Origin of the sequence: Fibrella aquatica (genome assembly GCF_041321135.1) — a bacterium.
Classification (GTDB): domain Bacteria; phylum Bacteroidota; class Bacteroidia; order Cytophagales; family Spirosomataceae; genus Fibrella; species Fibrella aquatica.
Window position 1 is genome coordinate 576,716 of the sequence record NZ_JBGGWF010000003.1, and the last position, 57,671, is coordinate 634,386.

Genomic DNA, 57,671 nt, shown 5'->3' on the forward strand with positions numbered 1-57,671 from the left:
TTTGCTTTATCCTCGTCAGGTACGTCGCCGTTCCCATCCCATTGTGCATACGACCGGAAGTTATCCGAAATGAGGGCCACGCGTTTGGCTGTTTCTTCATCGTACAGTTCGCTGGGTCGACCGTCGAAAAACAAATAGGTTGGCTGGTCGAGGTAGAATTCGGGGCGGGGGCGGTTGCCGCTGATAACAACCCGTATGGCCGTGGGCGATAGGCCCCGGTTAAACACTGTCAGGTTGTTTTCGAGCAGCGCGATGAGCTGAGGAAGCATATCCTCGGCTTTATCTTTCAAGTCCAGCACTAGCGTAGGGGCGTATTTTCGGTCAGCGCTGATACGTCCCTGATGTTGCGCAAACAGAGCAACCATTGGTTTGATGTAAAGCTCCTCAAGCGTTCGGGTAGCGGTATCGGCCTGTTCTTTTTCGTGAGCAATCACCAGTTTCCCGTTCCGCAAATGAATGTCGGCTTCAATAAAATCAGCCTGAGCAGCCAATGCTCTAACCAACGGCTGAGGCTTATCGTAATCATTATGAGCAAAAACCTGCTGAGCTTCGGCACCTGTTGACAGTAAACTAACAAACAGGAGTGGTTGAAGTAGGGAATATCGCATGTGTTGATAAGGGACAGGCAAGAAAAGAGTGTTGTTAAGGTACACTGCTTAATTGGCAAACTGGTGGGCCAATTCAAGAGTAACCAATTTAGACGCCTCAATCGGAAAAGAAGTTGGTATATTGTGTATACTTAAGATCAGCTACGAAACGTCTGTAACTAACTACGTACCTACCCGATGCCGTATTATTATTCGCTGGCCCTGATTTCGTGCCTACTCATCGGTTGTAGTAAACAGTCGACCGATACCATTCAGTCAACCCAATTGCCGATCACTATCAAACAAGGATTTGGCCCTTTTTATCCGTCGTTTGGTATCCTGAGTCCCGAATCACCTGACACACCGGTATGGGGAAAATTAGCCTGTTCGTTAACCGGAAAACCTAGGAACTGGAGCCGATTGACCCAGACAAGGGTGTGGCTCGATTCCCATCAGTTGGTCTACCAATATGTAAAGTCAGGAAAGATTACGTTGGCCGACTACCAGTTTTTTCAGAAGGAATGGAAATGGACCCCCGATACGTCTCAACTGTCGGCCACTCCGATCAAGTGCTTTGTTTACATCATCAAAGGCTTTGATGAAAGCCGGGGAAAGTGGGCCATAATGATGGACACGAATAACGACCTGGACTTCAGCAATGAAACACCTGTGTATCCTGAACCAATTCCCATGCAGCCAATTCCTGACAAGCTGGCTAACACCCGGATGGTGCAATACGAGACATACAGGGAGGGAAAGATTCTGAGCGCACAAGTGCCGCTGGTTGTCGGCCTGATAAAGGGGGATTTTGTGTACGGTTCTCCGCAGTACGCCGTGGCGGCCATTCAGCAGGGCGATGAAACGCACGACGTATATATTGCCTCGGGTGCTGGTCGTCCCAGTTTTGAGTCTGCCCAGCTCTGCCTACCCGCATCAGTGCTTTCGTCTGGAAAAGTAGACCCGCAGAAAGTGGTGAAGCCGGGCGAGGTCATAGACATTGGTGGGGTGCCGTATCTGAACCGGGGTGTCAATATGTATCACAACCGGCTAACGCTGGAAACCACAGATGCTACAGCCATAAATTCGTCACACTCCCTGCAAGTTGGACGGCCATTCAAGTCATTTTCTGCCCGCGATGTCAGCACGGGGAAATTGCTTTCGCTGACTGATCTACATGGAAAATATGTGTACATCGATTTCTGGGGTATCTGGTGTAGAGGCTGTATAGAACAGTTGCCTGCGCTGAAAAAGGTGTATGAATCGGTCGACAAAAAGCAGGTGGCGTTCTTAGGTATTGCCTGTCATAACACACCCGAGCAGGTACGTCAGTTTGCGCGTACCCGGCACCTGACATGGCCCCAGATTGTGTCGGACGATACTAACAAATTAGCCGATCGCTATCAGGTTACCTCGTTTCCAACGTCTATATTACTCGACCCAAACGGGATTATCGTTGCCCGGAATTTGCATGGTGAGGAGCTGAAAAAGAAGTTGCACGAACTGACTCGCCCGGACTAGAACCTGATTGTCACTTCGTTGAGGTAGATACGTTATCAGTAAGGAATTTCGTCAACTCCTCCATGCGAACGTCCCGCCGAACGATGCGTCCCTGCTGGTCGAGCAGAAAGTTGCTGGGGAAAGCGTTGATGGCTAAGACACCGGACGTGAATTTGGCGGATTCATCGAGGTACTGCGTCCAGGGAAGTTCGTGGCGTTGAATCGTCTTTTTCCAAAGGGCCACCTCCGACTGCTTATCGATCGAAATCTGAACAATGTTGAAATCAACTCGTGGATACTTGTCGAATAGTAATTTGAGTGCTGGAAATTGATCGATGCAGGCACCACAATGACTAAACCAGAAATCGACTAACGTGTAGCGCGCTTGTTTTGGACTTGTTAGTTGAACCGGCTTGTCATCGACCGTACGGAGTGTAACGGTTGGGAATACCTTACCGATGGCGGCGATGCGAGCCGATGCCAACAGTTTGCCTAGATGTGTACCCGTAAACGTCTTTTTGAGCGAAGGCGCAAAGGCCAGGTACGTTGAATCGAGGAGCGGATCGTACCCGTGATCCAGCAATTGCACGGTTGCCCAGAGACCAACGTACGAATCGGGATGCTGCTTTGCGAAGGCTAGCAGGTTCTTTTTCTGTTGGGTTCCCAGTATCAGCCTGGCGAAAAAATTGACCGGTGCGGCTCCTAACTCCCGCATACTTCGATTGTCGATGCGGGGAATCTCCCGGATAGAATCGGCGTTGCACTGAATCGATTGTGTACCCGCTTCGACGATGAATGGATTAGACACATATTCCGGGAAATTGGCAATCATGAAGGCCAACGGGTACGGCGCATTACCCGTAAACGTGAAGCGGCCATCAACGATTGTGGTCTGATACGTACCTGTCGTAATCGGGTGACTTTCTTTACCACCAATCGGGATGAGTTGAATGGTTCCATTTGGTCTATTGATGGTGCCGACCAGCGTAAATCGACTGCGTGTTGCCTGCGCCATCGTGGGTGCGGACTGAAGCAGGTTCAGGATACCTAAAAGGAATAGGGTAGCCGCGAAGAATGTTTTTTCCATTGAAGAGTAACGAGAGTACAATCGTCGGACCCGAATTGGGTTGAATAGGTTGGGGGAGTCAGGCACAATAGCGTGCAATGTCACAGCACGGTACGTACCTGATCAGTACTCTTTCAAAAGCGCTCCTTATCCACGATAATCGAATAATTAAATTGGCAAACCACGAGTAAATAAAAAAGCCCCCTCAACCTATGGCAAAAGGGGGCTTCGATCTTTCAACGCGCTATGCTATACTAACTTCCAGCCGTCGCGGTATTGGCGGGAGACGAATTGGTTGGCTTCGTCGAGGTTCGTGATCTTCATGTCTTTACCATTCCACAACAGCTTTTTACGGCCGATGTAGTCGAACTTATTGTTTCCTTTATCGGTGCGAAGGTTGGCGCTGCGAATGGCAAGGTTACCCATCAGAACCGACTCGGTGAGTGGTCCGGCAAAGTCGAATGATGACGTTAGGGCTTTGTGCTCTTTGCTGTTGAAACCGGCTTTGCAGGCTTCTGTCCACAACATCTGATGTCCCCACTCAGGCAGACTCTGCGGCGTGCTTTGCTCCTGCGACAGTGTATAGGTGCTGCCACTTCCTTTCGTGTACAGGCGGGGATTGGTGCCGTACATGGCGCAGGTGATAATTCCTTTGTCGCCAATCATGATCACGCCGCCTTCATCGCTGAGTGGCGCATCGAGCGGAAGCATTTCGGGACGGAATGGCCGGATGCCACCATCGGCCCAGGTCATGCGCACCGGTTTTTTGTTCTTCGACGAAGCCGGGAACATCAGCTGTACCTGCGATGAAGGGGGGCAACCTTCGGGAATATATTCGGGCGTCCAGTCTTTCAGGAATACCGAGCCAACGCTGCATTCTACTTCGGTTGGGTAACCCAGCCCAAGCACCCGGAAAGGTGTATCCATGATGTGGCAACCGATATCGCCCAAGGCACCAGCGCCGAAATTCCACCAGCCGCGCCATTTGAACGGATGGTAAGCGGGCGAATAGCCAACCGGCGAAGCAGGCCCGATCCAGGTATCCCAATTCAAGTCGCTAGGTACGTCGGCCGCTGTTTTGGGTACCGGAATGCCCTGTGGCCACACAGGGCGGTTTGTCCAGAGGTGAACGGTGTGTACGGTGCCGATCTGGTTTTTGTCGAACCACTCCACCATCTTGTTCTGGTCGGGGTTCGAGGCTCCCTGATTACCCATTTGCGTCACCACCTTATGCTTACGGGCTCCTTCGGTGAGCATGCGCGCTTCGTAGATATTGTGCGTCAGGGGCTTCTGCACGTACACGTGTTTGCCCAACTGCATAGCCGCCATGGCAACAACGGCGTGGCAATGGTCGGCGGTAGAGACCGTAACGGCGTCGATATTTTTCGCTTCCTTGTCGAGCATCTGCCGGAAATCCTTGTATTTGGCGGCGTTGGGGTGCTTTTCAAAGTTTGCTTTGTTCCGACCCCAGTCCACATCGCACAGGGCCACCATGTTGTTGGCGCCCTTGTTGAAGGCATTGTTAACGTCCGACGACCCTTTACCGCCAATACCTACACCGGCAATATTCAGTTTATCGGAAGGGGCAATAAATCCTTTGCCAAGCACATGGCGGGGCACAATAAAGAACGAAGTCGCCGCTAGTGCGCCGGTTTGAAGAAATTTCCGCCGCGTTGCGTCGGTAGGCTTATTGATCTGACTCATGAATCAACGTTGTTGAAGTCGGTTAGTAAACGTGACGTATTTCAGAATAGAAAGACAGAAACATGGCCGCCTTACCTGATTGACGTTGCGAAATTCACGTGAATCACTCCGCTGAATGGTGATCTGTGTTCTCTTTCCTGTCAGGTAACGTACCTGAATCAGGCCCGGATGCCCTATTTTTTGTTATGCTTCTGATCTACTTTTGCCAACAGCACATTCTTTACCTAAGCCGATTACATGGAATCATTGACCAAGCCCGGAAAAACAGATACCCTCGACCGCAAGAACGCTGAAGCCCTGCTGGGTGGCGGCCAGAAACGTATCGATGCGCAACATGCTAAAGGGAAATTAACCGCCCGTGAACGCATTGCCCTTCTGATGGATGAAGGCTCGTTTCAGGAGATCGGGAAGTTTGTGATGCACCGGACCAAAGACTTTGGGCTTGACAAAGAATATTACCTTGGCGATGGCGTGGTGACGGGCTACGGTACCGTAAACGGGCGCCTGACCTATGTTTTTGCGCAGGATTTCACGGTCTTCGGTGGTGCCTTGTCGGAAACCCACGCCGAGAAGATCTGCAAACTGATGGATCTGGCGATGCAAAACGGAGCGCCGGTTATTGGGCTCAACGACTCTGGCGGTGCCCGAATCCAGGAAGGCGTACTTTCGCTGGCCGGATACGCCGATATTTTCTACCGAAACACCCGCGCTTCGGGCGTTATCCCGCAGTTGTCGGCTGTAATGGGTCCCTGTGCGGGTGGAGCGGTGTATAGCCCGGCCATTACCGATTTTATTTTCATGGTCGAAAACACGAGCTACATGTTCGTGACCGGCCCCAATGTGGTAAAAACCGTTACCCACGAAGAAGTAACGGCCGAAGAATTGGGCGGTGCCAGCACCCACAGCACCAAATCGGGTGTAACCCATTTTTCGTGCGCCAATGAACTGGCCTGCATTCAGCATCTCAAGCAGGTGTTAAGTTATATTCCGCAGAACTGTGAAGATCAGCCGCCTATGCTTCCGTATGATGAAGCTGGCCCCGACGGCGAAAGCAGACCGGCCCTGAACGATATTATTCCCGACAATCCGAACCAGCCCTACGATATGCGCGAAGTGATTGATGCGCTGGTCGATACCGATTCGTTTCTGGAAGTACATAAGAATTTTGCCGAGAACATTGTGGTTGGTTTTGCCCGCATTGGTGGACGAAGTATTGGCGTGGTGGGCAATCAGCCGGCCGTGTTGGCGGGTGTGCTCGATATTCAGGCGAGTACTAAGGCGGCCCGGTTCGTGCGCTTCTGCGACTGTTTCAACGTGCCGCTGCTGGTGCTGGAAGACGTACCTGGCTTTTTGCCCGGCACCGATCAGGAGTGGAACGGCATCATCACCAACGGAGCCAAACTGCTGTATGCCTTCTGCGAAGCCACCGTTCCCCGCGTAACCGTGATCACGCGCAAAGCCTACGGCGGGGCCTACGACGTCATGAATTCAAAGCATATCGGTGCCGATCTGAATTTTGCCTGGCCAACCGCCGAAATTGCGGTGATGGGCGCAAGCGGAGCCGCCGAGATCATTTTCAAGCGGGAGATTGCCGAAGCGGAAGACCCGCAGGCTAAGCTTCAGGAGAAGGTGCAGGAGTACACCGAGAAATTCGCCAATCCATACCGGGCCGCCCACCGGGGCTACATCGATGAGGTGATTTACCCCGAAGAAACCCGCTACAAACTACTCCGGGCTTTCCAGATGCTCGAAAACAAAGTAGCTACCCTGCCCCGGAAGAAGCACGGCAATATTCCATTATAAGGGAGTTTGGGTTTTGGTGTTTGACCGGTCCGCCGGTGCGGTTGCTCTGCCTGCTTACGACATGGTAATCCAGCAGAGCAACCGCACCGGCGGACCGGTCAAACACTAAACGCTAAACCCTAAACGCCCTATATCCTTTTGACGGCTAATATCGTTTACTCTATAAAACGACTACCCTACATATGAGAGCGAGTTATACTGGCTGGCTACTGGCCCTGGTGCTGGGTATTAGCCTGTTATTGCCAACGGTGGTGCAGGCTACCCACGTAAGAGCTGGTGAGATTACTACACGGCGACTCAACAGACCAGGCGCCGGACTAACTTACGAAATTACCCTTACTGCCTATTATGACATTATCGAAGGGAGTGGAGCGGCACAAGCAGCCGACAACGTAGATTTTTGTTTTGGGGATGGCACACCATCTCGGCAAGTACCACGTGAGTCTATTCGGCCTTTGAACAGAGGAACATCCATCAATATCTACCGGGTTATTTACACGTATCCTGGTCCAGGGGTGTACTCCATCTCTGCCCGGATTGTGAACCGGAATGATGGCACGCGTAATATTCGCAACGGGGCGTCTTTAGATGTTAACTTCTTCGTTACCACTACGATCTCTGCCAATGCGTCATTGGGGTTCAACAGCAATCCTGTGTTGCTGAACCCACCCGTCGACACCGCCCGGATTGGTCAGAAATACTGCCACAACCCGGCTGCTTACGACCCCGACGGTGATAGCCTTGCTTACCGCATTGCTATTCCGCAGTACTCTTCCGATGGGGCAATCTGTCGGTCACTAGCTGTTCCGCAGTATCAGTTACCCAACCAGATTCAGGCACCGGGAAGAAACGAAGCGGGGGGAAGCCCGGCTACGTTCACGGTCAATCCCATTACCGGTGATGTATGCTGGGATGCACCTGTGGAAGCAGGCCAGTATAATTACGCCTTCGTTATTGAAGAGTGGCGAAGTGGCGTATTGATCGGAGAAATTGTCCGCGACGTGCAGGTCATTGTGCTGGATGCTAATAACCGACGACCGCTCATTGACCCTATCGCCGATATCTGCGCCGAGGCAGGTACGTTGATTACCCAGAATATCCGCGTAGTCGATCCCGACGGTAACCGGGTAGTGATACAAGGTTTTGGTGGGCCGTTCAACCGATCACCTGATAATGTGCTTTTCAACCCGCCTGTTATTCCTGCGCCTTATGCCACGTTGACGCCTAATGGAGTTGGTCAGGCCTCACCCGCTACCAGTGTGTTCAACTGGCAGACTATTTGCGCCCAGATTCGGCAGGAGCCTTACCAGATTACGATCAAGGCCACCGATCAGCCCACTAACCGGGCTCCATCGCTGGCTTCGTTTGCCACCTTTGGTATTCAACTTATCGGGCCACGTCCGCAAAACCTGACAGGTCGGGGAGTCACGGTAGGCAACGCGTCTGGCCGGGCTATTCAGCTTACCTGGTCTCCTTATTCATGTAGTCCTCCTGGCGGCGCTGATCAGGCCCCAGCCGAGATGTTGGTCTACCGCAAAGAGGGGTGCGATAACCGACCAGTTCCGCCCTGCTTCACCGGTATTCTGTCCGGCTACACCCGCATTGGTCGGGTACCACTTACAGCCACCACGTTTACCGATACAACAGGTCTGCGTCGGGGGGTGTCTTACAGCTACCGCATTGTAGCCCAGTATCCGCTTCCGGTAGGGGGCGAAAGTGTAGTGTCGGCTGAGTTTTGCCTGGCCCTTCCCTTGCTGGCTCCCGTACTCACTAACGTCACCGTCGACAGTACCGGTCCGGCAACGGGTGCCATGCGTGGTGTCATCACTGTGCGCTGGATTCGTCCTATCGGCCTGAACCCTGCCGATGGAGGTGGTCCGTTCGAGTACCGCCTGTTCCGCGCACCGGGCTTGTCGGGCACCGAGTTTACTCAGGTGACCGCCATTCAAACCAGTCTGCAACCCGTGGGCGATACAGTATTTGTCGATCGCGGATTGAATACAGAGGGAACGGCCTACACGTACCGGCTGGAGTTTTTTGTGACTAATCCCGCTGGGCAACTGGTTCGTCAGGATGCTACGGAAGCAGCCACCAGTGTGCGACTGACCACCACGCCGGTGGCCAATGGTGTCAATCTTAGCTGGGCGGTAACCACTCCCTGGAGCAACGACAATCAGACGCACCGGGTGTATCGCTCGCGCACTGGACCAAATGGTCCGTTCAACCTGGTGGCTACCGTGCCCGTCACCGGACCAGCCAGTTATACCTATGCCGATAGGGGTGGAGATACGTTTGCACAGGATGGTATCACCAGTGGTGCGTTATCGCCGGATAGTAGCTACTGTTACCGGATAGAAACGGTGGGGACGTATGCCGACGCTACCATTCGGGCCAAAACGGGAGGGCTATTGTATAACTTTAGCCAGATACAATGCGCCAGCCCGACCGATACCACACGCCCCTGTCCGCCCAACCTGACGATCGACCTGCTGGACTGTCCGTCGCTGGCCCCGGATGCCTTATGCGCCCAGTCGACGTTTACGAACACGCTCAACTGGCAGTATCCGGTATCTGTGGGGGGACGTACCTGCGACACGCGGGTGGTGTCGTACAATATTTATTACGCCCGGTATGAAGGGGATAGCCTGCGGCAGATTGCCACGGTGAATGCGCCAATAACCACGTTTCTGCACCAGAGCCTAAGCACAGTGGCGGGTTGCTATTATGTGACAGCGGTCAATACGAAGGGCACGGAGAGTGAGCCTAGCAATCGGGTGTGCAAAGATATTTGCCCCTACTTCGCCGTGCCCAACGTGATTACGCCCAACGGCGACGGTAAAAACGATACCTTCCGGCCGCTGGATTGCCCGCGCTTTGTGGAAACGGTAGAGTTTGTGGTGTATAACCGATGGGGCGCTCGGGTCTATCAGTCAACTGGCCCTGTTGTCAACTGGCCGGGTACGACTCAGAACGGCAATCCATTGCCCGGCGGTGTTTACTACTACGAAGTGACCGCCCGTTTTGCCGGCCTTACCCGCGGCGGCCCGGTGCAAACCACCAAAGGCTACGTGCAACTCATCCGCGATGGGGTGAGTATGCGGTAAAGGGGTTTGTTGTTTGTGGTTCGAGGTTTGTAGTTGCGCTGCTGATTAACCAGGAATTAGCCTGAGCAGCGCAACTACAAACCTCGAACCACAAACAACAAACCCTTAAATTTTGTAGTTGCGTTGATGATCAGCTAGAAATTGGCCAGAGCAGCGCAACCACAAACCTCGGACTACAAACTACAAACTGTCTACTTCAAATTCAGCTCATCGATAACCCGCTGTACTTTGGCCTTCAGGGCGGCGTAGGTGTCGTCGAAAGCTTCTTTGCTGGGGAGCGGCTCGTTTACACTGACGTAGAATTTGATTTTGGGCTCGGTACCCGATGGACGGGCCGATACTTTCGTGCCGTCGGCCGTAAAAATCTGCAACACGTTCGACGATTCAATACCTAACGTACCTGACTCGATCGTAGTGGTTTGGCCCGAAGCCATATCGAGCCGGGTTAATGCATCGTAATCGTCGACCCGAACAACCGGCGATCCGGCGATTTCTTTGGGTGGGTTGGCCCGGAAATCGACCATCATCTGCTGAATTTCTTCGGCACCCGCTTTTCCTTTCTTGGTCAGCGAAACCAGCGATTCGTAGTAGAAGCCTGTCTGCTGATACATTTCCATCAACAGGTCGAACAGGCTGAGGCCTTTGTCCTTGGCATCGGCGGTTAGTTCGGCAATCATCGTGCAGGAAGCAATGGCGTCCTTATCGCGCACGAAATCACCGATGAGGTAACCATAGCTTTCTTCGCCACCGCCAATGAACTGCTGTTTGCCTTCCAGCTCGCGAATAACCTGCGCAATGTATTTAAAGCCCGTCAGCGTGTTGTAGCAGGTTACGCCATACTGCTCGCACAACTTGTCGATCAAGTCAGTGGTAACGATAGTTTTCGCAACGAACTCATTGCCGGTCAGTTTCCCCGCATCTTTCCAGGCACGAAGCAGGTAGAAAATGATAAGGCTGGCCATCTGATTGCCATTCAGCAACTCAAACTCGCCATGATGGTTCCGGGCACCGGCGCCTACGCGGTCAGCATCGGGGTCGGTGGCAATGATCAGATCGGCGTTTTGAGCCAATGCCTGATCGAGGGCCATTTGCATAGCGGCGCGCTCTTCCGGGTTTGGCGATTTCACCGTCGGGAAATTGCCATCGGGTTCGGCCTGTGCGGCTACAACGCTTACGTTGGTGAAGCCCAACGCTTCCAGGGCACGGGGTACCATGGTAATGCCGGTGCCGTGAATAGGCGTGAACACAATGTTCAGATCCGCCTGCCGGGCAATCACATCGGGGTTTACGGCATTCGATTTCACCCGTTCTACATAGGGCGCGTCAACTTCTTCGTCGATAAGCTGAATCTTGCTCTCAACACCGTCGAACTTAATGTCATCGATGCTGGAAATGGCGCTCACTTCATCCACGATATTCTTGTCGTGCGGCGACACCACCTGCGAACCGTCATTCCAGTATACCTTATAGCCGTTATACTCAGGCGGGTTGTGCGATGCCGTGACCACAACACCACCCTGGCAGCCTAGCTGACGAATGGCAAACGACAGTTCAGGCGTGGGGCGAAGGGCTGAGAAAAGATAGACTTTGATGTTGTTGGCCGAAAAAATGTCGGCAGCAATCCGGGCAAATTCCGGGCTCATCCGGCGACTGTCGTGCGCAATGGCTACGCTGATATCCTGTCCGGCAAATGATTTGTTCAGGTAATTGGCAAAACCCTGCGTAGCGGCACCAACGGTGTAGCGATTCATGCGGTTCGAGCCAACGCCAATCACGCCCCGGAGGCCACCCGTCCCGAATTCGAGGCTCCGGTAAAATGAATCGGTCAGTTCGGTATTGTTGCCACTATCGAGTAGGTGCTGAATGCTGGCTTTGGTATCGGCATCGTAGGGGCCGGTCAGCCACGTATCAACGTTTTGTTGGGTAGTGGCATCAAGTTGTTGCGTAGTCATAGAAAAGGAAATGCTTAAAGACTTAGTAAAAGTTTAATGGCAGAACGTACCTACTCAATAAGGTTCGGCTTGGTCGATTAGGTATTGCCATTGCGTATGTAATTCCAGGGTATTTATCCAATGTTTAATATACTCGAGGTCGAGCCGGTCAAACTGCATCTCAAAAACGCGAATCGCGTCCGTCAACTGTTTCTCGCTCCCGCCTGCCAGTTTAGCCCAACGCAACTTACTGAGTATAGTGTCTTCGGGAGTGGTTATATAGAAGTTAGCTAGGTCCAGCGCAGATGTCCGTTGGCGGCGGGCGAATCGGACTTTATCGAACGGCTCATCTGTCAGGAGCCAAAAGTCCACTTCGTTACCAGACGAGCCATCAATCAGATTGAACATACTCTTTCGATCAACGGCGTCGAGTACACTGCCTTCTTTAATATAGAATAAATCGGTTGGAAACGCCTGACTTAACGGTTTTACAGCTTCTTTTTTCAGCATGATGACCATGTCTATGTCATGCGTAGAACGGGGCTCTCCTTGTAAACTTGACACCACAGACCCCGTCACCATGTAGGGAATCTGAAGATCAGTCAAAAGGTTGAGCACGAAAATTAGTAATTCTGATTGTGACACTTGGCAAGGCGTTTCAGAAATAGGGCATGGATTTCGGCCTCTGTCTTGGTTGGAAACCGCTCTGTCAATCCTGCTTTAAAGAGTCGCTTACTAAAGTCAGAAAGCTCAAATGCTTTAAGCAAACGCTGCTCCTCGGTCATGCTCCGTAGCGTGTTCAAGTACTGCTGATGGTTTGGTCGAGGCTTTGGGTTCATTGTTAACGTATTGTAGGTCAAAATTACAATTACTCACCTACTCTGCAAGCCCGATGCATAACCAGTACATAAGAAAATGCAATTTTCTCTTTAAACAGTAAAAAATTATTGTTTATCAATAAAAATTTGTTGTTGTTTGTGCCGAAACTAACTGAAGTACTATGAAAACATCATCGTTACCCTTGTGGCTGAGTCGGCTGTTTGCTGTTCTGTTTTACGGCCAACTTCTTCTATACGCCGTGTGCATTGGCGTTTTGCTTTATTTAGCTGCTGTTGGCTTGCCCGAAGGGGGGAAATGGACTATCACCGCCAATATCAACGGTATTGTTTCAGTACCGAAGTCGATGCCCGAAACGGGTAAAGCGCTTCAGGAGTGGTCGAAACCGGAATTCGAGCTCACTCAGGGCTCTTACAGTTCACTAAGCCTTAAGCGGGTAGATAGCTCACTATACTTATCCATAAAGGGGCCTGTCAATCTGGAGAAGATGCCAATATCATTATGGTTTATGGGTAGTAGTGGACTGCTACTGGCACTGCTTGGGCTTTTTATCTGCTATATGTTTATGAAATTGTTTCAGAGTATAGCTAACAGGCATGTCTTTGATGAGCAACAAACTAACCGCCTTACCCGGATTGGTCAGGGTTTACTGGTATTTACAATACTCAGTGCGGGCACAAAATGGTTAGCCGCAGAGGCAGCTTCTGGTTATCTGGAATCTTACGGGTTCGTTATCCGGCAGCCCAACGAGGAGGTTTATAATCTAAGCGTGAGCGCGCCTTCATCAGAATTGACCATTGCATTAACCGGTCTCTGCATTCTGGCTCTTGCTCAGGTTTTTAAATACGGTATGCAGTTGAAACAGGAAAACGAACTAACCATCTGATCATCATGCCTATTGTTGTAAACGTCGATGTGATGATGGCACGGCGCAAAATGTCGCTGACCGAACTGGCCGAGAAAGTCGATCTGACGCTGGCAAATCTCTCTATTCTGAAGACTGGGAAAGCCAAAGCCGTTCGGTTCAGCACCCTCGAAGCCCTGTGTCAGGCGCTCGATTGCCAACCCGGCGATCTGCTCGAATACGTTCCTGAAGTAGCTGATAAACAAATTGTTGTTTAGTTGCTATTGTATGATTAAGTTTATCATATTAGCTACTTTTCATGAGTAATCAGACAGAACTCTGTTGATGCTCATCTAAACCACATGCATATGAAAAAGCTTATTCTTTCTTTATCTGTACTTCTCGCAACCTGCTCAGTTGGGTTTAGTGAGTCTGAATTCGTCGTGTCTCGAAACTTTTCTAAACGGGAAATCAAACGGATAGAACGTAAAATGATCAAGGAGTTTGGCGTCAAGGTTCAACTCAAAGTCATTAGCCGCGATGATAAAAAGGAGATCACCAATCTGGAGTTTATCCGGTACAAAGCAGATGGCAGTATGTCTTCGTCGTGCTCATCAGATAAGTTTGGCAAGCTAATCGTGAGTAGCACGGGCTGTCAGATTGCCGATTTGGGTCACGAGAATAAGATGGTTCCGTTCAACAAATGAGCTACGTTCGGCAACGTACCTGCAAAACTTCTCTGTTCGGAATTGATAGAATCGATAAACTACGTTGGCCAACCATAGGCGCATCGGGCCGTATTGCTGACGCGTGGTTCCGCGCTTGTGGCCCTTCGACTCCGCTCAGGGTGACATCAATCATTACCATGTTCAGTTAAACATCCAGATGGTAGTTGTCACCCTGAGCGGAGTCGAAGGGCACGATGCGCGAATCAATGCGCTAGATAAGTACTAGCTTACTTCTTGCTGACGAACGGATTGCCTTTTACGTAGTAGCGGTAGGGCAAATCAACGCCCTGCGTGATGCCTATGCGGGTGGTGGTGACCATCTCGAAATCGCTCAGCACGCGCGGTCTGATGTAAACGCTGCCGGTCGTTAGCGACGAAAAATTGTGCGTTGGTCGGCTGATTCCCAACGAGATAACTAACTTGCCCGGTCCATTACAGAGCGAACGAAACCCCGCTGTGGTACCCGGATCTACCGTATTGTTGCGATACCGCTCGAAGCCGGTTTTAAAGGCTTCGTTGCGGCGCATCGTCATCAAATCCGTTCCTTCGGTAGGTTCCAGGGCGCGAATCAGTACGGCTTCACCCACGCCTTCCGATCCCGTCACCACGTTGATGCAGTGATAATGATTGTAAATCTGGTACACGTACAACGTACCTGCGGGGCCAAACATGGCGGCGTTGCGCGGGGTGGGGCGGCGGTAGGCATGGCAAGCCGGATCGCCGGTGATATAGCCTTCGGTTTCCACAATGATTCCCGCCGTTACCCCCTCCGCCGACTCGTGGACAAGCTCGCAGCCCAGCAATAATTGAGAGAGCGTCAGTGTGTCGTGCTCTTCGTAGAACGAAGCTGGTATTCGAGATGGGCTGTGCATGGAGGCCTAACGCCTATATGACATTCATTGTTTGCTCCTTGATCTTTTCAAGCTCATCTTTCATCTGCACCACAAACCGCTGAATGGTGGCGTCGTTGGCCTTAGAACCGATGGTGTTGATTTCACGGCCAATTTCCTGGGCAATGAAATTGAGTTTTTTGCCATTTGCTTCCTCCGTGGCCAGCACTTCCATGAAATAGAGCAGGTGATTTTTCAGACGCACTTTTTCTTCCGAAATGTCAAATTTCTCCACGAAGTACACCAGTTCCTGCTCGAAGCGATTCTTGTCGAAATCGTCGCTGCTGAGCATATCTGCCAGATTGGTACGCATCCGTTCGCGCACGGCGGGAATCCGTGTAACATCCTGAACCTCAATATCGGCCAGCCGATCGGTGATGGTTTGGATGTACTCGCGAAACTTACCTTCGAGCGATGCGCCTTCCTGCTGACGAAACTCGTTGCAGCGGCGAATAGCTTCGGTGACGGCTTCCTGAATGGTGGCCCAGTCTTCCTGTGCGGTATCTGAGTTGCTGCTCGTTTCGCTCAGATACGAGTTGGGCATACCCAACGCCAGCCTGAACACTTCATCGGGCGAAAGGCTCAAATACGATTCCAAGGCGGCCTCGGTCAGGTCTTTCACATATGCGTTTACCAGTGGCCGGTTCACCGTTACCGTAGGCCGTACATCAGCGGTGCGCGTAATGTTGAGGTTGAACTCTACCTTGCCCCGTTCGAGCTGTTGCGTGAGCGTGTTGCGCACCTCGATTTCGCGGTCAGAAAAACCGCGTGGTAAGCGGCAAAAAATGTCTAAAAACTTAGAGTTCAGGGTTTTGACTTCTGCGGTTGCTGATAAGCCATTGGCATCGACAGTCGCGGTACCAAAACCGGTCATTGATTTGAGCATGGGAGGAAAAGAGTTCAACGTTCAATGTCTAACGTCTAAAGTTGCTCTGCCATGAGTTAGTTGTATGCCCCGGCAGAGCAACTTTAGACGTTAGACATTGAACTTTGGACTCACTTTTTAAGTGCGTTTGCTTCTAGTTCCTGGTATTCTTTGCGGCGGCGGGCTACGTCGCAGGCGGTATAAATGGCTTGTACCATCGATGTTTCATCGGCAACGCCTTTACCGGCAATGTCGTAGGCGGTTCCGTGGTCGGGCGAGGTACGTACCGCGGGCAGACCAGCTGTAAAGTTGACACCTTCTTCAAAGGCGATCGACTTGAACGGAATCAGGCCCTGATCGTGGTACATGGCCAATACGGCGTCGTATTTCCGATACGAGCGGGTTCCGAAGAAACCGTCGGCGGGGAACGGACCGTAAATCAACTGGCCTTTCTGACGTAGCTCGGTGATGAGGGGTATAATGATATCGTTTTCTTCGCTACCCAGTAAGCCGCGTTCGCCCGCGTGCGGGTTGAGGCCCAACACCGCAATTTTGGGTCGACGAATACCGAAATCCTGCTTCAGCGATTTGGTCATCATCTCCAGTTTCTGCGCAATGGCGTTCTTATGAATGCCCTGCTTCACCCGGCTGATGGGTACGTGTCCGGTTACAACACCCACTTTCAGGATGTCGCTCACCATAAACATCAGGTTGTCGGGTACGCCGAAAGCACTGGCCAGGTATTCGGTATGTCCGGGAAACGAGAATGCTTCTGACTGAATATTGTGTTTGTTGATCGGTGCGGTTACCAGGCCGTGTAGTTTGCCGGCTTTCAGGTCTTCGACAGCCCGGTTCAGGCAGGCAAAGGCGGCCAAACCGGCTTCGGGCGTCACTTTGCCGGGCTGAATATCGGTGGCTGGCTGTGGGGGGAGCGGTGTTTCCCCTTCAGCTACCGGTGGACTTGGAATCGTATCGCTGAAGCAGGTGATGACGTTGGTCATTTTGTGGCTGGCCTGCTCTACCTGCTGAATGCCGTTCAGGTTCCAGTCTTTCAGGTTCAACAGATTGCGATACCGATTCAGCACCCGCATAGACCCGTAAATAACGGGCGTGCAGATTTTCTGCAACTGGTTGTATTGCAACGCTTTCAGAATGACTTCTGGTCCAACGCCGTTGAAATCACCGAGCGAAATGCCAATGATCAGCCGTTCCTGCTGGCTGGCTTCCGACAGGGGAGTACGCTCACTGCGCCCCGATTTGTCGGCATCATCTTCAAAAACCGACGCACCCGCATAGCGGTCAATCGCCATGGGCTGGTAACGATCCTGCCGTTCGGGACGGGGGCGCTCAGGAACAACCTCTTCGTTACGGTCATACACACTACGCTCACGTTCGGGCCGTTCGTTCCGGTCAGAACCACCGCGCTCAACACGGTCAGAAAAACCACGTTCGGGTCTTTCTGAACGGCTGCGTTCGGGCCGGTCGGGGCGGGGCGGACGTTCCTGATTATCGCGGTTGCGCTCATTGCCCGGTTGCCGCTGCTGGTCGCGTGGGGGGCGCCCTTCGCGTTCCTGACCCGAGCGTGGCTGTCCCTGATGGGGCGGGCGCTCGCTCTGGTTATTGCGTACAGGCTGGTCGCTCGCGGGTCGATTCTCAGCTACGGGCTTGTCGGCCGCAATGCGGCTGCCGGTATCCACGTTTGCCTCGCCCACACCAACTTGATTATCGTCGATCAGGGCGTCGGCATCGGTAGTCTGCTCGCCGCGCGGTTGGCCACTCCGGTCTTTGTCCCGGCCCCGATTACGGTTCCGGTTTCTGTTCCGATTCCGATTCCGATCCGATTGACCGCCGGGGCGATTATCGGCGGGCCGATCGTTTTGGTTATTTGTGTTGTTAGGTTGTTGTTCCATTGACCTTGCAGAGGCAGTTCACCTTATTGAGGTCAGCCACCCTGAGGATATAATCAGGTTTTACCCCACATGGGCCTTTTTCGGCCCGCTGGATTGGTAATTACTGACTGATTCTTGATAATTGCCGTTGCAAGTTACAAACTTCCCCCCATGTCAACGACCCAAGCGACTATTCTGATTGCCGATGAAATGCACCCGTCGCTTTTTGCGCTACTCAACGAAGCTGGATTTAGTTATGAATATCAGCCTGCCATTGATCGGCAAACGCTACTGACCACGATTGCGCCTTTTGAAGGACTGATTATTCGGAGTAAAACCCGCGTTGACGCCGAGCTTTTCGAGGCTGCTCCGTTGCTCAACTTTATTGGCCGGGCGGGAGCCGGACTCGATCTGATCGACATGGACGAGGCCAAAGCGCGTGGCGTTCGGGTTGTTCATGCGGGCGAAGGCAATCGCGATGCCGTGGCTGAGCATGTGGTTGGTATGCTACTGGCCCTATTCATCAACCTGCTGCGTGCCGATCGTCAGGTACGTCAGGGTATTTGGGATCGGGAAGGCAATCGGGGTATTGAGCTGAAAGGAAAAACAGTGGGTCTGTTTGGCTACGGAAACAACGGTCGCGCCACTGCCCGTCGGTTAAGCGGTTTCGGCTGCCGGGTGCTGACGTTTGATAAATACCGAACAAACTACGGCGATGATTATGCCGAACAGGTCACCGTTGAGCAGATTATGTCTGACTGTGACGTGCTTAGTCTGCATGTGCCGCTCACCGATTACACCCGCCACTGGATTAACGATACGTTTGTAGCGCAAATGGCCAAGCCTTTTTTCCTGATCAATGCATCGCGGGGCGAAGTAGTCTCGCTCGATGCCGTTGTGAAGGGGTTGCAGTCTGGAAAGATTCGCGGGGCCTGTCTGGATGTGCTGGAAAACGAAAAGCTGAAAACGCTCACCCCCGCCCAGCAAGCTACCTTCGACTACCTCCGCCAATCTGATCAGGTCATTCTAACTCCCCACATCGCCGGCTGGACGCACGAAAGCTACGTCCGGATCAATGAGGTGCTGGTGAGGCAAATGAAAGAGTTAAGAATTGAGAATTAAGAATTGCTTTGCTAAAGGACGGGTCATGCTATTAGCAAAGCAACTCTTAATTCTCAATTCTTAACTCTTAATTCTTAACTGCCCAGAACAGGAACGCCCATCCGGCCAGGAAGAATAGACCGCCGATGGGCGTGATGGCTCCAAGCCAGGTGATACCCGACAGACAAAGAATGTAGAGTGAGCCGGAGAACACCAACGTACCTGCCACAAAACTCCAGGCCGACCAGTTTAGCGTTTTCAGCGCCGTCGGGTTATTCGCCAGCAACTGGGTGATGATGCCTACCAATACCAACGCCAGTGCGTGGTAAAACTGGTACTTCACTGCCGTTTCAAACGTGTCCATTCGTCCGGCGGCCTCGAGGCGGGCACGTAGGCTGTGCGCGCCAAACGCACCGATACCCACGCTGAGCATCCCTAACACGCTGCCTATTTGAATGACCCAACGGGCCTGTGCAATCAGATTTTCCATTTGTTTTGAGCGTAAATAACGGTGCGAAGGTACGCCGTATTCGCGCTACACTCAATTGGCAACGGCCGCTCACTTGCCGTGATACTTGGCCAGAGCTTCCGTTACAGAGTGAACATGAAGTTTTTCGTAGATACGCTTAATGTGGGTACGTGTCGTTTCCACCGTTATTCCCAGTTGAGCGGCCACCATCTTGTAGCTGTTTCCCTTGGCCAGTAAGGCAAGCACTTCGCTTTCGCGGGGAGTGAGGTCGGCAAGGTGTGGATTGGGGCGGATTTGCAGCGCGCCCATCACGCGTCGGGCAATGGCGGGCGACATGGGCGCACCCCCATCATACACCTCCTGAATAGCTTCTAAAAGACGAACAGGCGGCGTTTTCTTCAGCAGGTAACCCGTTGCCCCTGCCCGAATGGCTTCAAATACGCGTTCGTCATCGTCGAAGACCGTCAGCATCAGCACATCGACATGGCTGTAGCGTTCGCGCAGGCTACGAACTGCATCAATACCACTCCGACCCGGCAGGTCAATGTCCATCAGCACCACATCGGGTTGCAGAGTACTTACCTGTTTCTCGGCTGAGAGGCAATCGCCAAAAGAGCCCAGTAGGTCAAATCCGTCGGTTGCGTCGATCAGGAACGATAATGCCTCGCGCAGAGGCTGGTTGTCTTCGAAAATAACAGTGCGAACCGCCATGATGAGAGTGGAATGAGTAGACCAAAAGTACCGCTATAAACGAGATGTTTAATACCCTATTAGGGTGACCCGTCCGGCTGTATTATGAGTCGTTAAACCGGAAAAGATAGCTTGACTTGTGTTCCCTGCCCGGGTGAAGAGCAAACCGATAGGGTACCACTCAGCAGTGTAGCGCGGGTGTGTAGATTGCGAAGGCCGTTTCCGCCACCAGTTCGGGCTGTTGGGTTGTGGGTGTCGAAACCGCGTCCGTTATCACTCAAACACAGGATTAACTGGCCAGACCGCTGTTCCAGTTTTACCAGTACGCTGGAGGCTTCTGCGTAGCGAGCCGTATTAGTCAGGGCTTCTTTATAGATCAAAAAAAAATCGCGGCGACGTTCCAGGGGCAGCGAAAGCGTTTCAACACCGGGCCCAATCTCAAATTGCACCGTTGTTTCGGTAGTACCCAACAGATCGTCGGCTACCTGCTTCATCCGGTCGAGCACCTGTTGCATGGTATCCTGAGTAGGGTTGATACTCCAGACGATATCGCTCATGGAATCCATCACTTGTCGGGCAGTTTGGCCAATACGGTCCAGATTTTGGCGGGCGCGTATCGGGTCGGTGGGCATGGCGGCGCTCAGGATGCTGATGCTGCTGAGGTAGCTACCCATATCGTCGTGCAAATCGCGGGCAATGCGGTCGCGGACTTTTAAGGCTCTCAGTTTTTGTAAAAATCGGTACCGAACGAATAAATAAACGATAACGCTAATGAGGCCTATAACATACAGAAATACCATGGGCCAAAACCAGATACGCTTCCAGAATGGGGCATTTAGGCTGATTGTTAATTGGTTTATAGCCAGTGTGTTACGGTTTTTGGCTTCACGTACCTGAAAAACGTAGGTGTTACCAATCAGATTGGCAAAATGAAACTGGTCGTTGCTATAGCCTGACCGCCAGGTTGCATCAAGGCCGGATAGTCGATACAAAATTGGGGTTGGCTTGTCGGCCGAACAATAGAAGGTCAAGTAGTTTTCCTGCGCAGGTAGCGAAAGTGTATCTCTGGATTGATAGCTTTTGGGTAATCCATATGCATTGATAGTGACTACTGAATCGATCCGGACCGATTGCGCCACTGCAGTAGTTGATACGCTTGTTAAAGCTAGTAGGCAGGTTGCCAGCCGATACCAGCTACTAACGGTATTGACGGGTTTTCCAAAAGCCGAGCGCATAGACTAGATTACAAAGAATAACAACGGTGAACTGAAAGCATAACCACTGAATCAGTAACTCACGCGATGATTCGGCCATCGGCACCCGCAACGAATCGTATAGGGTAGACAATAGTGAACTGACCAAACGACCCGTGCTGATCCAGAAAAGCGGAACGGTAAGCAAACTGGATGTGCTGGTCTGGGTCAGAAAGTATAAATAAATCAGGGGAATAATCGTGTTAATAACTGTCTGTAACGGAATGGCCCATTGACTGACCGGTGTACTGGCGGCAGAAAAAGTCAATTCGATCCCAATGCCAAGCAATGCCACCGTTTCTAAACCGACAATACTCTTACGTGAAATGCCGGGGGGAACGGCCAGCGCGTAGCAAACGGCAAAGCCAAGACCAAATAATGTGGCCATAGCATAGATAACGTACTCGGGAGCGTTGGTGTAGGGTAAAACCAGATAGTTGGTGGCTAGGGCCATCGACAGAGCCAGCAACAGAAAGTAAGCAAGCAGGCTAGCCCACGCAAAGCGCAGACTAGCCCCTAAAGCGGTCCATCGGTAGAGGCCAATTCCGATGGGAATTAGCAAAGATGTCAAGTTAAGATACACCAATATGGTGAGGGCCTGATTCAGCATGCCTAATCGCTGTCTGCAACTTGTCGCGGGGGAGTTGAACAGATGAGTGGAGGACAACCAAGGCCAGGAGGTTCGGGGCTGTCGCCATCGACGGAGGCATAGATCTGTCCCGTTCTGATCACGGTGACAAGCGGCGTGTCATTAACTTCTATGTCTTCCACTCTCACTTCGGTAATCACCAATTCAACCTGATCGCCGTCTCCTGAATTGCCTAGGCCATAACAAATTTGAATGCCGTTCAGGTCGAGGTTCGTTAGCGAGTCAACGATAGACTTCAATTGATTGATCCCAATAAACGTACCCGTTTTAGGACCTCGGTGGGGCCATGCGTCAAAGCTTTGCTTCAATGGATCCACCAGCTCCGGGGTTGCCACTGTAAAGCCAAAACTGCGATAATCCTGTGCCATACTTTTGCTTTGTTTAGATGTAATTGATTAATTGTGAGAAGAATAAGAACAAACACACCATAAAGTAGATTATGAGCCAGAACCTAATTATCAAATTCCGGGATGAGATATTACTCACATCCGACGAACTAGTCAATTTTGCGCCTCGTGACGAGTATACTGAACTCGCTCTCAGATACAGTGAGTTGGCTGGCTATGAGTATTTTTCACCAAAATATATCGAAAATAACCGTAAAAACTGGTCTGCTTTCGCGCAGTTGATTCAAAAAATTAGCAAAGAAACCGACGCTGCTCCTGATTATCTATTTGATAACGTTGATGCTTATCTGCCGTTGAGTTTGCTTGAAGAAATAAAGAAGCCGGAAAAAGACGGATTTAGGCGGTTTAACAATCTGCCGGAAGCTACGGCTGATAAGATACCCAATCTGTATAACTATTTCAAAATCAGCTTACCTGATGGCATATCCAATGCTCAAATTGCAGATTGGCTTGGTGAGTTAGGTACGTTCCTGCCCGATGCCTCGACGGTTGCCCGGACTAAATTGGGCAATGTGCCGTTGCATTTCGCGCCTAGTTTACTGGCAGCCGTTTACCTCGTTGGCGAACCTGAAGAAGCGAGTGTTGAGCCAGGCCACATGGAACCGCCTTTAAATCCGGCCCTCGGTAATCAGCATTATTTAGCCGATATGTCTATTCCGCTCAACACTACCCGGGGGCAAGATGTAGGGCTGACAATTTTAGAAGTAAATGGGTGGGATACCACACATGGGCAACTGGAGTCTGCTTCATTTCCTGTTGTTTTTCCGACCGATATCATATGGCAGGGGTCACCTTCCTTAACCAGTTTAAGGCAGTATCCTGCTTTGTCGACGCACGGTACTAAAATTTTGGGCGTATTACGGGCAAAGCATGGCGACAGTAATCCGATGCCTAACGGTGTCGATCTGTGCCAGGGTATTGTACCAAATGCGACTATTCGTTTGGCTTCCTGTTTATCAAGTTTATCATTGGCTCTTCCGTTAAGAAAGCAGTATGACGAAGCAAGTGCCCTGCTGGAAATAGTGAATACTAGTGAACGCGGTGATATTGTGTTGATAGAAGTGGCCTTCAACGGTCAAAAATACCCTGTCGATGTGGTCCCTGCTATGCATGATTTAATTGCTCTGGCCAGATTAAAGGAGATTACAGTAGTGGCCGCTGCTGGTAATAAAAGTCTGTATCTACCCATCGAATCAAACCCCGCCTCAGTGGGCCAGCCAATCACTCAGATAGTACCTGTTAGCCTGATAGACGCTGTAAAACCCGAACATTCGCAATCTTTCTGGATGGCATATAGGCAGATAACGGATCACCTACGAACCGAAATGGGAGATGACTTTGTAGAATATGATTCTCCGGAAGACTTCATTGCCAGTTATCAAGCCAATGCTTCGGCGGCAATATTGGTAGGTGCTTCTCGGCAACCAGAACGGGTACCGCGCAGGCAACCACGAACTATAGTAGCCACACGCAAGAGTACATCATCATATGGGCCACGGGTAAACGTGTATGCGCAGGGAGAAAACATCTTGTCAACAACCATAGAGGGTAAATATTATACTACAAGTGATACATCTGGTGCGTCGGCCATCATAGCTGGCTTCGCCACTTTACTGCAAAGTCAGGCCAAACAGGATCAATACCTGATTCAACCCGATGAAATGCGTATCCTGCTCACACAGGGAACTACTGTATCGAATTCAGTGGGTGGTGTCATTCCTGATTATGGATTAGCTTCAGCTATGCTATCTGGCTGGATCGCTGATCAAAACACATAACAAAGGTGCGCTAATTATTCGTATAGGGCGTACCCAAAATGGGGGATGGATCGCTAAAAGTGAAGGCACAAAAAGAGGGTCAGCCTGGGTACGTACCCAGGCTGACCCTCTTTTCATTACACCTATTTTTGTTACACCATCCGCAACAGCACCGACGCGCGGGCAGGTACGTTGAAGGGTGTTTTTACATCAATGCGATGGCCCGTTTCTACTTCACCAGTGGTGGTATCAATAATCACTTCATAGTGCGTTCTTGACTTGTGAGGTGCTGGTAGGGTAAATGCAATGTCTTCCCAATAGCTGTTCATTACCCACAATAGCTTGCTGGCACCTTCTTCCGTTTCGTTGATATACTGACCGGTTTCGTCCTGCTCACCAACCCGCGCACCGTCGATCCAGAGCGCAAGGCAGTGTGTATGTGGGTTAGCATAGTCTTCTGGCTGGAAAACCTGACCGTCGGGACGAAGCCAATCGATCTGCTCTGTTTCGTAGAATTTCCGGCGGCTGAGCAACGGATATTTCTGGCGTAGCGCAGTTAGCTGTGCCGTGAAATCGAAGAGAGCCTGCTGCTTTTCGTCCCAATTCCAGTTGAACCAGCAAATCTCGCTGTCCTGATTATAGCCGTTGTTGTTACCATGTTGGGTACGCCCGTACTCATCGCCCATCATAAACATCGGTGCTCCCTGACTTACTAGCAGGGTGGTCAGGAAGTTGCGCTTCTGCTGTTCACGAGCCTGGTTAATAGCTGGGTCATCGGTAGGGCCTTCGGCACCCATATTCCAGCTCTCGTTGTTACTCTCGCCGTCATTGTTGTTCTCACCGTTGGCTTCGTTATGCTTCTCGTTATAACTAACCAGGTCATTGAGCGTAAATCCATCGTGAGCAATAATGAAGTTAACGCTGTTGCCCGGTCCACGCCCGTCGGCATACAAATCGGGACTACCCAACACGCGAAGGGTCATTTCGTGCGCCAAACCGTCGTCACCTTTCCAGAATTTACGGACACAGTCGCGGTATTTACCGTTCCATTCTGACCAGCGCACCGGAAACTGGCCAACATCGTAGGAGCCAATGTCCCAGGGTTCGGCAATTAATTTTACCTGGCTGAGCGTTGGGTCCTGGTTCACGGTATCGAGGAATGACGATACGTTGTCGCCGAGTTCGCGGAGCAGGGCCGAGGCCAGATCGAAGCGGAATCCGTCGACGTGCATCTCCTGCACCCAATACCGCAGACTGTCCATTACCACGCGCAGCGTTTGCGAATGGGTCAGGTTAAATGTATTGCCCGTGCCGGTGTGGTTCATGTAGAACTGCGGCTGCTCGGGTACGGTGTGGTAGTACACCTTGTTATCGATACCCTTGAACGAGATGGTTGGTCCCAGCTCATTCCCTTCGGCGGTGTGGTTGTACACCACGTCGAGGATGACTTCAATACCCGCCGCATGCAGGTTTTTCACCATCTGCTTGAACTCGTTGACCACGTTATCTGACGAAGCATAGCCGTTGTGAGGCGCAAAGAAACCAATGCTGTTGTAGCCCCAGTAACTCTCGTTCGAAAACTGGTGAACCGGTAGTAACTCAACCGCCGTGATGCCCAGCTTCTTGAAATAATCAATCGCTTCGGGCGTGCCTAAGCCGGCATACGTACCCCGAATTGGTTCGGCAATGGTAGGATGCTGGTAAGTGAAACCTTTCACGTGCATTTCATAAATGACCGACTTATTCATTGGCGTATTTGGCGCGGTGTCGTCGCCCCAATCAAACGCCGTTGAGTCGATTACTACGCTTTTAGGAGCCACCTTGCCGCTGTCGACATCGCTCATTTGCATGTATCGGTCGTCGGCCTCTTGGGTATGGTCATAACCCAGTGTATCGGTGCTGCCACCTACTATGCCGTGCACCTCGCGGGCATAAGGGTCGAGTAGCAATTTATGGGCATTGAAGTAATGCCCTTCTTCCGGTGCATAGGGACCATCGACCCGATAGCCGTATAACTGACCGGGTTTGATGCCTTCGAGGTAGATATGCCAGACGTTTTCAGTCTTTTCGGTCAGTTCGATGCGGTGGGTTTCTTTTTCGCCCCGTTTCGATGTGAATAGGCAGAGCGACACGCCAAGGGCATTTTCGCTGTAAATAGAAAAGTTAACGCCCTGTTCGTCTACAGTGGCACCCAAGGGGTAAGGCTGGCCGGGCCGCGACGGAATAGTAGCCGATGTTGTAGTAGGAGAAGTTGTCATAAACGTTGATGTAACTGGTACTGTTGCACTAAAGAATAAACTCATTTCTGTGAAAAATGTTAGGGCTTTCCCTTACTTGGCTCAGTATGTTCATATTAAGACTTCATTTATTATTTATATGTAGAAACTGTTATCTTGCCTCCCATGACCTCACGACGGACTTTCTTGCGGGCCAGTGCCCTGCTGTTGCCTCCCTTACTCACCAACCGAACGCTGGCTGGTACTACTTCAGCTGTTGCGCCCAAGCCGGTAGTCGTTTCTACCTGGGACAGCGGGACTATTTCCAACAAGGCTGCCTGGCCCGTATTGCAACGCGGCGGTCGTGCGCTCGATGCCGTTGAAGCCGCTGGTATTGCCATCGAAAACGACATAAACTGCTGCGTCGGCCTGGGTGGTAATCCTGATCGTGATGGATTTGTAACGCTCGATGCCTGCATCATGGATGAGAAATCGAACTGTGGGTCGGTGGCGTTTCTCGAGCGAATTAAACACCCGGTATCGGTAGCCCGGAAAGTAATGGAGAATTCGCCGCATGTGATGCTCGTGGGCGTAGGCGCTCAGCAGTTTGCGCTGGCCAATGGCTTCACGCTGGAGTCAGGTACGTTGTCGGCGGATGCCGAAAAAACGTATCGCGAATGGCTGAAAAAATCGGAGTATAAGCCGGTTATCAATATTGAAAACCAGAAACCTGTTCGGGGTACAAAAGGCCACGGCCCGTTTGCGCCGTCGTTTTTCGACGATGGTACGCCGAACCATGATACAATGGGAACCATAGCCCTCGATGCGGCGGGTAACCTATCGGGCATGTGTACCACGAGCGGTATGGCCTTCAAACTACGGGGTCGCCTGGGCGATTCTCCGTTGATTGGTGCCGGCTTGTTTGTCGATGGTGAGATTGGTGCCGTTACCTGTTCGGGGCAGGGGGAAGAGGTAATTAGAATGGCGGGTTCGCACACGGTTGTTGAACTGATGCGCCAGGGATTGTCGCCCGCTGAAGCGTGTAAACAGGCCGTTGAACGCATTATCAAGCGCGACCTGGAAAAGGCTAAAACATTTCAGGTAGGCTTTATTGCTCTCAACAAAGCAGGTGAAGTAGGAGCCTACGCCGTTCAACCCGGTTTCAGTTATACCCTGACGAATGCTGAGAAAGATGGTGTGCTGGTGAAATCACCGAGTTATTTTAAATAAGGGGGGAAAGGGAGTAGGGGGAAGAAAGGGAAGAGGGGGAAGAAAGGGAGTAGGGGGAGGAAAGTGAAGAGGGGGATTTGTGTAGCGAAAGCAACTACACTTGCGTCAGCAATCCCCCTCTTCCCTTTCCTCCCCCTCTTCCCTTTCCTCCCTTATTTAAATCCCCTTATCAACATCAATCAGGTAGGCTCGGCCTCCGGCGCGTTCAATGGCTTCGGCGACGTACTGTGCGTTGTCTGGGGCGTATGCAAACATGCAACCGCCGCCACCCGATCCGTTTATCTTGGCTCCGTAAGCGCCTGCTGCCAAGGCCGCATCAATCATCCGATCTATTTTGGGAGTCGATATACGTTTGGCTTCGCGGAGATTGGTTTGGTGGCGGGTCAACAACTTGCCAAACTGCCGATGATCGATGGTGGGTTGTCGAAGCAGTTGCAGCGCTTCACGCAGTATATCCCGGTCTGACAGGTTACCGCGTACCAGTGTTTCTTCGTCCGCTGTCAGGAGGTGAACGTACCTGTTTAACTGATCGATGGGTAATGTTTCGAGCGAAAAAGTATCATCAAAGGCCCTCATTTTATCCATGGCGGCGAGCATGCCGTATTTCACGTGTTTCAGCAGACCAATGGTGTCTTTGGGCTCGCCCGAATCGCCCAGCACGAACGTGCTCAGTCTTGGTTGAAACGGCTCAACATGAATGGCCGGTACTGATTCCAAGTAAATAACGCCGCCCAACGCCGTTGAGTAATGATCCATCATGCCGCCGGGATCACCAAATTCGAGCACCTCGGCCACGTAGGCAAATTCGGCGAGTTGGGCCGGGGTGAACGTGCGCGGCTCATCGGCCAGTTGACTCAGTACACTCAGCCAACTGATGAGTAATGCCGATGAACTCGACGTACCTGCGTTGATTGGAATGTTGCCCGACACATGGCCGCTGATGCCTTCCGAAAACCGTAGCCCTTCCCGATAGAGCACGTTCATGGCACTACTGAAATAATCGCGGTCGTGCAGGTACGTTAACGGGAATTGGCTGATGTCGAACGTTATTTCCTGCTCAAGGTCAGGCAAGTGTAAACAGACCTGAGGCAGGCCACCCCGCTGCACCGTTACGCTGATTCGCCGGGAAATGGCCGCCGCAATCACGGGTAAACCCAGATAATCCTGATGTTCACCAAAAAGACAAATTCGCCCCGGCGTAGAGGCAGTTAACTGGTTTTTAGTCATTATGCTTCGCGTCATTAAATGGTCATTCGCTCCGCTGTCATTAAGTTTCGCTGTCATTGATAGTCATTTATTGTTTTTGTAACGAATGACCATTTAATGACAGCGAAGCGAATGACCATTTAATGACATTTTCTCTCTTAATACGCGTCGGTTAGGCCGAAAATGGGTTTATTGGTCTTCCATTTGCCCCGCGTGAAATCGGGGATATCGATGGGTTTGCTGCCTTTGGCAATGCTTTGCTCCGAGAGGGGGCTGATAGCGCTCCAGGCTGCCGCATCATATACATCGATCGGTGGCGCGGTCTGATTTTTAATGGCTTCTACAAAAGCGCGGAATACGAAAAAATCGATGCCACCGTGACCCGCCTTTTCGGCACTGGCCGCGTGCTGTTTCCAGAGTGGATGGTCATACTTGTCCTGATACGCTTTGAACGGCTCGAACACGTGCGGCTTGGCCGAAACGCCCTCCAGATAAATCACGTCGCCATCGTCCATCCAGACGCCCTGCGTACCCTGCGCCCGAAAACCAAGCGAGTAGGGTCGCGGTGAATTGGTATCATGAATGATCACGATATTTTCGCCATTGGCGCACTGAATCATGGTCGTTACCACATCACCTAACTTGAAATTTACGTTGGCGTTCGGGTGATTGGCGCCTCCTTTGTCAACCACATATTTATGCAGTGCGCGCGATTTGGTGGCCATTGAGGTCAGGTGCAAAAACTGATTACCCCGGTTGATATTCAGCCAGTGGGCCACCGGACCGAGACCATGCGTGGGGTACAGGTCGCCATTCCGATCAACGGAATGCTGTGTCCGCCAGCGGGCTTCCGACATGGCGTTAGCGCCAAACTCAACGCCTCCGCCATATACCTGCTTGCCGTTATTGAATTTCACTTCGCGCAGATCATGCTGATACCCGCAGTGCGCATAGGTCATTTCGCCGAACATGCCCTGCCGAACCATATTCAGCACCGACAGTACATCGCGGCGGTAGCAGACGTTTTCGAGCAACATGCAGTGTGCGCCAGTCTTTTCGTAGGCATTGACCAGATCCCATGATTCTTTGAGCGTGACTGTAGCCGATACTTCCAGCCCGGCATATTTCCCGGCCAGCATAGTCGCTACGGCCATTGGTGCGTGCCATTCCCAGGGTGTGGCAATAACCACCCCGTCGATATCATCGCGCTTCAGCATTTCTTTAAACGCTTCGTCGCCTTTAGAGAATACGGGCGGAATGGGCCGACCCGCTTTTTGAAGCTGAGCAGTAGCTTTGGCCAGCGAAGCCGGATCGGTATCGCACAGGGCTGTCACCTGTACGTCGGGCCGGTAAAGCGCCTGTTCCAGGTGACTGCGCCCTCGTTCACCCAGACCGATGAAGGCCAAACGTACTTTTTCGAGGGGTGGTTTCCGTCCCGTTTGTGCGTAAACAGGCTGGGTTAGCAACGAAGGAAAGAGGGGGAGTGCGGCGGTACCAAGAGCCGTTGTGCGCAGGAAAGAACGTCGGGAAGAGGTCATAGCGATTGATTTCATCCCAAAATAGGTAAATCCCTATAAAACAAAAAAGCCTGCACTCAATGAGCGCAGGCTTTCCGATCCCACCATTCACTACACTACCAAAGCCAAGCGTCCCATGGTTTCATGGGCCAACTCGACTTTACTCTTCTGGTGGAGCAATAACTCACGGGTACTAGCCGCAATGTCTGTTTGCTCCAGCACACTTCTATATTCGCTCAAGGCCTCGGCGTCACCGCGTTGGCACTCTTCGGCTACTGCTTTATCTGAACTGCCCGACACGGCCGACTTGATATTGATCCAGGCGCGGTGTAGGTCTGATGCCAGACTGGTTCCATTGTCAGCATCGCCACCTAATGCCCGAATTTCGCGGTCCAACTCGGTAGCAAATTCAGCGCGCTCACGCGACTGAGCCAGGAATAAGCTTTTCAACTCCTGATCTTTTACGTTTTCAGCTGCTTCCTTGTAGCCTTCTTCGGCATCGTGGCTGCTGGTCAGTAATTTATTCAACTGGTCGAGGATTTCACCCCGTGTTTCTTTGACGTTCATAACGTGTTGTGTTAAAGGATAAGTGAACTGGTAATTGATAAGCACATTGGCCCGATGGGCTATTTCTTTTGAGGATCGTGTCCCCAGTTTTTGAGTGAATAGAGCCAGTTACTGCCCTCTACAGTGGCTGGTTTCTGGGCAGAATGGCGACGAACGTAGCTAATCACCTTCTTCATGTGAGCGTAGTCCTCATCAGTCAGGTCAGCTTGTTTTTTGTCTTTTATAGCAAGAATTTTCTTGCCTGAATCATGACCAATCGATTCGCTGTCACCTTCTTTTTTTTGACCCACGGTCTTCGATTCGTCGGTATCAAGCCATTTCGTTAGTGCAGAAGGAGTCATGTTTACGACCTCGTTAAACTCGTCGCGGATTTCCTTCTGTTCTGTATCGCTTAACGTAGCCATAATTGATCGGGATACTAGTCTATGTTGCCGTTTTTAGCGTCGCGTTGCATCTTCTCATTGGCAAATACGGCAACTTCAACTCGGCGGTTTTTTGTGCGGCCAGATTCTGAGTCATTATCAGCTATTGGTTGCGATTCGCCATACCCTTTCTCGGTTAGTCGATTGCCTTTCACACCTACCGATTTCAGATAATCCGAAACGGCACTGGCTCGCTGGTTCGACAAACGGAGATTCAGATCATCAGAGCCTGTCGCATCGGCGTGTCCTTCAATGATGAGGTTCGTGTCAGGATACTTGTCTAGCGTTTGAGCAAACTCAGATAGTTGACGCTTCGTTGCTTCTTTCAGGTCGGACTTGCCAACGTCGAAAAGAATATCTGAATTGAATGTTATTTTGATGCCTTCGCCAACCCGTTCTACCGTCGCGTTGGGCAATTCACGTTGAATTTCTTCGGCTTGCTTATCCATCTTGCGACCGATAACAGCACCGGCTGCACCACCAATGGTAGCGCCTAGAATAGCCCCAAGGGCTGTGTTGCCCGACCGGCGACCTATAACGCCTCCTACTACTGCACCGCCACCAGCGCCAATGCCTGCGCCACGCTGCGTTTTATTCGTATTATTCTTAACGGATTTGCAACTCATCAGCACATCGCTGGAGGTTAGGCCGGCGGCCAGTAGCAGAGCAACGAGGCCCTTGCTGTTAATTTTCATACTAGTCATAACGTGTGAGTGAAACTGATTCACCTACCGTGTAGCCAAAAGCTTACCAGCTCTTGATGTAGACCGTATAAATAACGAGTAATTAAAATAACTAGCTAGTAATCAGTATTTTGGCTGGTGATATAGTGAGGCACTGGTCAGGAGTATAGTCAACCGGAATAATGCCCTGTATAGCATCGATTCGTCAGTTTGTGGAATTAATTCTACGTATTAAGTGGGATAATTAATTTGTCTGATGCAGGCTTTGCAGGAATTGTTCTTTGTAATGACGGCCCAGCGGCACCAGGCGGTCTGCAATCCTGATCTCGTTCTCATCGAACGTATCAACGAGTAAGGTGTTCACCGCGTAGGAGCGATGTACCCGGACAATATTGGCGTAGTCTAGTTTTTCGAGTACGGTGGTCAGCGACATCCGTAGCGAGTATTTTTTCGAGCCGGTCAGAAATGTAGTGTATATATCTTCAGCCACCAGCACCTGAATATCGCTCAGGTTGATCTTCACGAATTGGTAGCCCTGACGGATGAAGATGTGCTGTCCGCTCTTCAGAATCATCTCCCGTGCGTTTACCAATGGTTCCGGGGCAGTGGCCACCGCAGTAGGAGTAGCGTATGACTGTGTTCCCCGGTTGCCGTTATTAAGGGCTATTTCAATGGCCAGCCGAAGGTTCATCAGGTCATAGGGCTTGGTGAGATAGGCGGCGGGAAAAGTCTGTTTAGCGCGCGTCAGGGTATCGTCGTCTGAGTAGGCCGTGAGGTAAATAACAGGTACGTTCCTGATGGCGTTGATGCGGCGGGCCGTTTCTACCCCATCAATGTCTCCCTTTATGTTTATGTCGCACAGAATCAGGTCAACTTCATTGCGTTCGAAGAGGTCGATGGCTTTCAGGCCGTTATTGGCAATGCCAACCACCCGATACCCTTCTGCTTCCAGATGGTCGCAAAGGGTCATGGCCAAAATAGCTTCGTCTTCAACAACTAGGAGGTTCATCGAGTAGTATACTTTATTTATGGAGCAATATATAACTTAAAATGCATTCCCTGGCCCGCTTGCATGGAACAGGCCCCCCCAACCTGTTCGCTTAATCCTTCGATGAGCCGTTGGGGGAGAGCCACCCCCGCCCGCGACCAGGGTGCACTCTGGATGTCGAGCGAAGGGCCTTTGTCAGTTACCTCCAGCAACAGACCTTTCCGATTGGTCAGGCTAACCGTAAGTCTGGGTTGTTGGGGGGCGGCATGCAGGGCGGCATCGGCAACCAGTTCGTGAAGAATAAGACCAACCGGCAGGGCCATATCGGCGCTTAATTCGTCGGTATCCAGCATCAGCGTGAGATTGGTAGCATCCGTACGGGTGAGGGTTTGGTAGAGCCGTTGTACATACTGCCGCAGGTTGATGGCGGTGGGTACGTTGTCCTGGTAGAGTCGTTGCTGAAGTAGCGCTACCGACCGAACCCGGCTAAGGCTTTGCTGTAGCGGGTGGCGGGCTGTCTGGTCAATAACCTGGGCCAACTGAAGTTCCATCAACCCAATCACAACGGCGAGGTTGGTGTTTACACGGTGGCTCAACTCCTGTCGCAATGTTTGCAAGTCGGTTTCCTGTCGGCGCACGGCCAGTCTGATCAGTCGAAGCCTTTGAATTAACAGGCCACAGGCAAGTACAAGTCCCCCCAGCACAACGAAGCCTAGCCATATGAAATTAAAGGAATGTAAAGCTGGTGCCATAGAAACAGACGGCCGATAGATAGCCGGAAGCGAAGCCAACCGGTTGATCGAAACTGTTTCTCTAAAATGCTGACAAAGAAGATGAAATGCTGGTTAATGTCGGCAGACTACGGGAGTTCAGTGGTCTATAAGCGCTTTTTGTGGGTCAGTTCATCTGGAATTCATGCGTAGGTATATGGAGGGTGAATCGCGTTCCCTGTTTTACCGCCACATCCAGCGAGGCTCCGATCTGATCGCTGAGACTGTAGACAAGGCGCCGCCCAAAAGAGGCGCTCCTTCCCGGAAGCTGACCTGCCTGCCATTCGTGAAGATTCAAACCAGGCCCGTTATCGGTGAGCAGTAAATTGAGTCCTTCATGTTGCCAGATGCGTAGGGTAAGCTTGGGGGCTGTCACCGTATTTGGGAAGGCGTATTTGAACGCATTGGTTAGCAGTTCATTCAGGATCAATCCCAATGGAATAGCAACGTCGACATCTACATCGCTCACCTCAATCGATATTTTTCGTTCGAGCTGATTGGGGCTGTAGCCGTAGGCGGCCATCAGCGAATCGATCAGGCTGTGGGTATAATCGGTTAGGTTAATTTGGGTAGCTGTGTCTGTTTGGTACAATCGCTGATGAATGAGCGACATGGCCTGCACGCGCTGTTGGCTTTCCAGGAAAGCCTGCCGAATGGGGGTGTCGCCCAATCGGTTGGCTTGTAGTTCCAGCAGTCCGGAAACGATAGCGAGGTTGTTTTTTACCCGGTGGTGCAATTCGCGCATCAGCAGTTTCATCTGTTCCGATTGGGTCTGAATCTTGGTTCGGCTATCCTTTATTCGGCGGTACAGTAGCAGTAATAAGCCCGACAGTAGGCAAAACAGGCATGCACCAATGCTGAGCCAGAGCACCTGCAAACTCTGACGACTGTAATCTTCTCCCAACTGCCTTATTTTCTGCTGGTTCGACGCGTTGGCGTATCGACTTCGTAAGATGGCATTATCCAGCTGAGCTCTGGCACTCATCCGCATCAGATCGCGTGTTTTATCGGCCTCAATCCGAGCCAGATCACCTTCGTGGTCTAATAAGAGTCGGGCTTTGGTTTCGGCCAGCAACCGGTCTTTCTGAGCCGTTACTTCGGCTAGCTGCCGGGTACGTTCGTTGTCGTATTGGGCCTGAAGCGCCACAATCTGTCTGGCTTTGTCGATGCGCATCAGTGAATCTTCAATCAGCTTCTGTTCCGACAGTAGGTTGAATGCTTTTTCGTAATCGCCCAGCGCACTGTACGTTTCGTAAATAACCGATAGCGTGTTGAACAACCGGTGAGGATCGCCGATCTGCCGGGAGTATTCCAGGGCTTTTCGCGCATGTTCTGCCGAGGCGGGCAGGTTTTTTTGAAGCCTGTATGTTTTAGTCAGGTTACGGTGGTTGTGCTCAAGACTGGTTTTTCGGTTAATCGTCGTGTTGATGGCCAGGGCCTTGGTGATCAACTGGATAGCCTTGTTGTAATGTCCCTGGTCAAGCATAAGTTGCCCGAGATTACCGTACAGAATAGCCAGCGTACCCATATCCTTTTGGTCGAGCGTTTGCTGAATCGGTTCGAGAAGCTTAATGGCGGCATGGTAGTTTTGTTGAACAGCCTCATACCGCTCAAGGTCACGCTGAATGATAGCCATGGTGTTGAGGGCATTGGCAATATCGCCCGGCGCACCTCTATGCGTTACAAAGAGCGCGTATGCTTTCTCTGCATAAGCGAGTGCCTGCTGCCAGATAGCCCGTACCCGTTGCGAATCACCCATACGCTTGTAGGTGAGTGCCATGCTTTGATAGATTGAGCCAGTGGTGTTGTCATCGTTGATTCGTTCGCTGTGGGGCAAGGCCTGCTGAAACAGGATAACTGCTTCGGCGTATTTGCCCCGGTCGCGCTCAACAATGCCAAGCGTCATCAGACTTTGGGCCAAATCGCTGTCTTTCTTACTCTTCCGGGCAAGTTGATTTAGTTGCGTGGCAAGGTATAGTGACGAATCGGGATGGCTGTACCGAACGGCCTGCCATTGGCTATACAGCCGGTTGCGGAGCAGCGAATCGGGCGGCGGCGAGGCATATGTTGACAGGTTACCCGCAAGCCAGATAAATACAGACAGATAAAGGTAAGAAGGCATTATGGGCAGACGTTTGGAAAAAGCTGAATAGCTAAGCTACAGCATAACCCGCTCATCCATGTTGCTTCACGACCGTAAATTGGTAACATCTGTTAGCATGCGGCCCCTTTGATAGTCGATATACCGTAAGCAGTAGTGACTAGCCAAAAAAACATACCCTATCACTGCATCACTTGTATACCAGCACTTTTATAGCGGTTTACTAATTCGCCTGAAGCATCCTTATCGGTAATCAGCGTATGGGCCAATGTAAGCGGGGCAAAGTGTACGTATTTATCGTTATCGAATTTTGACGAATCACAGAGCAGGTAAACGTGCTTGGCCTGTTGCGCCATGTTAAGGGCCGTACTTGCTTCCTTTTCGCTGTTGGCACTTAATCCATTAGCCACCGAAATGCCGTCGACGCCAATAAATGCCCGGTCGGCCCGGTACTGACGAAGGTGCTGTTCGGCCATAAATCCGTGAACGGCCTGCCGCTGCTGATCTACTTCGCCACCAACCAGATTGAGCTGCACTGATGAGTTCATCAACTCGGCCAGAATAGGCAATGAGTTGGTGATAACCCGAATACGTTTGTGCCGGATATAGGGGCAGATACGAAAAACGGTGCTTCCGCAATCGAGAAAAACGGTGTCGCCTTCCTGAATTTCCTGCGCGGCCAACTGGCAAATATGATCTTTCTGTTCGGCCCGACTCGCGGCTTTATGCTCGAATCGAAATGGTTGCGTAGCTAAATCTACGCGCATGGCCCCGCCCCGGGTGCGATAGAGCAACCCCTCGGCGGCCAATTGGGTCAGGTCGCGGCGAATGGTCATCTCCGACGTTTGCACGTGATTGGCCAAATCGCGCACCTCAACTGATTCCTGCTGCTCGATCAGGTCAAGAATTAATCGTTTTCGATGTTGGAAATTCATAAATAATTAATTCATTTGCACAAAATTGAACAAATTCAAACAAAAACAAACAATATGGCCAATCCGCGTGTCAGAATTACTGACGAAAAATTGCTTTCTGATAACTGGTACGTGCTGAAACGGTACACCTTCGATTATCAACATGCCAACGGTACCTGGGCTACGCAGCAGCGCGAGGCTTATGACCGGGGCAACGGTGCCACCATTTTGCTGTACAACGCCGTTGCCGATACCGTCATTCTAACACGCCAATTCCGCTTGCCAACCTACGTGAACGGAAATGCATCGGGAATGCTGATCGAGACCTGCGCTGGTTTGCTCGATAACGATGAACCCGATGATGCGATTCGCCGGGAGATGGAAGAAGAAACCGGGTATCGGATTGCGAAGGTAGAAAAGGTAATGGAAGCGTATATGAGTCCGGGGTCGGTAACGGAGCGGCTATTTTTCTACCTCGCTGAATACTCCGCCGACACTACACGACAGGCTGGTGGTGGCATAGATGAGGAAGATATCGATGTACTGGAATTACCGCTTTCCGAAGCACTGCGCATGGTTAAAGCCGGCGAGATTATGGACGGTAAAACGATCATGCTCCTCTATCACCTGCGCCTAAAACAACTGGGTAGCTTGGTGCATGCATAAACGGGTGCTTACAATGGTAAGGCGGGGAGTTGCAGTGATACGGTGGTGCCCCGGCCGGGTTGGGTGGCGACCAGCAATTGGCCCCGGTGCATGTCAGTTATTTTCTTGGATAAGGTCAGCCCCAGGCCAAACCCCTGAATGGTGCCCACGTTACCGGCCCGCATCATGGGCAGAAACACGTCGGTAAGCTGATCCTCCGGAATGCCGATGCCCTGATCACGAATGTCGATGACCACCCAGGGCGATTGATAATACACCTCTACGGTGACAGGTTTAAAATCAGAATACTTACACGCATTGTCGATGATATTGATCAGCGTGGTGCGCAACAGGGTAGCATTGCCAATCACCCGAATCGCTGAACTCTGCTCGGTAAACTCATCAGTTAATTGCAGGTCGATTTGCTGATGCGGGTATTTTTCGCCGAAATACATGACCGTGTCCAGAATAGTATCTACGAGATTGAGATCTTCCTGCAACTGGGTTGGTTTCAGGTTTTCAACTTCGGCGAGCCTGAGCAATGCGTTAGCCAGATCAATGGCCCCGTCGAGGCGGTGCAGGGCCTGTTCCACGCTTTTTCGGGCGTCGGGTAAGGTCTGATCGTAGGCAAGGGCGGTTTCCAGAATGCCTTTCACCACCGTCAGGGGCGTGCGTATCTCGTGCGAGGCATAGGCGACGAAGTTTTCCTGACTAACGGCCAATGCCTGTAACTGACTGAGTAATTGATTGAACGAGCCCGCCATATAACCCGCTTCATCGGTGGTCGTGGTCGGTATGAGCCGAAACGAAAAATCGTTGCCGGTCGCGGCATCCAGTTGACCGATCAGCGCGTCGAAGGGGCGCATGGCCCGGCGGGCAAACAGGAAACCAACGAGGGCAATGATGGTCAAGGCCAGAATGTTTCCCGCAACGAGCATGACCGAGAGGTTGCGGCTCGTTTGCCGACCGGCCAGATCATAGGCAGTTACCACGGCAACGTACCTGGCACCTTCGTGCAAAAACGACAGCGCAACGCCTTCTTTAGGCGCTTCCCACAGATGACTTTCGTACTCGAAGTACACTTCGTCGAGACGGGCCTGCTTCAGTAAATTGGCCGTTATGTTGTAATCGTCGGGTCCCGAGGAGGTGTAAATTCGGGTGTTGGTCTTGTCGAAAATGACTTCGTGCTGTTCGGGCAAAATCAGGTAGCTGGTGCGCTGAAACTCCTGCCTGTTCTGAAAAAACAACTGCGCTGCCAGGGCCCGCCGTTGCAGCCGGGTACACATCTGCGAGTGCCGGTACGATTCGTATGTCTGGAAAATAAAGGCCGAAAAAAGTAGCAACATGGTCGCTACCAGCAGGCCGAAGCCAATCGTGATGCGTTGCTTGATGCTCATGGGTCGGCGCGTAACATGTAGCCCACGCCGAACACGGTTTGCAACAGCTTAGGCTCAACATGATCGACTTTTCGACGCAGGTAATTGATATACACGTCGACCACGTTGGTGTTGGTGTTGAAATGCACATCCCAGACGTTTTCCAGCAGTTCAATCCGGCTTACCACTTTGCCCTGTTTTACCAGTAGATATTCGAGCAACGCATATTCGCGGGCCGTCAGCGTGACGCGTTCGCCCGCCCGCCACACCTGATGCGACTCGGTATCGACCGCCAGATCGAGCAGTTCCAGGCGCTTGGGCAAGGGCGCCCGCGACGGGTGCCTCCGGGCCAGCGCTTTCAGGCGGAAAACCAACTCTTTAAAGGCAAACGGCTTGGTCAGGTAATCATCGGCTCCCGACTCGAACCCCAGCACTTTATTATCCAGACTACCCAGCGCCGTGAGCAGGATAACCGGAATAGCGGGCCAGTTTTGCTTCACGTACCGGCACAGATCATAGCCGTTCATGCCAGGCATGTTCACATCAAGCACCACCACGTCGAACTGACGTTCGCTGATGAGGGCGCGGCCAATGACCCCGTCGTAGGCGGCGGCTACGCTGATGCCCTCCGATTGTAAGCCCTTCTGAATGAACTGGTTCAGCTCTGCGTCATCTTCAACTACCAATACGTTCATACATCTTCTTGCTATGGCCTGCGAAATTCGGCAGAAGAATTTGTCTTCCAATGCTATAGGGTTACTCTAACCAAATTGTAACAACTCTCTCAGAAGTCTCTAATAAGTCGGGTAGTTATTTTGAGAGATGGGTTGGTCGGGCCAACCTACCATCCTCACTCAACGATTTCCCGAATGTTAAAAAGAAGCCAATTCCACCTTGGTTCAATCACGGTCGGCCTGTTCTTATGCCTAACGCCTTTATTTACTTCAGCGCAGGTACTGACGCTGGAAGGGGCGCTCGATGCCACGTTTGCGCAGTACCCCACCCTGGCGGCGCAACGTTCGGCGCTCGACGCTGTAAGGGCCAATCAGCGTGTAATTCGTGATAATCGCCTGCCTAATGTTCGGGTACACGATCAGATAACGCTGGGCACCGCCAACGGCATATCCGGGTCTTATTTCTCGCTCGGTCTAATCGTACCAACGTCGGGTGGGCGGCGTGCCGAAAACACGATGAATCTGGCAACGGGTAATATTGCGCTGGCCACCATGGATTGGGAAGTCTACAATTTTGGCCGGTTTGCGGCGGAAGATAAACTTGCCCTGGCCGACATTTCGGTGGGCGAAGCGGCGCTCGAACGCGAACAGTTTGGCTTGCGGCAGGTGGTCATTAACACGTACCTGGAACTGATGCGGTTGCGGCAGTCGCTGGCCATCGAACAGCGGAATATGGCGCGGGTAGACACTGCCCGGCAAATCATCAGTAATCTGGTGCGCAACGGCATAAAACCCGGTCTTGATTCATCGTTGGCCGTTGTGGCGTTGTCGAAAGCGAAGCTGGCCTACTGGCAGGTGCTCGAAGACTACCGGGAAGCGGGTATTCAATTGGCTACGCTTACCGGTCGGCCACTGGCCAGTATGCAAATCGACACCACGTTTCGGGTAGCGGCACTCATGACGCCTGCAACCACCGAGACACCAGCCAACACGCACCCGTTGCTCCGCTTGCAGGATCGGCTGGTGACCCGGCAAACGGCCGAAATCGAGTTGATTCGGAAAGCGGCGCTGCCTCGGGTATCACTCCTGACCTCGGCCTGGGCGCGGGGCTCCAGTCTAGATGTCAATAACAAGTACGGGCCGCTGGAATCGGGTCTGGTCTATAGCCGGGCTAACTTTTTGCTGGGTGTAGCCGCTACCATTAACCTGACCGACCTGCGGCGAATGAACGGACGTACCCAGCTTCAGCAGTTTCGGGTGCAGGAAGCCACCAGCCAACTGGCCGTAGAGCGGGTACAGTTGCAAAACGCCCTCACCTCGGCCGATTCGTTGCTGGCGGTGGTGCGCTACAAGCTGGACGAACTCCCCATTGCGCTTCAATCTGCCAACGACGCCTACAAGCAGCGCGTGTCGCGCTACAACAACGGACTCGAAAGTATTCTGGGCCTGACCGATGCGCTCGACCTGCTAACATCTATTGAGAAAGAATACGTAGCCACGCAAAACCGGGCGGCGCGACTACGGCTGCAACGGGCGTATGCCACCAATAATTTCGCTGATTTCTTTGCCCTGTTCCGCCAATAACCCGCTCAATGTTAACTAACTACGTATGTCGCTGCTGTCAACTTCCTTAAAGCGTCCCATCTCGGTACTGGTCATTGTGGCGGGCATCGTGGTGTTTTCCATCCTGTCGGCCACCAAAATACCGATCGACATTTTTCCGCGCCTTAACTCGCCGGTGATCTATGTGATTGAACCGTATGGAGGGATGTCGCCCGCGCAGATGGAGGGCTTTTTTGCCACCCGCATGCAGGATCAGTTTCTGTACATCGGTGGTGTTCGCGAAATTCAGAGCCGAAGCGTACAGGGACTGACGGTGGTGAAACTGGCGTTTTACGAAGGGTCAGACATGGCGCAGGCGGCGGCTGAAGTGGCCATTCAGGTGAACCGGGCTATGAAATTTTTTCCGCCGGGCGCCTTACCGCCGCAGGTGGTTCGCTACGATGCGTCGTCGGTTCCGATCGGCGATCTGGTGTTTTCCAGCAAAACCCGTTCGCTGAAAGAAATTCACGAATTGGCTGTAACCCGTATCCGACCGCTTTTCTCCACCGTGCCCGGCCTGACCGCGCCGCCCCCAATTGGTACCAACTCGCGCACGATCGTCATTAACCTGGATCCGCAGAAAATCAGGAGTATGAACATCTCGCCCGACGAAGTGGTGGAGGCACTGGCGGCCAACAATACCATGACCCCGTCGGGTAATATCCGGGTCGACAATACCACGTATATCACCACGCTGAATTCGCTGGAAGAGCAGGTCGAAGATTTTGGCCGGATTCCGGTGGTTACGAGTGGGCACCGCACGGTTTTTCTGAGCGACGTGGCCACCGTTCAGGATGGGTCTGACGTAACGGCGGGCTATGCACTGGTGAACGGAAGCCGGTCGTCTTACATTCCGGTGGTAAAAACGGCCGATGCTTCAACCTGGGACGTGGTGACGCGCCTCAAGGCGAAACTGCCCGAAATGCGTAGCCTGTTACCCGACGATATCGAGGTAAATTACGAGTTTGACCAGTCGGTGTTTGTGATCAACGCCGTAGAAAGTCTGCTGTTCGAGGGTGGACTGGGTGCGTTGCTGACGGGCCTGATGGTGCTGCTGTTCCTGGGCGACTGGCGTTCATCGCTGATCGTGATCATCACCATTCCCGTGTCGGTCATTACCGGGGTCATGTGCCTGAGCCTGGCCGGGCAAACCATCAACATCATGACCTTGTCGGGTCTGGCGCTTTCGATTGGAATTCTGGTAGATCAGGCCACGGTAACGATCGAAAACATTCACCAGCATCTTGAACAGGGCAAGCCCAAAAAACTGGCTATTTATGATGCCTGCCGCGAAGTGGCGCTACCGCTGTTGCTAATTCTGCTGTGTATACTGGCCGTTTTTGCGCCGTCGTTTATCATGTCGGGCGTACCCAGAGCTATGTTTTTACCCCTGTCGCTCTCGATCGGGTTTGCCATGACGGTGTCCTATTTTTTGGCTCAGAGCCTGGTGCCGGTATTGTCGAACTGGCTGATGAAAGCGCACCATGTTCCAGCGCTGGAAGAAGCTAAACCCGGCTTTTTCGACCGGGTACGTTACCGCTTCTCGGCCCAGACAGATCGGCTCCTGAACCGAAATGGTCTGATTATCGGCGTTTATTTCGTGGCTATTCTGCTGCTGGCGGGCTTCGGTTTTGTGCTGATCGGAAAAGACATGCTGCCCCAGATCAACTCCGGGCAACTGGTCATTCGGATGAAAACGCCAGACGGCACCCGGCTTGAACGGACCGAAGAACGAGTCGGGCAACTGCTGACCCTGGTCGACGAAGCAACGGACGGAAACCTGGCCGTATCGTCGGCCTACGTGGGTGTGGTGCCTACCAACTATGCCACTACCAATCTGTATGTCAGCACCAGCGGAAGTAACGATGCGGTGATCAAAGTGGCCCTCGACAAGGAGTATCACACCAATATTCAGGACCTCAAAGAACGGATTCGGGAGGCCGTAAGCGAGCAAATGCCCGACCTTACGCTTTCGTTTGAACCCGCCGACCTCACAGAAAAGCTGATGAGTGGTGGGGCCACCACGCCCATTGAAGTGCAGGTAGCGGGGCGCGATATGAAACAGATTGCGGGCTACGCCAACCAACTCGTCGATAGTCTGTCGACGGTACCGTTCCTCCGCGATGTGCGCATTGTGCAGCCCCTGTCGTTTCCCGTAATCAACATCAAACTGGACCGGCAAAAACTGGCCATGATGGGCTTGAGTCTGCAACAGGCCGCCCGCTCCATCACCGCCTCTACGTCATCGAGCCGATATACGGAGAAAAACCAGTGGCTCGATCAGAAAGCGGCCTACACGTATCAAGTACAGGTGCAGATTCCCGAATACGCTATGCGTAACCTGTCGCAGTTGCAGGAGATTCCGTTGGTGGCGGGTCAGGTACGTCCCGTGTTGGGCGATGTGGCCACGTTCTCTGTCGATACGCTACCCGGCGAATATGCCCGTACGGGTCCCCGTCGCTTCGTAACCGTCTCGGCCAATACCCATCACCGCGATCTGGGTTCGGCAACTACGGCAGTAGAAGAGACCATTGCCCGGCTGGGCGAAACGCCTAAGGGGCTGGTGACGCAGGTAAAGGGTATGTCGTCGCTGCTGACCGAAACGCTCGATAGTCTGCAACTTGGCCTGGGCATTGCCGTGCTGGTTATTTTCCTCTTGCTGGCGGCTAACTATCAATCGTTCAAACTGTCGTTTGTGGTGCTTTCCACGGTGCCTGCCGTACTGGTGGGGGCCATTGCGCTGCTGTTGCTGACGGGCAGTACGCTGAACCTGCAATCGTATATGGGCATCATTATGTCGGTGGGTATTTCGGTTGCCAACGCCATTCTGATCGTTACCAACGCCGAGCGGCTTCGCTGGGAATACCGCGACCTGCGCCGGGCTACTGTCGATAGCGTGGGTCTTCGACTTCGTCCGGTACTGATGACCTCGCTGGCCATGATTGCGGGCATGGTGCCTATGGCCCTCGGTACGGGTGAAGCCGGTGAGCAGGTGGCCCCGTTGGGCCGGGCCGTTATTGGGGGGCTGATCGCCTCTACGCTCGCCGCGCTCTACATTGTTCCGCAGGTGTATCTGTGGCTTCAACGCTCAACGCCCTTTACTAACCTGTCGCTGCTCCCCGACGATCACGACCCCGAACCAACGACCACACCCGAATCAACCAGCGGCCTCGCGCCGGCAATCCAACCTTCGACTTATGAAGACCAACCTGTATAAAGGCGCTGCCCTGTGTCTGCTCGCCGCTCTGTTTGCCAGCTGTTCCTCGTCGGAATCGGCCGATGAAAAGACCCGCAAAAAAACGAATCGTAAAGAAGCCGCGAAGCCAACGTATCAGATCGGAACCGTTTCACGGCAAAGCGTGGGGCAGGACGTGCAGCTACCGGGCGAATTTCAAGCCTATCAGGAAGTGAGCATCTACCCCAGAGCCAGCGGTTTCGTTGAACGCGTACTGGTTGATCGAGGTTCAGCCGTCCGCAAGGGGCAGGTATTAATGGTACTCGATGCGCCCGAAACAGAGGAACGACTGGTGGCGGCCCGCTCCAACACGCTCAAGGCTGAGGCCCTGCTGGTGGCCAGCCGCGAGCATTACCGCCGCCTGCGAGCCAGCAATAAGGTACCCGGCTCGGTGTCGGCACTGGATCTGGAAACTGCCTACGCCCGCCTTCAGGCCGACAGTGCCTCTTTGCTTGGCGAACAGGCCAGTTACCGCGCTTTGACCAAACTACGGTCTTACCTGACCGTGCGGGCACCGTTCGATGGCTACATCACCGAACGAAACGTACACCCTGGGGCACTGGTAGGGGCAGGGGCCAAAATGGACCGGCCAATGCTGGTATTGCAGCAACAAAACCGCTTGCGTCTGGTAGCCGATATTCCTGAAGTATACAGTGCAGGCATGGGTGAGGGAAAGCTGGTGACGTTTACGGTGAGTGCCCTGCCCGGCAGCACCTTTAAGGGGAAAATAAGCCGCCGGTCGGGGAGTATGAACCAGCAGTTCCGCTCCGAAACGATTGAAATCGACGTCGACAACGCATCGCGCAAGCTGAGACCGGGCATGTTTGCTGAACTTATCCTGTCGGCAAATGGAGCGCCGGGCGCGTTGGCCGTGCCAACATCGGCGGTCATTACCTCTACCGAGCGGCAGTATGTGATCAAAGTGCAGGATGGTAAGGCGCATTACGTAGACATTCGCCGGGGGCAGCAATCGGGCAACATGCAGGAAGTTTTTGGTGACTTGAAAGCCAATGACCCCATCGTGATCAACGCGAGAGAAGACATAAAAGAAGGCGTGGCTGTACGCTGATTGACACAAACATTACTCAACACCCATATGAAAAACAATGAAAAAATTTACAGCCCAATCCATCCACCTGCCTATCGCGCCCGTTTGGCTCGGCATGCGACTGCTAGGCGTTGCCTTGTTGCTTACCCTGATCAGCTTACTGGGGGTATATGCCCGTCTCTACACCGATTACATGAACCTGCACCGTTACGTGCATCACCTGATCGATAAAACAAACATGGATGCTGAGTTGAGCATTCCAATGTTCTACACGGTTTTGCTACTACTGGCGGCCAGCTTTTTGTCGTGGTTTGTTAGTCGAGATAAAGCATCAGTTCATCCGTTAAATAGGCAATGGGCCGTTCTGGGGGCTATTTTCCTCTTGTTAGCGATGGATGAAGCAACCGGATTTCATGAACTGATGAATGCCAGTACGTTGCAGGGCTACGCGCCGGAAAGCAATTTTCTTCACTGGACCTGGGTGATTCCCGGTGCCCTGTTCGCCCTGACTGTATTGGCATTCTATATTCCTTTTCTACGAACCTTGCCCCAACGAACCGCAGGCTTTATTCTATTGGCCGGGGCTCTGTATGTGGGTGGTGCCATTGGAGTCGAGATGGTAGGAGCCAACTTTTTTACGGTAGATGGCGAGCAAAGCCTTAGCTATAAATTGACAACCCATCTGGAAGAGTTTTTGGAAATGGCGGGCCTTATCATGTTCATTTATGCAGCGTCGGACTACATAAAAACAAACTGGAAAATTGTTATCCAGCAAAAGCATACGGCTCACTTAAGTGTTGAAGGGGAGGGATAGGTTTTTATGATAAGATCATTTTGATGTCCCTTATATAACTATTTTGTTCGTACCCCAGACTGTCTTCTTTCCTGCCATTCATCCAGAAAGGGTATATTTGAGTTAGAAAATTCTGACGAACTCATGAAAATGACCTCTTTGCTTATTGGATGTTTGCTCGTTGGAGCTACAGTATCTGTTAGCGCCCAAACAACGGCAACTACGTTTCAGGGAGCTGAAGCGACAAAGGCGCGCTATAAGGTGGTTTACCAACTTAACTCAGATGATGAATCGAAGATTAAGGGCACGCTGAAAAACATTCAAAATGCCATCGCTGATCCACGTTTGGCGGGTAAGCTCGACGTGGAACTTGTTGTTCACGGATCGGGTGTCGCGGTCTTTCAGAAAGACAAGCCTTACGAAGCAATGGTGCAGGCATTACAGGGAAAAGGCGTTATTCTGGCCATGTGCGAAAACACCATGCGGGAGCGCAAAATCAGCCGTGATTCGTTATTTCCGTTTGTCAGCTACGTACCTAGCGGCAACGGAGAATTGATTATTCGCCAGCAGGAAGGCTGGGCATTTATGCACCCTTGATTTTATAGTCATTAGGCTTCGCTGTCATTAGGCTTCGCCGTCATTAGTGGTCATTAAGTAGTCATTTGTTGTTCTAACTATCAATGACTACTTAATGACCACTAATGACAGCGAAGCCTAATGACGGCGAAGCCTAATGACGGCGAAGCCTAATGACAGCGAAGCCTAATGACTATAAAATTATAACGGTTTTCCGGTTGCCAGTTCAATCAGCTCTTTGTCGTGGTGGTTTTTCACCTGACAGGCATTGTCGAAGAGCATGGTAGCTCCATTCTGACCCGTATACTGAGGCCAGGTTGGTAACCCTTTGTGATTGGGATTACCGGTACGGGCAAAGGCAAGCCAGGCACGGCTCATCTTGTCGGCCAGGGTATGAGCGTCTTTTCCGCCGCCGGTCATCTCTTCGCACCGGCTGATGTTGTCGAACATAAACGGAAGTTCCATGCAGTGCATTGATTTGTAGATGCCATCATTCACCGGCGAATCCCATGAAAACACGTACATATACACTGGTGCCGTACCAGTAGCCGCCTTTTGAGTACCCTGCCGAATGGCACCCGCCCGGAAGTTGATATCGACCGTTACCAGGTCAGAAGGCTTGTTGGCTTCGGGGTAGGCTTTCTTTACCGCCGCCATGAACGGATCCGTTTTGTCGCCCATTTGCTTCTGAAGGCTTGTTTTGGCATCGGCCACCGTGGCTACACGGGTTGTTGGGTTGAAGGGGCCAAACTCCGTTTTGGTAGATCCCACCAACAACGGAATGTTTTTCGATAGCTCAATGGCGGCAGCTTCTCCGATTTGGTATGGTAAAAAATTACCGTCGTGAATAGGTCCCCATCCGAGGCCAAAAGCGGGCAGACCTTCGCCTTTCAGGCTGGCGCTCACGTTCCGAATGGCCTTTTTCCCGGCTTCATTCAGACGTTCGTACGATATATGCTGCAACGAATCGACCTGATTGGGCTGAAGCTTTAACTCGGTCAACAAGGCGGCACTTACCTTTTGAGCAAGCTTACGATCGGTGAAGCTGCTGAGGTAACTACCACTCTGCACAATAGCTTTGTGGAACAGCCCTTTCGCCGAGGGCGCGTTCATAAGGCTGGTCACTTTGCCGCCTCCACCCGACTGACCAAAGATGGTCACATTATTGGGGTCGCCGCCAAATTCAGCAATGTTTGCCTTTACCCACTGCAACGACGCCACCAGATCCATCAGGCCGGCGTTGGGCGAATTTTTGTACGTGTCGCCGTAAGCCGACAGGTCAAGAAAACCGAGAATGTTCAGGCGATGATTAACCGTCACCACTACTACATCGCCCTTTTTTGTCAGGTTCTCACCATCATACGAAGGCAACTCGATCGATGAACCGGCTGTAAAACCACCGCCGTGAAACCATACCATGACGGGGCGGCCGCCCGTGGTTTTTTTCTGCGCGTTATTAATGGCTGGTGACCATACGTTCAGGCTCAGACAATTCTCGTTGGTGTAGCCCCAATCGTGGTGAAACGGAAATTCGATTTCATCCATTGTACTGGTCGTAGCATCCATCGGACAAACGGGCCCGTAGGTCATTGAACTGCGCACGCCCGTCCAGGAATCGGGCTTGGTGGGGGCCATGAACCGGGTGGCTTTGGCGTAGGGAATGCCCTTAAACGTGTAGGTGCCGTTGTGAATATAGCCCTTTACCTTGCCCGATTCGGTCTGCACCGTAGCGATACCGGTGCCTGCTACAACGGGTGCAGATTGGCTAGTAGCCTGACCCAAAGCCCCAAAAGGTAGCGTGAGCACAGCAAGAGAAACAAGAAGTGTTTTGGTTGTCATGGGAAATAGGTGATTGGGGTAAATGGGTAATTCGGTGAATGGTCACACAGGGCCTTGCCCGGTGCAATGGATGCGTTGCTAGCTTTAATTCAGGAGTTGGTCAGGTACGTTGAGAAGCAACGCATTCATTGCACTGGGTAAAACCCGGTGTGATTATTCCCAACTACTTCAGTACACTAAGTAGGAAATCGAGTGCGGCGGCATCGGGCAGGGGACGGGCACGTACCTGATCGCCCAACTCCATCACCTGTTTGTCTTTTAGGGAATAGGCGGGCCATTTGGGAAGTCCTTTCCCGGTGGGGTTACCTGTTTTTATAAAGTTGACCCAATAGCTCGATATGGTGTTGGCCAGCGCCTCATCGGTTTTGTCGAGTGGCCGGAGCTGACGGTCGATGAAACGGAGATTATCGTAAGCGTAGGCCACTTCGCCGGTATGAAAGGCGCCGTAGTTGGCGTACTGGCCAGTTGCCGGTAGTTTACGCGTGAACCGATAAACAAATACGGGCTTGCCCCGCTTGCTTTCGGCATTGGCCCAGGCGTAGTTCTGTGCGCCGAAGATCATGTCTCGCGAAAGCCGGTTTTGTGAGATTGCCGCTTCGCTGTCTGAACTGGCAGGGTAGTGGGTCAACAAGGTCGATGCATTGGAGCCATATTGTTCGTCGAGTTGTTTTTGGTAAGCAGCTACGTTTTTGGCTGGTCCGAAATTCATACCTTCATCTTCGTTCCAACCCGTGAGCAGCGTAATGTCGTTTTGCTGACCAGCGGCAAAAATCGCCCCTACCGACTGGGGGAGCACGTACCCATCCACAATGGGGCCGCGCAGGCCCTGGGCTTTATCCAGAATCTCGCCCGCCGGTTTGGCGCGTAGTTCTGCCAGCGACGACGTACCCAACGACTGCATAATTTTCAGGCCGGTTTCTTCGGCCTGCGCCAGCGTCTGAGTCGGTCGAGCCAGATTAGCACCACTCTCGGCAATGGCTTTGGTAAATAGGTTTTTCGCCAGGGGAGACGCTACCAGGCAGTTGACACTCATTGACCCTGCCGATTGTCCGGCAATGGTTACGTTGGCTGGGTCGCCGCCAAAGGCCGCAATGTTCTGTTTCACCCACTGAAGCGCCGCTATCTGATCCATCAGTCCATAATTGCCCGACGCGTTTCGGCCCGATTCGGCCGTGAGTTCCGGGTGGGCCAGGAAACCAAACGCGCCTACACGGTAGTTGATGCTCACGAAAACAATGCCTTTTTGAGCCGTTCGCTCGCCGTCATAAATCGGCACACCGCCCCCGCCGCTGTTGAAACCGCCACCATAAATCCAGACAAGTACAGGCCGTTTGGTGGTTTTGGACTCGTTGGCCCGTTGCCCGGTCCAGACGTTCAGGTAGAGGCAATCTTCGCTGATGGGCGCTTTCGGAATCAGAAATTCAGCACTCCACGGCCCAAACGGATTAGGAGTGCCCTGAATGGGACTGGCGCTAAAAGCGGTGCAGGCTCTAACACCTGTCCAGGGTTCAACGGGTTGAGGTGCTTTCCAGCGAAGGGGCCCTACCGGCGGCGCGGCAAAAGGAATACCCCGGAAGATTTGCACATCGCCCTGTTGGTTGAACGTACCTGACACCAGTCCGCCACTCACCCGAATGGGGTTGATATGCCTGCCGGGGGTGAACGATGCAACAGCCGGTACGATGAAAAGCAGAAGAAACGCGCGGATCAATGTGTTCATACCGATGGCTATGGAGTTTTGTTGGCGTTGCTTGCCAGGATTTTGCTGAAAAACAAGACCTGATAAGGCAGTGCGTTCTGCCAGTAGTCCCAGGTGTGGGCACCGGGCCGTTCGGTGTAGTCGTGGGGCGTTTGGTTGGCCAGCAATTGCCGATGCAGATCGCGGTTCGTATCGATCAAAAAATCGTCGACGCCAGTATCCAGAATCAGCGGTAGTTTGTTGGCTTTGAGTTGGTTGGCCAGCGTTACCATCGTGTAGCCGGGGTAGGGAGTGTCTCCGTCCTGAGCTGGCCCCAACAGTTTAGCCAGGTTTTCGCGGCGGAGTTTGGCAAAATCGGCAGGGACTTTCCAGGTAGCGGTGTTGATGTTCATGACCCCGCTCATGCTCCCGGCAGCGGCATACAAATCAGGGTGTCGGCTCGATATGTATAAGGCACCATGTCCTCCCATCGATAGGCCGGCAATGACCCGGCCTTCTTTAGCACGGATGGTGCGGTACGTATTGTCTATTTTTTCGATTAACTCCTTGGCAATGAAAGTCTCGAACTGACTTGTTTTCACCAGCGGGCTGTCGAAATAATAGCTGCTGGGGTCGCCTTCGGGCGTCACAATGATGAGGTTGTACTGGTCAGCCAGGCGGTGGAGCAGGGTTTTGTCGGGCGTTTTGGTAAGCCAGTCCCGGAAACCGCCCGACCCGCCGTGGAGGAGATAGAGCACCGCAAACGGCTGTTTTTTGGCTTTCTTGTACCGGTCGGGCAAAACCACGGCCGCCCGTAGGGTTCGGTTCATGGCGGCACTGGGTACGTCCAGCGTGTCTACCTTAGCGCTAAAAGCTAGCACCGGTAGTAGTTGCAGGAAAAAGTAGAGGTAAAAATAGGGTAGGCGCATAGAGAAATGAGCAAATAGTACCTTTACGTCAAAAGTACGTAAAGGTAAGCCGTCTACTTTATTGGTAGGCCTTTTGTTGTAAAATTTTATGAATGAGTATAATCATCCGGCGGTCGATTATTACCGGGACATATCAGAACAGTGCATTCACTATCTGTCTATCGATGGCGTCATCTTTGGTTTCCACGAAAATCAGTTGAAAGTGTTGCTGTTACGCTGGAAGGGGACCACAGAGTGGAGTCTGCCGGGTGGGTTTATTCGCAAAGCCGAATCGGTCGATGTGGCGGCGCAGCGCGTTATGCAGGAGCGAACGGGATTGCGTGAACTATATCTTCAGCAGTTTCACGTTTTTGGTGAAGCCATTCGTTACGATCAGGCCGCGACCTGGAAAAAGACAAAGCTGCCGATTCAGCAGGTAAACTGGTCTGAGCGGACTATTTCGATCGGGTACTACGCGCTTGTCGATTACTCAAAAGTGGTACCCGCGCCCGATTTTTTAACCGATGAATGCTGTTGGTGGCGTGTCGATGAAGTGCCGACGCTCCTCTTCGATCATAATCACATCATTAGTGTTGCCTTGCAGTCGCTGCGTAAACAGCTCGATGATCAGCCACTTAGCCACTTGCTGCCCGCTACGTTTACCATCCCCGAACTACAGCGGCTGCACGAAACAATACTGGGTTATTCGCTGGATGCCCGCAATTTCTACAAGAAAATGATGGGCTCAGGTACGTTAGAGCGCCTTTCTGAACGGCGGGCCGGTACACCACATAAGGCGCCGTATCTCTACCGATTTAAGGTTGACGCGCCTGATTGAGCGTGCCCGTTTACTTACTTTAATGGCCTGCCCGTGACGTCATGATGAGAGGAGGGGGTTAATGGGGAGCCTGATGGAAACAACGATAAGCCGTCTGCATACCACCCATGAAAACTAATCCACTGGCCAATAAGGCCGTCCATGAGATAGAAGCTGTGCAGGGAGAGGCCAGTAAAGATGTGTCGTTTGTCAGCGAGCATATTTTCTCCGATAACGCGGCGGCCGAAGCTGCTTTTGCTGATTCGGTAGAAAAACTGATGAACGTACCTGGCTGGTCAGCGATTTCCAGTTTTACCGCTAATTTTTTCCTGTACGATCAACACCGAGCGCCTAAAGAGGCTGGCCCCGTTGCGCTGGGTGACTTCATCCGTATCGAGCTTCCGGGACCGATGCCTGGAAACTGGGTACGTGTGGTTGACTTTTCGGTGTACGAAAACCGGGTAGAATTTGCCGTGCAGCCAACCCATGACCCCGCCAAAGGTGATGCCGAAGAAACCGATCATTTCTTTACCGAAGCGGCACGGAGCATCTTCAGGGTCGAACGGGGGGGAACCAGGCTGATCGCCTCTGAAATTGGGCGGGACGAGGTCGTTAATAATCATCAGCCCGAAGCCGGTGACCGGGCTGTTATTAACACGGCTATTGCCGCAGCGGGTTGGCTGTTTTACCAGAAAATTCAATGGAAAACCCTGACTGATTATCTGGTACATCTATAAACTGTACGTGCTAAAAATCAGGCGTTTGCATAGGCATCCTAACCCGAAAAAGAGTGCCGCGATCTGAAATGCTTTCAATCTCCAGGCTAGCCCCGACCAGTTCGCAGAGGCGTTTCACAATTTGTAAACCAACGCCTTCGCCTTTGTTTTCTGACATATCCTGCTCTTGCCCGGCTAACTCTTCTCCCGATGGTATCTGATGATCATTGTTTGGAACAGAAGCAACCGGTTGTCCGGCATCGGGGGCCAGTACTGTGGTTTCTTCCACAATGGGTTTCAGTTGTTTATGGAACTGCTCCATCAGTTCGTTGGGTAGTCCGGGCCCTGAATCCTGGATACTGAAACCCCACCGCCAATCCTGCTCGGCCGCCCACGATACCGATACCATACCCGGTTTATCAGTACTGGATGGGGTGTGGTTGAGCGCATTCAAGATCAGATTCTGAGCAATGCGGTAGATCTTAAGTCGGTCGGTTCTTACCGGCAGTGTGCTTGGGCCGTCGGCGCGAAGAATATGCCCGCGTTCTGCTGCTTTGGGCTGTGCATGCGTGACTAGTTCGTTCAGAAGCTGGGCAGCGTCGAAATCTTCCAGAGCTAACGGTTCATAGCCTGCTTCCAACCTGGCCAAATCCATCAGGTTGACGAGCATTGACTGTACATGGGTCAGGTTTCGGTTCAGCATCTCCATAAACTGCTGTCGTTCCTGCTCGCTCAGGTCTTCCATCTGAAGCAGGTTAGCGGCCCCGAGGCTGAGGCCCAGGCCACTTCGCAGGTCGTGTGATGAGGTACGAAGGAGATCGCCCCGCTGCCGCGAGAGAGCTTCCATTTCTTCCAGCGCTTTTTCCAGACTGGAGGCTCGATTGGCGGCCTGTAATCGTTGAAGTTCGTCATGTTTGGTTACGCTACCACCAATGGTTTCATTCATTAGGTGCATAATCTGATACTGAGCGTTCAGCACCAGGTCAGGGTCCGATTTTGGGAACAACTCACGAAAATGCTTTAGCTGATCGAACAGAACTACCGACAAGTGATGGAGTTCTGTCAGTAATTCCGGTAGGCCGAGCGATTTTTGCCAGCGATGCAGACCATGTGTTCGGGCGGCCACTCCCGGGTCCACTTTAGGATGCTTACCCAGTAGTTTTTCTTCCAGAATATCGAGGATAACAGGCATCAGATTGTTAAATTCCTCGCGGGATAAAATCGACAGTTTCTTCAGCGAAGAGTCTTTTTCACAGGCCGAACGCCAGTTATTCAGCAGTGTTTCGCGCCGGTTGAATAGAAAGGCAACCAGGTCGTTTACTGCTTTTTGATGAGAATGAGATACCGGTTCCATACGATTGCTGATCCGGGCTGACGTAGCTTGTAAGGCAACAGCAGCCAGAGATTTATTGTAGATCGATTTGCTAAACAGATGACCGATGTAACGGCATCGTAGCGGGTATACAACAGATCTGCCGGTAAACTGTCTGTCGACTTTTAGTATGAGGAAGCTATTCGAGCCAAAGGCATCGAGGAGTACACCGGCCAGCAACTGTAGGGCAGGTAGGCCAAACTAACTCGATTTGTGCCATAAAAGGGGGGATTTGTCCCTAGAGCGCCCGCCGTTACAGATGACCTTTGTTGCGTAAATCAACCAACGACAACTGCCATGCTAACCAATAGCCGATTATATAGCGTCCTGTTTAATACCTGTCCACGCTGCCACAAGGGCGACTTTTTTGTCACGAAAAGTGCTTTCACCCGTCACTTCGATCAGATGCATAACCATTGCCCGCATTGCCACCTTAACTACCTGCCCGAACCAGGCTTTTATTGGGCTTCCATGTTCGTCAGCTATGCCTATTCGACTATCTGGACGTTGGCCACTTTCTTCATCGTAGTCATCGGGCTTAACGTTGATCTGAACTATTATTTAATTGGGCTGGTACCGACGCTGCTGCTACTGACACCGCTCTTCTTCAGAATGGCGCGCCGCACCTGGCTGATCATCTTTGTCAAGCCTGAACCGCACATGCCCAAAGCTGTAAATTAGCCAATCCAATGTCGGGCCTAACTACTGGTCTCTTTATGGCTAGCGGAAAGTGCGTCGAAATTGCTCGGGAGTCATGCCTGTTTCTTTGCGAAAGAACCGGTTAAAGTAGGAGTGATCCAGAAAATGGAGGCGGTCTGCCACCTGCGCTATTGATAAGTCAGTGTGAACCAGTAATCGTTTGGCTTCGAGGGTCAGGCGTTCCTGAATGAGCTTCTGAAGCGGCTTGCCCAGGGCCATTTGACAAACCGTGTACAACTGCTTTTCTGACAAGGCCATCATATTGGCATACTCGCGAACAGTCTTGTGTTCGGCATAGTGGGCTTCGACCAGTAATTCCAACTGACGAATCTGGTTTTGCACATGCGACGAAAGCTGCGGCGGCTTATTGGCCAGGCACAAGCCACTCAATTTAATCAACAGAATATTCAGGTAAGACCGGATGATGTCTTCGCGGCGGTAACTGCTACCGATATGCTCCTGATATACCAGGCTAAAGATGTTTTGTAGATCAGGTGACTCTGCTGCCGACGGATAAATGACCGGAGGCGTAGCCAGTGAGTGAAAAACGGGCAGGTCGCTTAATTTTCGGGCTGGGAAATCGATGAGGTAAAAGGCGGCGTTGAAAAAGATCAGGTAGCCATCGGTATCGTCTGAGAATATCCAGTTATGCACCTGAGCGGGCGACATAAAAAAAACGCTGCCTGGCCTGATGGCGTATTCCACAAAATCGATGGTATGTATGCCTTGTCCTTTTGTAAAGAAGACAAGCATATAAAAGTCGTGTCGGTGCGGGCTGTGAACAAACTGGTATTGTGTGGCATGCTCAGCAAACAACTGCACATAAACGCCGGGATCGTACTGATGGGCTCGTTCAAAATCGTCGAGCTGGAGAATGGGCAGGGCTTTTTCCTTCATGCGGTGGCTTTGCTGTCTAGCGGTAGCAATGATAATACGTAACACGGACTTCAGTCGGGGACGCCCAGTCTGTAACAGGCCTGTTCGTTTTGGGCCGACTATGTCTGAAACTGAACGGAAGGGGGTTTAGCTGTGTTTTTTAAGTAACAATCACTCAACGTTTTCATGCTAAAATTCCTGTTTTTGTCGGCCCTTTTTGGGCTGACAATATTGGCTCCGTCGGCTTGCCGTCAGTCAGCACCGGCCAATGAAGTTGCCGTGCCTAAACCCCGTACCTTAGTCAACGCCGAACTGCTGGGTACGTATACGGTCGATCAGCTCAGAGGTCGCTATCAGGGCGCTACTTCGTTTCTTCGGTTGCTGAACCGGTATGGCATCAAGGTGTATCGCCTCACCTACAATACCATTAATACCGACGGCCGCGCCATTATTGCGTCGGGGGCGGTGTTGGTGCCACAAACTACACAGGCGCTTTCACTGATCAGTATGCAGCATGGCACCATCAGTAGTGATGAGCAGGCTCCTTCGTATTATCGGAGCGGCAGCGAAGCCTACACGTTTGGCTCTGTGTTCGCGTCGGTAGGGTACATTGTGGCCGCGCCTGATTATATCGGGTATGGAGCCTCGAACAACCTGCCGCACCCGTACGAACACAACGCTTCACTGGCATCGGCCTCACTGGATATGTTGCGGGCCACGAAGGAGTTTCTGAGCGATGAAAAGGTGAACTGGAATCAGCAGCTGTTCACGGCAGGTTATTCAGAAGGCGGGTATGCTACCCTGGCATTGCAGAAAAAACTCGAAGCCGAAGCGCTTACCGAGTTTAACCTGATTGCGTCGAGCGCGGGGGCGGGGGCGTACGATAAGCCTGCGTTCATGCGGCACATTGTGAACACACGTACCCACGGCAACACCGATTACAACCGATTGTACTTGTGGGTATTACTGACCTATGACCGGGTGTATGGGTTGAATCGACCTGCATCGCATTACTTCAAAGAACCATACGCCAGTCGGGTACAGGCTAATGGTCGTCAGGCATTGATTAACGTCAGTTTTAACGAAGCACTGACCGACAGCTTCCGGCAGGCGGTACAGAACGGCACTGATACCGCATTCATTAAAGCCGTACATGATAACGACATTCACGACTGGAAACCGTTGGCACCCACGCGTTTGTACCATGGAGACGCCGATAATACCGTGTTTTATTTTAACACGCAGAATGCGTACGAGGCCATGCAGCAGCAGGGAGCAACTAATGTAGCGCTCTACCGACTACAGGGCCGAACGCACGCCACCGGTATCATCGACTTTGTGCTAGGTACGTTCGAGTTCTTCAGCACAATGGTACGCGAATGATGATGGTACGCGGATAGTATAGGTACGCGGATTAAAGGGATTTAAAATGATTCGCGCGGATTTGGATTTAAACGGATGCGTAGCCTGAAGCAGAGCCAATCCCTTTAAATCCAAAAATCCGCGAAAATCCTTTTAAATCCTTTTAATCCGCGTACCTATACTATCCGCGCGATCCGTGTACCCATCAAACATCTGCGTACCCATTCAAAGCGAACGCCCCCGACATAATAATGCCGGGGGCGTTCTTTCATAGATCGTTGAGTAAATCAGTACTGTTGTACTGGGATGCGATTAGTCGATTTTGATCGACTCTTTCGCAGAATTTATGCCCGATTTAGCTTTGTCAGCTGCCTCGTCTACTGTGTTGTTGAAATCTGACTGCGCCTGATATTTATTGGCGTCGAACTCCGACTGCGCCTGACCTTTAACCTGATTGTACTGATCTTTCGCCTGGCCAACATACTGGTTGGCTTGCTCTTTAACCTGGCCAACATACTGAGTGGCCTGTTCTTTCACTTTGCCGAACTGGTCTTTGGCTTGATCAACATATTGGTTAGCCTGTTCTTTCACCTTACCGTATTGGTCTTTCAGGTCTTCCGAACGTTTGTTTGCCTCTTCAACCAGCTTCTCGCGGGTTTCTTTGCCGCTCCGGGGAGCTGTCAGGATACCAATGGCTACGCCTGTTAACAGGCCGGTTAGGAAATCACGTGTGCTACGCATTGTGTTCTTTGTTTACGAGTTGGTTGTTA

General features: G+C 52.0%; 51 protein-coding genes (1 of these 51 cut by a window edge). 19 read left to right on the plus strand and 32 right to left on the minus strand.

Annotated elements, in window-relative coordinates; translation table 11 throughout:
- Positions 1-608, minus strand: partial view of a PI-PLC domain-containing protein gene (locus ACAW87_RS10070; RefSeq protein ID WP_370723249.1) — the 5' portion only. It extends 157 nt beyond the left edge of the window; 608 of the gene's 765 nt are visible here — the first part of the coding sequence; the start codon lies at positions 606-608; the stop codon falls past the left edge of the window.
- Positions 609-785: 177 nt separating this feature from the next.
- Here ACAW87_RS10070 and ACAW87_RS10075 point away from each other — a divergent pair, with 177 nt between their 5' ends.
- Positions 786-2,105, plus strand: a complete 1,320-nt coding sequence (locus tag ACAW87_RS10075) for a TlpA family protein disulfide reductase (protein WP_370723250.1) — start codon at positions 786-788, stop codon at positions 2,103-2,105.
- 10 nt (positions 2,106-2,115) lie between these two features.
- Here ACAW87_RS10075 and ACAW87_RS10080 read toward each other — a convergent pair whose 3' ends face one another.
- Both ACAW87_RS10080 and ACAW87_RS10085 read right to left on the minus strand, forming a co-directional pair.
- The gene (locus tag ACAW87_RS10080) at positions 2,116-3,171 is read right to left on the minus strand and encodes a redoxin domain-containing protein (protein WP_370723251.1); all 1,056 of its coding nucleotides are present in this window, start codon (positions 3,169-3,171) and stop codon (positions 2,116-2,118) included.
- A gap of 228 nt (positions 3,172-3,399) precedes the next feature.
- Entirely contained in the window at positions 3,400-4,854 is a 1,455-nt protein-coding gene (locus ACAW87_RS10085; RefSeq protein ID WP_370723252.1) for a Gfo/Idh/MocA family protein, read from the minus strand.
- A gap of 237 nt (positions 4,855-5,091) precedes the next feature.
- Here ACAW87_RS10085 and ACAW87_RS10090 point away from each other — a divergent pair, with 237 nt between their 5' ends.
- Together ACAW87_RS10090 and ACAW87_RS10095 are read left to right on the plus strand one after the other, a co-directional pair.
- Positions 5,092-6,657, plus strand: coding sequence for an acyl-CoA carboxylase subunit beta (locus tag ACAW87_RS10090; protein WP_370723253.1), 1,566 nt, complete (start codon positions 5,092-5,094; stop codon positions 6,655-6,657).
- A gap of 182 nt (positions 6,658-6,839) precedes the next feature.
- A complete protein-coding gene (locus tag ACAW87_RS10095) occupies positions 6,840-9,761 on the plus strand; it encodes a T9SS type B sorting domain-containing protein (RefSeq protein WP_370723254.1) in 2,922 nt (973 codons plus the stop codon).
- Positions 9,762-9,952: 191 nt separating this feature from the next.
- Here the strand turns inward: ACAW87_RS10095 and ACAW87_RS10100 are convergent, their stop codons facing one another.
- From ACAW87_RS10100 to ACAW87_RS10110, 3 genes are read right to left on the minus strand one after another with little or no spacing between them, the layout of a single operon-like run.
- Positions 9,953-11,713, minus strand: coding sequence for a phospho-sugar mutase (locus tag ACAW87_RS10100; protein WP_370723255.1), 1,761 nt, complete (start codon positions 11,711-11,713; stop codon positions 9,953-9,955).
- 54 nt (positions 11,714-11,767) lie between these two features.
- Complete coding sequence (locus ACAW87_RS10105) at positions 11,768-12,298, minus strand: hypothetical protein (RefSeq protein ID WP_370723256.1); 531 nt, start codon at positions 12,296-12,298, stop codon at positions 11,768-11,770.
- Positions 12,299-12,315: 17 nt separating this feature from the next.
- The gene (locus ACAW87_RS10110; RefSeq protein ID WP_370723257.1) at positions 12,316-12,531 is read right to left on the minus strand and encodes a hypothetical protein; all 216 of its coding nucleotides are present in this window, start codon (positions 12,529-12,531) and stop codon (positions 12,316-12,318) included.
- 161 nt (positions 12,532-12,692) lie between these two features.
- Between ACAW87_RS10110 and ACAW87_RS10115 the strand changes: the two genes are divergently transcribed.
- From ACAW87_RS10115 to ACAW87_RS10125, 3 genes are all read left to right on the plus strand, one after another.
- Positions 12,693-13,415, plus strand: a complete 723-nt coding sequence (locus ACAW87_RS10115) for a DUF2975 domain-containing protein (RefSeq protein WP_370723258.1) — start codon at positions 12,693-12,695, stop codon at positions 13,413-13,415.
- Between the two features lie 5 nt (positions 13,416-13,420).
- Complete coding sequence (locus ACAW87_RS10120) at positions 13,421-13,651, plus strand: helix-turn-helix domain-containing protein (RefSeq protein WP_370723259.1); 231 nt, start codon at positions 13,421-13,423, stop codon at positions 13,649-13,651.
- Positions 13,652-13,864: 213 nt separating this feature from the next.
- Complete coding sequence (locus ACAW87_RS10125) at positions 13,865-14,080, plus strand: hypothetical protein (RefSeq protein ID WP_370723260.1); 216 nt, start codon at positions 13,865-13,867, stop codon at positions 14,078-14,080.
- 248 nt (positions 14,081-14,328) lie between these two features.
- Here the strand turns inward: ACAW87_RS10125 and ACAW87_RS10130 are convergent, their stop codons facing one another.
- The 3 genes from ACAW87_RS10130 to pdxA form a co-directional block, all read right to left on the minus strand.
- Positions 14,329-14,973, minus strand: coding sequence for a DNA-3-methyladenine glycosylase (locus ACAW87_RS10130; protein WP_370723261.1), 645 nt, complete (start codon positions 14,971-14,973; stop codon positions 14,329-14,331).
- A gap of 13 nt (positions 14,974-14,986) precedes the next feature.
- Positions 14,987-15,877, minus strand: coding sequence for a YicC/YloC family endoribonuclease (locus ACAW87_RS10135; RefSeq protein ID WP_370723262.1), 891 nt, complete (start codon positions 15,875-15,877; stop codon positions 14,987-14,989).
- Positions 15,878-15,987: 110 nt separating this feature from the next.
- Positions 15,988-17,766, minus strand: coding sequence for a 4-hydroxythreonine-4-phosphate dehydrogenase PdxA (gene pdxA, locus ACAW87_RS10140; RefSeq protein WP_370723263.1), 1,779 nt, complete (start codon positions 17,764-17,766; stop codon positions 15,988-15,990).
- Between the two features lie 150 nt (positions 17,767-17,916).
- Here pdxA and ACAW87_RS10145 point away from each other — a divergent pair, with 150 nt between their 5' ends.
- A complete protein-coding gene (locus ACAW87_RS10145) occupies positions 17,917-18,867 on the plus strand; it encodes a 2-hydroxyacid dehydrogenase (protein WP_370723264.1) in 951 nt (316 codons plus the stop codon).
- Between the two features lie 67 nt (positions 18,868-18,934).
- On the opposite strand, the gene ACAW87_RS10150 is transcribed toward ACAW87_RS10145, so the two are convergent.
- From ACAW87_RS10150 to ACAW87_RS10170, 5 genes are all read right to left on the minus strand, one after another.
- On the minus strand, positions 18,935-19,336 hold the full coding sequence (locus ACAW87_RS10150; protein WP_370723265.1) for a DUF423 domain-containing protein: 402 nt from the start codon (positions 19,334-19,336) through the stop codon (positions 18,935-18,937).
- Between the two features lie 69 nt (positions 19,337-19,405).
- Positions 19,406-20,026 carry a response regulator gene (locus ACAW87_RS10155; protein WP_370723266.1) on the minus strand — a complete coding sequence of 207 codons (621 nt, stop codon included), beginning with the start codon at positions 20,024-20,026 and terminating at the stop codon, positions 19,406-19,408.
- 92 nt (positions 20,027-20,118) lie between these two features.
- Positions 20,119-21,240, minus strand: coding sequence for a sensor histidine kinase (locus ACAW87_RS10160; RefSeq protein ID WP_370723267.1), 1,122 nt, complete (start codon positions 21,238-21,240; stop codon positions 20,119-20,121).
- Positions 21,203-21,820, minus strand: a complete 618-nt coding sequence (locus ACAW87_RS10165; RefSeq protein WP_370723268.1) for a hypothetical protein — start codon at positions 21,818-21,820, stop codon at positions 21,203-21,205. The genes ACAW87_RS10160 and ACAW87_RS10165 overlap by 38 nt, the downstream gene beginning before the upstream one ends.
- A 50-nt stretch (positions 21,821-21,870) precedes the next feature.
- Entirely contained in the window at positions 21,871-22,275 is a 405-nt protein-coding gene (locus ACAW87_RS10170; protein WP_370723269.1) for a hypothetical protein, read from the minus strand.
- Between the two features lie 71 nt (positions 22,276-22,346).
- Between ACAW87_RS10170 and ACAW87_RS10175 the strand changes: the two genes are divergently transcribed.
- The gene (locus ACAW87_RS10175) at positions 22,347-24,092 is read left to right on the plus strand and encodes a S8 family serine peptidase (protein WP_370723270.1); all 1,746 of its coding nucleotides are present in this window, start codon (positions 22,347-22,349) and stop codon (positions 24,090-24,092) included.
- Positions 24,093-24,223: 131 nt separating this feature from the next.
- Here the strand turns inward: ACAW87_RS10175 and glgX are convergent, their stop codons facing one another.
- Positions 24,224-26,329 (minus strand): glycogen debranching protein GlgX, encoded by a 2,106-nt coding sequence (gene glgX / locus ACAW87_RS10180; RefSeq protein WP_370723271.1) that lies wholly within the window; start codon positions 26,327-26,329, stop codon positions 24,224-24,226.
- A 144-nt stretch (positions 26,330-26,473) separates the two neighbouring features.
- Between glgX and ACAW87_RS10185 the strand changes: the two genes are divergently transcribed.
- Entirely contained in the window at positions 26,474-27,517 is a 1,044-nt protein-coding gene (locus tag ACAW87_RS10185) for an isoaspartyl peptidase/L-asparaginase family protein (RefSeq protein ID WP_370723272.1), read from the plus strand.
- 156 nt (positions 27,518-27,673) lie between these two features.
- On the opposite strand, the gene ACAW87_RS10190 is transcribed toward ACAW87_RS10185, so the two are convergent.
- From ACAW87_RS10190 to ACAW87_RS10230, 9 genes are all read right to left on the minus strand, one after another.
- The gene (locus ACAW87_RS10190; protein WP_370723418.1) at positions 27,674-28,744 is read right to left on the minus strand and encodes a mevalonate kinase family protein; all 1,071 of its coding nucleotides are present in this window, start codon (positions 28,742-28,744) and stop codon (positions 27,674-27,676) included.
- Between the two features lie 137 nt (positions 28,745-28,881).
- A complete protein-coding gene (locus tag ACAW87_RS10195) occupies positions 28,882-30,276 on the minus strand; it encodes a Gfo/Idh/MocA family protein (RefSeq protein WP_370723273.1) in 1,395 nt (464 codons plus the stop codon).
- A 75-nt stretch (positions 30,277-30,351) separates the two neighbouring features.
- A complete protein-coding gene (locus ACAW87_RS10200) occupies positions 30,352-30,807 on the minus strand; it encodes a ferritin-like domain-containing protein (RefSeq protein ID WP_370723274.1) in 456 nt (151 codons plus the stop codon).
- Positions 30,808-30,866: 59 nt separating this feature from the next.
- Entirely contained in the window at positions 30,867-31,211 is a 345-nt protein-coding gene (locus ACAW87_RS10205; protein WP_370723275.1) for a DUF3140 domain-containing protein, read from the minus strand.
- Positions 31,212-31,225: 14 nt separating this feature from the next.
- Positions 31,226-31,933, minus strand: coding sequence for a YiaD family glycine zipper/OmpA-like lipoprotein (locus ACAW87_RS10210; RefSeq protein WP_370723276.1), 708 nt, complete (start codon positions 31,931-31,933; stop codon positions 31,226-31,228).
- A 223-nt stretch (positions 31,934-32,156) separates the two neighbouring features.
- Complete coding sequence (locus ACAW87_RS10215) at positions 32,157-32,921, minus strand: response regulator (protein ID WP_370723277.1); 765 nt, start codon at positions 32,919-32,921, stop codon at positions 32,157-32,159.
- Positions 32,922-32,938: 17 nt separating this feature from the next.
- Positions 32,939-33,652 (minus strand): sensor histidine kinase, encoded by a 714-nt coding sequence (locus ACAW87_RS10220; RefSeq protein WP_370723278.1) that lies wholly within the window; start codon positions 33,650-33,652, stop codon positions 32,939-32,941.
- Positions 33,653-33,797: 145 nt separating this feature from the next.
- Positions 33,798-35,792, minus strand: a complete 1,995-nt coding sequence (locus tag ACAW87_RS10225) for a histidine kinase dimerization/phosphoacceptor domain -containing protein (RefSeq protein ID WP_370723279.1) — start codon at positions 35,790-35,792, stop codon at positions 33,798-33,800.
- A gap of 161 nt (positions 35,793-35,953) precedes the next feature.
- Positions 35,954-36,706 (minus strand): DeoR/GlpR family DNA-binding transcription regulator, encoded by a 753-nt coding sequence (locus ACAW87_RS10230; protein ID WP_370723280.1) that lies wholly within the window; start codon positions 36,704-36,706, stop codon positions 35,954-35,956.
- A gap of 54 nt (positions 36,707-36,760) precedes the next feature.
- Here ACAW87_RS10230 and nudK point away from each other — a divergent pair, with 54 nt between their 5' ends.
- Positions 36,761-37,351 (plus strand): GDP-mannose pyrophosphatase NudK, encoded by a 591-nt coding sequence (gene nudK / locus ACAW87_RS10235; protein ID WP_370723281.1) that lies wholly within the window; start codon positions 36,761-36,763, stop codon positions 37,349-37,351.
- An 8-nt stretch (positions 37,352-37,359) separates the two neighbouring features.
- Here the strand turns inward: nudK and ACAW87_RS10240 are convergent, their stop codons facing one another.
- Both ACAW87_RS10240 and ACAW87_RS10245 read right to left on the minus strand, forming a co-directional pair.
- Positions 37,360-38,727: a sensor histidine kinase gene (locus tag ACAW87_RS10240; protein ID WP_370723282.1), complete on the minus strand. Its 1,368-nt coding sequence runs from the start codon at positions 38,725-38,727 to the stop codon at positions 37,360-37,362.
- Positions 38,724-39,401 (minus strand): response regulator transcription factor, encoded by a 678-nt coding sequence (locus tag ACAW87_RS10245; protein ID WP_370723283.1) that lies wholly within the window; start codon positions 39,399-39,401, stop codon positions 38,724-38,726. The genes ACAW87_RS10240 and ACAW87_RS10245 overlap by 4 nt, the downstream gene beginning before the upstream one ends.
- A gap of 174 nt (positions 39,402-39,575) precedes the next feature.
- On the opposite strand from ACAW87_RS10245, the gene ACAW87_RS10250 reads away from it, so the two are divergent.
- The 5 genes from ACAW87_RS10250 (at position 39,576) to ACAW87_RS10270 (ending at position 46,655) form a co-directional block, all read left to right on the plus strand.
- A complete protein-coding gene (locus ACAW87_RS10250; RefSeq protein WP_370723284.1) occupies positions 39,576-40,964 on the plus strand; it encodes a TolC family protein in 1,389 nt (462 codons plus the stop codon).
- Positions 40,965-40,989: 25 nt separating this feature from the next.
- Positions 40,990-44,199: an efflux RND transporter permease subunit gene (locus ACAW87_RS10255; protein ID WP_370723285.1), complete on the plus strand. Its 3,210-nt coding sequence runs from the start codon at positions 40,990-40,992 to the stop codon at positions 44,197-44,199.
- On the plus strand, positions 44,180-45,286 hold the full coding sequence (locus tag ACAW87_RS10260; protein ID WP_370723286.1) for an efflux RND transporter periplasmic adaptor subunit: 1,107 nt from the start codon (positions 44,180-44,182) through the stop codon (positions 45,284-45,286). Before ACAW87_RS10255 ends, ACAW87_RS10260 begins: the two co-directional genes overlap by 20 nt.
- A 37-nt stretch (positions 45,287-45,323) precedes the next feature.
- Positions 45,324-46,079, plus strand: a complete 756-nt coding sequence (locus ACAW87_RS10265) for a DUF8692 domain-containing protein (RefSeq protein ID WP_370723287.1) — start codon at positions 45,324-45,326, stop codon at positions 46,077-46,079.
- Between the two features lie 123 nt (positions 46,080-46,202).
- A complete protein-coding gene (locus ACAW87_RS10270; RefSeq protein WP_370723288.1) occupies positions 46,203-46,655 on the plus strand; it encodes a DsrE family protein in 453 nt (150 codons plus the stop codon).
- A 180-nt stretch (positions 46,656-46,835) separates the two neighbouring features.
- On the opposite strand, the gene ACAW87_RS10275 is transcribed toward ACAW87_RS10270, so the two are convergent.
- From ACAW87_RS10275 to ACAW87_RS10285, 3 genes are all read right to left on the minus strand, one after another.
- On the minus strand, positions 46,836-48,473 hold the full coding sequence (locus ACAW87_RS10275; protein ID WP_370723289.1) for a carboxylesterase/lipase family protein: 1,638 nt from the start codon (positions 48,471-48,473) through the stop codon (positions 46,836-46,838).
- Positions 48,474-48,636: 163 nt separating this feature from the next.
- On the minus strand, positions 48,637-50,193 hold the full coding sequence (locus tag ACAW87_RS10280; RefSeq protein ID WP_370723290.1) for a carboxylesterase/lipase family protein: 1,557 nt from the start codon (positions 50,191-50,193) through the stop codon (positions 48,637-48,639).
- Positions 50,194-50,201: 8 nt separating this feature from the next.
- The gene (locus ACAW87_RS10285; RefSeq protein WP_370723291.1) at positions 50,202-51,080 is read right to left on the minus strand and encodes an alpha/beta hydrolase; all 879 of its coding nucleotides are present in this window, start codon (positions 51,078-51,080) and stop codon (positions 50,202-50,204) included.
- Positions 51,081-51,168: 88 nt separating this feature from the next.
- On the opposite strand from ACAW87_RS10285, the gene ACAW87_RS10290 reads away from it, so the two are divergent.
- Both ACAW87_RS10290 and ACAW87_RS10295 read left to right on the plus strand, forming a co-directional pair.
- The gene (locus ACAW87_RS10290) at positions 51,169-51,897 is read left to right on the plus strand and encodes an NUDIX hydrolase (protein ID WP_370723292.1); all 729 of its coding nucleotides are present in this window, start codon (positions 51,169-51,171) and stop codon (positions 51,895-51,897) included.
- A gap of 107 nt (positions 51,898-52,004) precedes the next feature.
- Entirely contained in the window at positions 52,005-52,613 is a 609-nt protein-coding gene (locus ACAW87_RS10295; RefSeq protein WP_370723293.1) for a hypothetical protein, read from the plus strand.
- A gap of 10 nt (positions 52,614-52,623) precedes the next feature.
- On the opposite strand, the gene ACAW87_RS10300 is transcribed toward ACAW87_RS10295, so the two are convergent.
- Positions 52,624-53,946 (minus strand): sensor histidine kinase, encoded by a 1,323-nt coding sequence (locus tag ACAW87_RS10300; protein WP_370723294.1) that lies wholly within the window; start codon positions 53,944-53,946, stop codon positions 52,624-52,626.
- A gap of 315 nt (positions 53,947-54,261) precedes the next feature.
- Here ACAW87_RS10300 and ACAW87_RS10305 point away from each other — a divergent pair, with 315 nt between their 5' ends.
- A complete protein-coding gene (locus ACAW87_RS10305; protein WP_370723295.1) occupies positions 54,262-54,645 on the plus strand; it encodes a DUF983 domain-containing protein in 384 nt (127 codons plus the stop codon).
- Between the two features lie 39 nt (positions 54,646-54,684).
- Here the strand turns inward: ACAW87_RS10305 and ACAW87_RS10310 are convergent, their stop codons facing one another.
- Entirely contained in the window at positions 54,685-55,560 is an 876-nt protein-coding gene (locus ACAW87_RS10310) for a helix-turn-helix domain-containing protein (protein ID WP_370723296.1), read from the minus strand.
- A gap of 165 nt (positions 55,561-55,725) precedes the next feature.
- Between ACAW87_RS10310 and ACAW87_RS10315 the strand changes: the two genes are divergently transcribed.
- Positions 55,726-56,922 carry an alpha/beta hydrolase family protein gene (locus tag ACAW87_RS10315; RefSeq protein ID WP_370723297.1) on the plus strand — a complete coding sequence of 399 codons (1,197 nt, stop codon included), beginning with the start codon at positions 55,726-55,728 and terminating at the stop codon, positions 56,920-56,922.
- A gap of 291 nt (positions 56,923-57,213) precedes the next feature.
- Here ACAW87_RS10315 and ACAW87_RS10320 read toward each other — a convergent pair whose 3' ends face one another.
- Positions 57,214-57,642 carry a YtxH domain-containing protein gene (locus ACAW87_RS10320; RefSeq protein ID WP_370723298.1) on the minus strand — a complete coding sequence of 143 codons (429 nt, stop codon included), beginning with the start codon at positions 57,640-57,642 and terminating at the stop codon, positions 57,214-57,216.
- Positions 57,643-57,671 lie beyond the last annotated feature (29 nt).

Bases quoted from the DNA above. Each gene is read 5' to 3' on its own strand.
- ACAW87_RS10075 (WP_370723250.1), top strand. From the start codon at position 786: ATGCCGTATTATTATTCGCTGGCCCTGATTTCGTGCCTACTCATCGGT.
- ACAW87_RS10080 (WP_370723251.1), bottom strand. From the start codon at position 3,171: ATGGAAAAAACATTCTTCGCGGCTACCCTATTCCTTTTAGGTATCCTG.
- ACAW87_RS10085 (WP_370723252.1), bottom strand. From the start codon at position 4,854: ATGAGTCAGATCAATAAGCCTACCGACGCAACGCGGCGGAAATTTCTT.
- ACAW87_RS10090 (WP_370723253.1), top strand. From the start codon at position 5,092: ATGGAATCATTGACCAAGCCCGGAAAAACAGATACCCTCGACCGCAAG.
- ACAW87_RS10095 (WP_370723254.1), top strand. From the start codon at position 6,840: ATGAGAGCGAGTTATACTGGCTGGCTACTGGCCCTGGTGCTGGGTATT.
- ACAW87_RS10100 (WP_370723255.1), bottom strand. From the start codon at position 11,713: ATGACTACGCAACAACTTGATGCCACTACCCAACAAAACGTTGATACG.
- ACAW87_RS10110 (WP_370723257.1), bottom strand. From the start codon at position 12,531: ATGAACCCAAAGCCTCGACCAAACCATCAGCAGTACTTGAACACGCTA.
- ACAW87_RS10115 (WP_370723258.1), top strand. From the start codon at position 12,693: ATGAAAACATCATCGTTACCCTTGTGGCTGAGTCGGCTGTTTGCTGTT.
- ACAW87_RS10120 (WP_370723259.1), top strand. From the start codon at position 13,421: ATGCCTATTGTTGTAAACGTCGATGTGATGATGGCACGGCGCAAAATG.
- ACAW87_RS10125 (WP_370723260.1), top strand. From the start codon at position 13,865: ATGATCAAGGAGTTTGGCGTCAAGGTTCAACTCAAAGTCATTAGCCGC.
- ACAW87_RS10130 (WP_370723261.1), bottom strand. From the start codon at position 14,973: ATGCACAGCCCATCTCGAATACCAGCTTCGTTCTACGAAGAGCACGAC.
- ACAW87_RS10135 (WP_370723262.1), bottom strand. From the start codon at position 15,877: ATGCTCAAATCAATGACCGGTTTTGGTACCGCGACTGTCGATGCCAAT.
- pdxA (WP_370723263.1), bottom strand. From the start codon at position 17,766: ATGGAACAACAACCTAACAACACAAATAACCAAAACGATCGGCCCGCC.
- ACAW87_RS10145 (WP_370723264.1), top strand. From the start codon at position 17,917: ATGTCAACGACCCAAGCGACTATTCTGATTGCCGATGAAATGCACCCG.
- ACAW87_RS10150 (WP_370723265.1), bottom strand. From the start codon at position 19,336: ATGGAAAATCTGATTGCACAGGCCCGTTGGGTCATTCAAATAGGCAGC.
- ACAW87_RS10155 (WP_370723266.1), bottom strand. From the start codon at position 20,026: ATGGCGGTTCGCACTGTTATTTTCGAAGACAACCAGCCTCTGCGCGAG.
- ACAW87_RS10160 (WP_370723267.1), bottom strand. From the start codon at position 21,240: ATGCGCTCGGCTTTTGGAAAACCCGTCAATACCGTTAGTAGCTGGTAT.
- ACAW87_RS10170 (WP_370723269.1), bottom strand. From the start codon at position 22,275: ATGGCACAGGATTATCGCAGTTTTGGCTTTACAGTGGCAACCCCGGAG.
- ACAW87_RS10175 (WP_370723270.1), top strand. From the start codon at position 22,347: ATGAGCCAGAACCTAATTATCAAATTCCGGGATGAGATATTACTCACA.
- glgX (WP_370723271.1), bottom strand. From the start codon at position 26,329: ATGACAACTTCTCCTACTACAACATCGGCTACTATTCCGTCGCGGCCC.
- ACAW87_RS10185 (WP_370723272.1), top strand. From the start codon at position 26,474: ATGACCTCACGACGGACTTTCTTGCGGGCCAGTGCCCTGCTGTTGCCT.
- ACAW87_RS10190 (WP_370723418.1), bottom strand. From the start codon at position 28,744: ATGACTAAAAACCAGTTAACTGCCTCTACGCCGGGGCGAATTTGTCTT.
- ACAW87_RS10195 (WP_370723273.1), bottom strand. From the start codon at position 30,276: ATGAAATCAATCGCTATGACCTCTTCCCGACGTTCTTTCCTGCGCACA.
- ACAW87_RS10200 (WP_370723274.1), bottom strand. From the start codon at position 30,807: ATGAACGTCAAAGAAACACGGGGTGAAATCCTCGACCAGTTGAATAAA.
- ACAW87_RS10205 (WP_370723275.1), bottom strand. From the start codon at position 31,211: ATGGCTACGTTAAGCGATACAGAACAGAAGGAAATCCGCGACGAGTTT.
- ACAW87_RS10210 (WP_370723276.1), bottom strand. From the start codon at position 31,933: ATGACTAGTATGAAAATTAACAGCAAGGGCCTCGTTGCTCTGCTACTG.
- ACAW87_RS10215 (WP_370723277.1), bottom strand. From the start codon at position 32,921: ATGAACCTCCTAGTTGTTGAAGACGAAGCTATTTTGGCCATGACCCTT.
- ACAW87_RS10220 (WP_370723278.1), bottom strand. From the start codon at position 33,652: ATGGCACCAGCTTTACATTCCTTTAATTTCATATGGCTAGGCTTCGTT.
- ACAW87_RS10225 (WP_370723279.1), bottom strand. From the start codon at position 35,792: ATGCCTTCTTACCTTTATCTGTCTGTATTTATCTGGCTTGCGGGTAAC.
- ACAW87_RS10230 (WP_370723280.1), bottom strand. From the start codon at position 36,706: ATGAATTTCCAACATCGAAAACGATTAATTCTTGACCTGATCGAGCAG.
- nudK (WP_370723281.1), top strand. From the start codon at position 36,761: ATGGCCAATCCGCGTGTCAGAATTACTGACGAAAAATTGCTTTCTGAT.
- ACAW87_RS10240 (WP_370723282.1), bottom strand. From the start codon at position 38,727: ATGAGCATCAAGCAACGCATCACGATTGGCTTCGGCCTGCTGGTAGCG.
- ACAW87_RS10245 (WP_370723283.1), bottom strand. From the start codon at position 39,401: ATGAACGTATTGGTAGTTGAAGATGACGCAGAGCTGAACCAGTTCATT.
- ACAW87_RS10250 (WP_370723284.1), top strand. From the start codon at position 39,576: ATGTTAAAAAGAAGCCAATTCCACCTTGGTTCAATCACGGTCGGCCTG.
- ACAW87_RS10255 (WP_370723285.1), top strand. From the start codon at position 40,990: ATGTCGCTGCTGTCAACTTCCTTAAAGCGTCCCATCTCGGTACTGGTC.
- ACAW87_RS10260 (WP_370723286.1), top strand. From the start codon at position 44,180: ATGAAGACCAACCTGTATAAAGGCGCTGCCCTGTGTCTGCTCGCCGCT.
- ACAW87_RS10265 (WP_370723287.1), top strand. From the start codon at position 45,324: ATGAAAAAATTTACAGCCCAATCCATCCACCTGCCTATCGCGCCCGTT.
- ACAW87_RS10270 (WP_370723288.1), top strand. From the start codon at position 46,203: ATGAAAATGACCTCTTTGCTTATTGGATGTTTGCTCGTTGGAGCTACA.
- ACAW87_RS10275 (WP_370723289.1), bottom strand. From the start codon at position 48,473: ATGACAACCAAAACACTTCTTGTTTCTCTTGCTGTGCTCACGCTACCT.
- ACAW87_RS10280 (WP_370723290.1), bottom strand. From the start codon at position 50,193: ATGAACACATTGATCCGCGCGTTTCTTCTGCTTTTCATCGTACCGGCT.
- ACAW87_RS10285 (WP_370723291.1), bottom strand. From the start codon at position 51,080: ATGCGCCTACCCTATTTTTACCTCTACTTTTTCCTGCAACTACTACCG.
- ACAW87_RS10290 (WP_370723292.1), top strand. From the start codon at position 51,169: ATGAATGAGTATAATCATCCGGCGGTCGATTATTACCGGGACATATCA.
- ACAW87_RS10295 (WP_370723293.1), top strand. From the start codon at position 52,005: ATGAAAACTAATCCACTGGCCAATAAGGCCGTCCATGAGATAGAAGCT.
- ACAW87_RS10300 (WP_370723294.1), bottom strand. From the start codon at position 53,946: ATGGAACCGGTATCTCATTCTCATCAAAAAGCAGTAAACGACCTGGTT.
- ACAW87_RS10305 (WP_370723295.1), top strand. From the start codon at position 54,262: ATGCTAACCAATAGCCGATTATATAGCGTCCTGTTTAATACCTGTCCA.
- ACAW87_RS10310 (WP_370723296.1), bottom strand. From the start codon at position 55,560: ATGAAGGAAAAAGCCCTGCCCATTCTCCAGCTCGACGATTTTGAACGA.
- ACAW87_RS10315 (WP_370723297.1), top strand. From the start codon at position 55,726: ATGCTAAAATTCCTGTTTTTGTCGGCCCTTTTTGGGCTGACAATATTG.
- ACAW87_RS10320 (WP_370723298.1), bottom strand. From the start codon at position 57,642: ATGCGTAGCACACGTGATTTCCTAACCGGCCTGTTAACAGGCGTAGCC.